A 57,671-nucleotide genomic window follows, 5' to 3' on the forward strand; every position below is an offset into this window, starting at 1 on the left:
TTATCAACGTGTCAATCGAACGGCTGGTCAGAACGCGATCGCTGATTTGAAACAAGTAGATTGGTATAGCAAGAATAAGAACGTTTGTCGCGCAAGTTAACAAAAGCACGAAAGACAAATTGCGCCAGATCGCTCTCAGCGATGTTCGAAGCGTTTTCTGAAAGTCTTCGGGCGGGGTTCTTTTGTGAAAGGTTTGGGGTGGCCCTTTGCCGTCTCCTCCGCCAGTTGAAGTGGAGCGGACGAGCGGCTCATTTGCCTTAGCTTCAATCGTCGTGCCTATGCGCTCTTTGTCACCCGTTGGCGCAGAGGGGGTCATGCGCGCATTATCGGGTCGCGCTTTTTCACGATCGGGGCTTTTGGAATCGGCCACCCCATTGTCGCAACCCACAGGGTCTTTCTGTTTCTCAGGCTGCGACTGTGCACGACGATGGGGAGTATCGGCGCGCGAATTCTCAGGCTCTTTCTGTGCCTGTTCTTCCGGTTGATTGACAAATTTCAGATTTGAGACGCTGGCGTCGGACTCGTCAGGCCCGACTTGCGGCGGCCCATTAGTTGGTGTCTGAGACCCTGTCGGGCCAGCAACTGCAGAACCGGCTTGGACGTCTGCCACACGCATGTCCTTGGTCAGGAGGAGCTGTGAGACAAAGCCTGCCGGATCAACCGGTTTTGACCCCAAGACCCGGTCACTGGGTTTCAGGGTCAAAGGCGCACCACCTCCGTGCCGGTCCAATGGGCTGGCGTAACGGGTGCGACGCGACGAAAAAACGATCGACATAAATAAACCTTTTAGTCACTCGTAACTTACAGAAAAGTCAAGCCAGCAAGGTCTGAAGGCCATCAGTAGTTTCGGCCATTTCACCCGGCGTAAGATCATTTCCTTTCGGCCCGATCCCAGTTTCATCGCCCGGGACATTCATTTCGTCCATGATCAGCGCAATCGCTTCGTTCGCGATTTCCTCGACCTCTTCGTGCGACGGAACGTCAATCAGGCTTGCCTGATGTAATAGCAAGTCTGAGTATTCACCCTCGGCGGCCATCACAGTCGAGTCAACACCAGATTTGACAATATTTGCTGCGTTGAGCATCGCATTGCTACCTGCAACGACTTCTGTTGCGTGTGCATTTGGACCATGCAAGTGCACATCGTCCTGATCTGCAAGCACGGTCACTTGTTCGAAGACGTTAACCTGTAACAGATTACCCTCGATGTTAAGAACGCGCAGCTGCTCCATCCCGGCAAAGGTTGGGTCATTCAACAATGCATCATGTAGTGCATCAATGTCTGACTCGGTCAAATCCATCGCGGCGCTCAGGTCGTCGTTAAGTTCTTCATGAACATCCCGGCCAGTCGTGTTGACCGAAGCCATATTCATCAGCAGGTTCTCATCGGCGCCATCCTCGACACCCGCCATACCGCCAGAAACCACATCGTCGTCCATCAGGACCAGCGTCTGCATCAGTATGTCGATTGAGATCATATCTCCGCCGACCATTACCAAGTCGTAGTAGGACCCCAATTGTATGATGTTACTTACATTAACCATCTCATTGTCGCCCAACGCATAAAGGGTGGTCGACGCCGAGATTTCCGTCCCGATATGGTCAATGTCAGTCGCGTCAGTTTCTTGTTTAACGAAATTCGATACGATTAGGTCGCCGTTAATCCAGTCAATCGTGATCCACTCTGGCTGACCTTCGTTTTCCGCGCTGTCATCTATCCAGTAGGCCGGGTTTTCTTCAACGCTGATATGCGAAGTTTGGACAACATTGGTGCCGGATTTGTTTGCGGGTGCTCCAACATCCATGTCAGAGACAACAGCCACCTGACTAATCATGGTCAAACTAACCGACTGGCCGCCAACGGCAATATACGGCGCGTCGATCCACGCCACTGTCGCCGATACCTCATTGATGGCCAGATTTCCGCCAGTGACGACCGAGTGTCCATCATTGAACTCGTCTTCGTCATCACGATCCCACTCCGCAGGAAACGGATCGGGCGAGGTTTCTTCGTCAACTTGCTCTTTCTTGTGGAATGAAGGCAGAAGTTCGTCCCATTCCGGGGCTTCATCAACATACTCACCGTTGACTATGATGCCCAAAGCGTCTGCACCGTGGAATTGGTGTACCGTCACTCCTTCGAGGTTCGAAATTGACGGCGACAGCATTTCCTGCGCCAAGGCTTTGACGTAGTCTATCGAAAGGTAATCGGCAATCGAATAAGACGGCGCGGACACAGCGTGCAACGATGTCGCCACCTGCGTCGCTTCTTCGGCCTCAGCAATCAATTCATCGGCATCGCGGAAATCACCCTCGCCGATCGTATCGTTGTCGCTTAGCACTAGGCTTTGGAAAGTATAGGTGACTGCCGAACCTATCGGTTGTTCGGCCTCGATTTCGGGCTGCACGGGGACCACATTGAATTTAACTTCCGTAGAGCCGATCGGCAAATTTTCGGAAAATAGCGGCCCCGCCACAAAGGGCTGGCCTACATTGATCACGGTTTCCTCAAATGGAGCGCCAGAGTATGTAGACGGCGTTGGGTCACTAGGGGGTGTGAAAAACTTGTAAGGAAGGGGTTTGTAAGCACCCTCTTCCGGGCTCAGTTCGGCCCTAATTGTGATGATTGTGGGATCTTCCAATTCTTCCAGTTCAAACTTGCGCCGCAACGCCGTGAACTCTTCATATTGATCCCTTAGTCGGGCTTGCTCAATTGTAAGGTCAAAGGTTCCAATAAAGTGTGCGATCTTTTCGGTAACACTGTCGAAAGACATGTCAATGATCCTTAACTACCTCACCGATACAAATTTCCGGTTTGGCTTATCGGCCGTGGCCACACCGTGTGGCCACGGCAATTTCGTTACAACGGGGGCCGATATACGGCCCCCGAAAACTCATATTAAACGTCGGTGTCGTCGCTCGTATAAGTCGAAGTCATAGAACCACCGACCATGGTCGTGTCGACCGTGTTGCCAAGCACGTTGGCGCCCATGACGATCGACTGGTTGAAGGCAGACGTATCTACCACGGCTGCTGCCGAGGCGTAGGACTCGCCGTTGACGATGCCGTCGCCACCGTTGTCCGAACCCCAGGTACCGCCGTCACCACCAGCACCGCCAGCACCGGAGTAGGCACCAGACGCTTCACCACCGGTGTTCATCGAACCGTTGGTTTCACCACCGGTCGACGAGCCGGTAACTGCGCCGCTGGTTCCGCCGGTTGCCGTTCCGGCTGCACCTGCTCCGCCTGCACCTGAATACGCGGTGCCTGTTGCACTGCCAGCGGCTGTTGAGGTGGCATCGTTGTCGGACGTGGCGTCTCCACCATATCCGGCAATCGCCTCGGCCAGACTTTCGGCGTAACCGTCATTGGCAGCATCGGCCCATGAGTCTGCGCCGCCGCCGTTTCCGGCTTCATTAGTCGCATCCACGGCGCCTTCACCGTTTGCATCTGACTCAGATGTCGGATTGGCAGTTCCACCTGCACCACCTGCACCTTCAGCAGTTGCTTCGCCATCACCGCTGGCGTCAGCTGAACCATTGGTCGTGCTGGTTCCACCGGCACCACCAGATCCGTCTGGAGTCTGCGTATTGGTCGATGATCCATCGATATCGCCAGGGCTCTGATCGATTTCTGGGCCTTCGGCAGTTTGGTCGCCAACACCGCTTGCGTCGGCGTCTGCCTCAGCAGTGCCGCTGCCTTCGCCGCCATCACCAGAACCACCGGATCCATCGCCGCCATCGCCGGCACCGCCAGGTCCGTCGCCACCGTCGCCAGCGCCGCCGAATCCATCGCCACCATCGCCTTGTCCACCGACGCCATTCGCATCACCTGTGGAGATTCCTGCGGCCGCTGCTTCCTCTTCGTCCTCTTCTTCCTCTTCTTCATCGGGCTCTTCTACCACCAGCGGGGAAACCGCAAAGAACGGAACGGTTTCTTCTTCAATCACGCCGGTGTTTCCACCCGTGCCGTCACCACCAGATCCGTCACCGGCGTCGCTTTGGCCGCCGTCGCCGGAACCACCGGAACCGTCACCGCCATCGCCTTGGCCGCCGTCGCCTTGGCCGCCGCTACCGTCGCCACCGGATCCGTCAGTCGCACCTAGCGCGCCTGCACCTGCAAGACCTAGGCCGATGTTCCCACCGCTAGAAGACTCATTTGCTTCGTTGGTGCCTTCGCTAGTGTTGTCCGCATCGCCGCTGGTATCCGCACTACCGTCGCCACCGTCGGAGTCCCCATTCGAGGAATCATTTCCAGCCAGCCCCAGACCAGCAGCAAGCGCTCCGGAAGTATTGTCACCACCGTCTGCGTCACCGTCGGCACTCGAACCTGACAAGCCCACTCCGAGACCCAACCCGATTGATCCAGCGTTCCCGCCTTCACCACCGGTCGACTCAGCGCTTGCACCCGCTACACCAAGGTTGACCGCACCAGAGTCATTGTCGGCGTCTCCACCGTCTCCACCAGTGCTGTCGCCGTCAGCGCTCGCACCGGATAAGCCAAGACCGAGGCTGCCATTGCTGGCACTACCGGACGAAGCGCCATTGCCACCCGTTGCAGCTGCGTCGGCATTACCGGAGTGGCCACCCAACGCAAACGAGGCGCTTCCACTTGTGTCGCCGTCGGCATTGCCGCCGATGGCTTCGCCGCCTTCTCCAGAATCGCCACCATCCGAGCTTACGTCGATGCCATCCTCGGCAGTCGCTTCGCCACCCATGGCGTCGCCACTTTGCGAGAATTCACCTTCATTAGTTACAGATGCGTTTTCCAGCGTGTCGTTGTCTTCCAGGCTCGCCATCTGGTGGTTGATCGCCGAGAAGTCATTACCTTCGCCATCCAACGAAATGTCCAGGTTCAGGTCATCGCCGGGATCGTAATCCAGATTATTACCGGCAGTGATGACATCTCCGACATCGCCTTCGATATCCGTGATATCTACGTCGACGTTGTCGTCATCGCGTGGAATCCACTCACCGCCACCAAAGTCGATGTCAACTGTGGCCGTGTTTGTGTTGGTGTTGTCGTCGCTGCCACCATTAGTTTGTCTTTGCGAGTTGCTATCATCGCCACCGTTGGTGTTGCTGTCGTTACCACCGTTGGTGTTGCTGTCGTTACCACCATTGGTGTTGCTGTCGTCGCCACCATTGGTGTTGCTGTCGTCGCCACCATTGGTGTTGCTGTCGTCGCCTTGCTGCTGTTGCTGCTGCTGGGCGTTTAAATCTTCGACATCAAGAACCAATTCTTCGGATTGTGGTTCGTCTACAACAGGGTCCAGATCATCAATAGGACCATCATCACCGGGAGCAATCGGAGCTATTCTACGTTCTACCATTACAAGTATCCACTTATACTGAAGCACCCAACCGCCATTCATCTACAAAGCGGTGATCAGTGCGATTAAACAGGAATTTTTCACGACAAACGGCAAAACAACCGCCTGCGCGATGCGGTTATGTTTTGTTCAGTCCTACACCCCCTTTCTCGGCCAAGCCGACAACGTAACCACCAGAGATTCGCGAAATTGCGCTGGACGTGGCACGTCTAAATCAAGGTTGCTTTGACTATTAAAGCAGGATCATGGTCGCAGTGGCGGACTGAGAAGAATAGCTGCCCGAAAGCATTAGTTCCGGCAAAGACATGAGAAGAAACGAGTTTTTTTTGGAGCCGCCCGATTGAGCGCTCTTTTAGGATGTTCAGTGGAAAAATAGGCAGTAGATTTTTTTACACCCACTTTTCAATATTTTAACGAAAAGTAGCGTCTTTAAACCTGATCGAAAGTTCTAGACCGCGCCATTAAACCAGTAACGGTCTGTTGCTGAAATATGAACTTTAAGCTATCTTCGGTGTAGTTTTGAAATAGTCTGTTATCGTATTGCGCTGCCAAATTTAGCACTAATATAAAATCACGTTTTGACTGGTGGCGTAGGTGTGGGTGAGGGTAGGTCAGTGAGCTTCTCATTGAATGGCGATGTCCAAGAAGAAACAAATTATCCAAATGAATTATCAATAATCTTCATTGGAAAAGAACTTTTTTTTTCAAACCAAACACTAAGAAGTGTGCATAACGAATTTGGTGTTCAGGCGATGCGTTATGATAACCTGAACCACTTTCTTGATAGCGCAGTAAGCGCAAATCCTGCAGGGCACATAGTTGTAGTCGATCAGATGTTGCTTGACGACCTTCTGACCCGCCCATTCGATTATGTTAAAGCTGCGGATGTCGGTTGTCTGGCCTTTGCTTATCGCAAGGAAAGCTCGGCCCGATTTCTTTTCGAACATTGGGACCGGGCCAAGTATGGAGATATTGGGTATCTTCCAATGAACGTAGCTCCGGATGCATGGCGCGCAATCCTGCGGCTTCTTATGCACGAAGAACTACATCTGCCTAGTTTCGTGGCCGATTGCGTGCCCTTGGCACGCGCTGGTGTTGTTCAGGATGCACATCAAGAAACAGCGACCCCGTCCGGGCAGTCTGGGAAAATGCCGTTGTATGCCAAGTTAACGAAGCGCGAGAAGGAAGTTTTGCGTCTTGTAGCCCAAGGGAAAAGCAACAAAACTATCGCTGCGAGCCTTGGTATTACCGAACACACTGTCAAATTACATATGCACAATATGTCGGGAAAAATCGGGGTCAGTAACCGAACAGCCGCTGCACATTTCTATTTTGAGGTCGCACCCAAGGACGTGCGCCATACGTATTGACCGAACAGTTTGAAACCAGGTTCGACCGCTTGATCCTTCTGGTCGGGCGTCTCAACTACATGTGGACCAACACTGAAAGCCTGCTGATACATCTGATCGCGGGGTTAAGCGATACCAGCAAAGACGTGGCGGTAATCATTTTCCTGACCCTCAATACAACACGGGCGCGCATCGATCTGGTCGAGCGTCTTGCAAAAATGGACGGTCGCGCGCCGGAAGTTAGAGACCCGATTTTAGAGCACACCCAACGCCTGCTGCGCCTTTCGTCAATACGCAACAAATTCAACCACTGTATCTATTCGTTTGATCCGGAAAGCGGAAACCCCAAGACAATTCTGATGCGCATCTCTGATCGTAAGACAGACATTAAAATGGGTCGCGAGGACACTGTAGATGATCAGGCCATGAAAGAAATCGAGGAAGTGGTCGATAGGCTGTCAGCAGCCAACCGGGACATATGGAATCTGATCAGACGGCTCGACTTCCCAGTCTAAGAAACTTCAGTAGTTACTTTAGACTTGATAAAGGTGTCAGTCGTGGTTCCCGACGCAGAGCAAGCACGCGAAATCGATATTCATCCACGCTAAGGTTTGAACGACGCATCTGTCCACTTGATAGGGCGGCTAAATTTTAGTCGTGACTGCATTTATTGCGCAAACAGATTTGAAAAGACTACCGATCGCGACTGTGGACTGCAGCCGCATGCCCGCTGCATGGCTTTCAAAGTATCTCTTCCGATCACACCGTCTATCGGCCCGGCATAACGCGCTTCCCAATAGAAGCTCAGCAGTTTTTGCATTTCCTTTGCTGTGTTGCTGTCCCAATCTCTGGTGGCGCGTTCAAGTGGAAGCTCTTCTCCTGTGCTGAGCGCGGCATAATAATACTTTGCTGCAAGTTCCGCATTTCTATCGACGCCTCGGCCAACCTCGTAATTCCACCCCGCTTCGACATTGAAACCTTTTTCGCCGCTATCCGCGAGCGCCAAAACCCAGAAAGCATAGCGTTGGGTGTCCTTTTCAAACCCGTCTTTCCCATAATATATTTCCACTAGACGGCGTTGTGCATATGTGTCGCCCGAAGTCGCCGCGGCTTCCAAAAGTTGAAGCGCTGGAGCCCGAAGTTCAGACCTATTTTCAGCAAGATACTCAGTAGCCAATCGGATTTGGGCGGGGACGTACCCTGCCTGAGCGGAACGCTCCAGAAACTCCAAACCCTGCGCCTTTTGATCTTTGGTAGATTGAGAGTTTGAATACAGTCGATGACCGACCTGAAACATCGCATCAGGATCACCAGCGTTGGCGGCGATTTTGTAATAAAGCAATGCCTTTTCAAGGTTCTGTCGAGAAGAACCCGTGGTGCCGCTGAAATGGTCACCAAGTATTTTGGCAAATACCGAATTACCCCCTTGCGCCTCAGCATTAAACAACTCAATGCCTTCCGAAACGAGCGAGTCTTTCCCACTTTGGAGGAGGAGTTCACCAAGCTTTGTTTTAGCCAAAGCATGCCCAAGATCCGATGCTTTTCTGTAATGGACCAGACTGGCATTAATCTCATCCGAAAGCTTTTCTGCCCGTGCGAGGTTGTACAAACTGCGCGCATGATTTGGGTGGCCAGCAACGGCGATTGTGCAGGCAGGCAATGCTGCGTTTAGATCAATCTCATCATCGCTTACACCCGTGTATTGCACTGGCTTAGTCGTGTCATCAGGATCTGACGCAAGCCGATCACATGCCAGGACCAACGGGCTGTCAACTTCCGTTGGCACCGAGACCGCTGTTTCTTTAGGCTGGGCTGTTAATGCCGCTGGAACCAAATAGATTTCCCTGTCGGGCAATGAACCATACGTGAAAGGCTCTTGGTATCCGCCGGTTAATTCAAGAACCGAGGCTCGGACTTTGCGAAACAACCGTCCTATTTCGAGGCCCGGTTCTTCTATGTGAGTCAGCAAGGCTTGGGCGTATGGGCTGTTCCGGCCATCTCCATCCAACGCAAGCGTTCCCGCACGCGCCGCATAGCCTACCAGAACACCGCCCGGATCGACCCGCCCAAGACCGCGACCTATGGATCGGGTCGCAGAAGTCCGCGCCATGTTCGTCAAAAACGGATTATTTCGACAGGCATCGACTAAAACCACTTTTAACCCATTTGCCACGGAAACCGCGTTCACGATCGCATCCAGTCGGATCGCCTCGAACTCTATGTCGCGATCGCTTTGAAGTGCTGCGTTCACCGGAATTAGGTAGTTGGTATTGTCAATTTCTATGCCGTGACCCGCGAAATACACCAACACCACGTTCGCATCAGATGCAACATCGGCAAAATCGCGGATTGCCAAACGCATTTCCCGATAACTTAGATTGGCTGCATTTGTGACATCGAATCCTATGCGCGTTAAAGCGTCGGCCAAGTCATTCGCGTCGTTGGTCGCGTTGGGCAATACCGAAACATGAGAATAATCCGAATTTCCAATGACGAGTGCCATTCGTTTTTCGCTGGCAAAAGTATCCGTTGCCGCAAGACAAAAGAAAGAAAGACCCAGAACCTTGACCAAACGGCTGAAATCAAAAAACATGCAAGGCGACCAATCATTACACAATAAATGCCATATATAGCATAAATTGAACGTTTTACTGAAGTGTCGAAGGCAATCAGTGAAACCCGCCCAGTTTTTTCAAATATCAGATGCGTTGAATTCATAGTTCGGCATATTTTCGGTCTCGCCCGCCTAAATGAAGGGTAGAATTTCGGCACTACAGGGCCAGTGGGCAGGAAATACCAAGTGATAAATAGTACATGGCAGACTTTTCCTTTGCACTTTCGTATTTAATTCAATACTTCCGGAATTATGGAAATAATAAACACTGATCGACTCGCCACTCTGGACCATCCACAAAGATTGGCTCTGTTTCGACTGCTCTGCAGGCGACGCCCGGATCGCGTCGCACTGCAGAGGGCTGTTGACGACGTAGCAAAGACGAATGAGGGAGCTTCTGCGTGACTAACTATGCATTGAACGGTCTTGGACGGATCGGAAAACTGGCCCTGAAACCCCTGCTTGAGCGAGGCGCAAAAATCGCCTGGATCAACGACGCAGTCGGAGACTCGCAAATGCACGCTCATCTGCTGGAATTCGATACAGTGCACGGTCGTTGGGACGCTGAGTTTTTGCATGATGCCGACGCCATAACAATCGATGGCACGCGCCTGCCTTTCGTGGGGGTTACAGATATCGCTGACTTGCCTTTAGGTGAGGTCGACGTCGTGATTGACTGCACAGGTGTTTTCAAAACCGAAGCCAAAATCGAACCGTACTTTGAGGCAGGAGTAAAGAAAGTGGTTGTTTCGGCTCCGGTTAAGGATGGCGATGCAGCCAATATTGTTTACGGCGTAAACCAAAAAATATTCGAAGCTGACCGCCACCGAATTGTGACCGCCGCTAGTTGTACTACAAATTGCCTGGCGCCGGTGGTGAAAGTCATTCACGAAAATCTAGGCATAAAACATGGCTCGATGACAACAATTCATGATGTTACGAATACTCAAACCATAGTGGACCGACCGGCCAAAGACCTGCGTCGCGCACGTTCGGCCCTGAACTCGCTGATCCCGACAACAACCGGAAGCGCAACAGCAATCACCTTGATCTACCCTGAACTCAAAGGACGATTGAACGGTCATGCCGTTCGCGTGCCCTTGCTCAATGCCTCGCTCACGGACTGCGTATTCGAAGTTGAGCGTGAAACAACGGTCGAAGAAGTCAACTCGCTTTTCAAAGCCGCATCGCAAAGCGAACTAAAGGGCATTCTGGGCTACGAAGAGCGCCCGCTTGTTTCAACCGATTACACCAACGATCAACGTTCCAGTATCGTGGATGCATTGTCGACGATGGTGGTCAACGGCACCCAAGTTAAAATCTACGCTTGGTATGACAACGAAATGGGCTATGCCCACCGCTTGGTAGATGTGGCACTTATGGTCGGAGGCTCGGCGTGACAAATGCCTCTGTGCGGCCCGAGGGGTTGTCGGCCTATGTTGCCGTTACAGCGGCTTATTGGGCATTCATGCTCACTGATGGCGCATTGCGAATGCTCGTGCTGCTGCATTTCCATACCCTCGGCTTCGCGCCGGTTCAATTGGCCTATCTGTTCGTGCTGTACGAAGTCGCAGGAATGGTGACAAACTTATGCGCCGGTTGGATTGCGGCGCGGTTTGGACTTACATCTACCCTGTATGCAGGCCTTGGTATTCAAATTCTGGCGCTTATAGCGCTCGCTCAACTTGATACGAATTGGGCGATCGGATTGTCCGTGGTCTATGTAATGATAGTGCAAGGGGCGAGCGGGATCGCAAAAGACCTTGCAAAAATGTCCTCAAAATCTGCGGTCAAACTGCTCGCTCCGTCCGAGGGCAACGGCCTGTTCCGCTGGGTGGCTTTGCTTACAGGATCAAAGAATGCGGTAAAGGGGTTCGGTTTTCTTTTGGGCGCGGCTTTGTTGGCAACATTTGGTTTTTCGTCAGCTGTGTTGGGTATGGCCGCGATCCTGGCTGTAATCCTTGTTGCCGTCCTAATCGCAATGCCGCCAGGATTACCCAAAGGCCGGAAAGGAGCGAAATTCTCCGAGGTTTTCTCCAAATCGGCCAACATCAACTGGCTCTCTGTGGCGCGAGTTTTTCTGTTTGGCGCACGAGACGTCTGGTTTGTTGTGGGAATTCCAATATATTTTTTTGCCGTTCTGTCAGATGGAAGTGAAGCCGGAAACAGAGCTGCTTTTTTCATAATCGGCACTTTTATGGCTGTATGGGTCATCCTTTACGGGTTTGTTCAAGCCTCTGCTCCTCGCTTGTTGCGCGCGGCGAAGCGACCCGAAAGTGATCTTATCAAGGCTGCTCGGAAATGGGCTTGGTTGCTTACCGTGGTACCTGCGGCCCTTACCGCTGCTGCTTTGGTTTCGGAAGAACCACAACTCTGGCTAACGATAATCCTAATCTCAGGGTTATTTGTGTTCGGAGCAATTTTCGCTATCAATTCAGCGCTGCATTCCTATCTTATCCTGGCTTTTACTCAAGCTGAGCGCGTGACAATGGATGTCGGCTTCTACTACATGGCCAATGCCGGGGGACGATTGCTTGGAACAGTGCTTTCTGGGCTGACTTACCAATTGGGTGGTTTGCCGTTAATGCTGGGTACCGCGACTGCGATGGTCACAGCAGCGGCAATCGTAACGGGATTTCTACGCGAAGAATGATCGCCCTAATTGCTTTGCTTCCCAAATTTGCTGTTGGTGCAAGCAATCTGCTTAAAACACCACTACCCAAATCTATTCACTTTTGTAAGCGGCAAAACGCTGGCAACGGCACTTGAAGGTAAACTTCAGCGTTTCAGTCACCGACCCTTTGCAATCTCACTTCCCATTGCCCCACGCAAACGCCACCAGTTATCCCAATCTCGCGCTTGCGTGATCCGGTTGCGGTTGCTCGGAATGTAACACGCTCATGGATCTCGGTTTCGGACACTACATTCAGGAAAACATCGGAATAAAGAGTGGCAATGCCAGTTTCGTCTTCACGTATTTCGTAAGCGAACCCCCACCATTCATTTTCACCAACTCGTTCCGCTATGTATTCATTATCTAAGCGGTCTTTGGCATTGAAAGGTAAAGTGAACGAAAGTGATACTTCGCCTCCCATGGACATATATTCCACGTATTCGGCTGGGCAGCCGGCTTGAGACAACAATTCGTATGAATACTTCCAAAGTCCGCTTTTTGGTTGAATGTCCTTTGCAACGGCGGAAGCGCAGAGACATAGACAAGCCGCCATAACAATGCACCTAATACCCTGTACAAGTCTAACAGCCAAAAGCTGTACGATGAGTTTCGTTTCGAGATTGAGTAGGAGTGAATTCCTCTTGAATGTCAAAGTTCCCGAATAGGTTTGCTGAACGAAAAGCACGCTGCCACTACTCCAAGACTACGTCGCCGCCGGAATAAAGATAGGTCCATGCGAAAGCCAAAAACAGCTGTCTATTGATCGCGTTTCCAATAAATGTGCCAATCTCGACTGCGACGCCCCCGTTCGGCCCGGCTGTGTCGGCATCACTGCTAGATTCACCTGCATACATGGCATAAGCTTCGGATGGATGGCGCGATGCATACACATCCGTGCTACCTTTTTTGTTATCAAGATTACATGAAATCAACAAGTTTTCAGGTCGGCCACGATTAGGCAAACTGCCAGTTTGTTTAAATTTGGGAACACGTACAATCTGCGGCGTTACAACTGTTGCACGCAACTGTTTTGATTGAACTTTACACCGTGCACCGGCAACTTCAGTCATTGTTCCGTTGTTTTCCACAAAGGTCCGAACGAGAAGGTCGCTGGAGCCGCCATTGGGGGTAGTATTTGAATCCTTCAAAAGGGTTGCCGTTACCGGAGGCCCTGAGACTGGCAGCGAAGGAGCCGTGCAAGCCGTTAGCAACAAGGTTGAGACAATCGCCGCGCAATTTAGTGATACACGCAAAAGTTGATCTCCAGTCTTTCTTTTCACCGAATTTCTGCGTGTACTTTTTCCTATTTGTGACGCAATTGAGGCGCTATTTGGTCTAAGATGAGATGATTGGTGACTGTGCTGCTCACCGACTGATATTGCTGTAAACACACAGACGGAGAAATCCCGTAGCGAGGCGTCAGCACTGAGCAATGCCGTAACATGGCGCCTGCAGAGGACCACTGAATGCAATCGCGGAATCGGAAAATGAATACGCCGGGCTAGAAGAATGCCAATCAGCCAGACTTGCGTTTGTATCGCAATATCTTCCTCATAATCCAAATGATCAGGCCATGAACATAACGGTCGATGGCAAGCTTAAGCGAAAGGAAAAAGCTTCCGATACCCAAAAGTAACGCGAGAGAAATCGTCAGTATCGCTGTTCCAATGGATACGAGTGGAAAAGCTGCCACTGGGTAGACCAAGATATGGCCCAAGATTGGCGGAATGTGGGGGGACGCGAAATAGACAGCCGCTGCACACGCCAGCCACATAAACCATGCGCGCATTGTAAACGTGTATTCTCCAACAATTGTTAGCGCCTGCGCGACCTTTTCGACGGGAAGCCAATAGCTCAGCGCCAGGAACGGAATTTGAAGAGGATGTACCGCCACGAAGCCGTATAATGCAATGAAACCGACCAATTCCGGGTTCGCATCAGGTTGGCGAGAATAAAAATAGGTGACGAGTGCTACAATCGCGATTGTCAAAATAATGTTTGAAGGACTCCGAAGTGAGAGACCACCTTGTCGGGTGAAATCTCGCCAGCTTTTGGGGCTTGGCGGGGTTTCAAACACCCCCTGCCCTTCGGCCAGCCGACTTGCAGCAAGCACGATCTCATGAGCGCCGCTGAAACGCGATTGAAAACGCACGCTATCTGAAAACCAGTGAAAAGCTTCATCCAGAAAGGCAAGGTATTCAATAGACACTTCATCAGGGAGCGTAGGAAGACCGGAGTTGTATGTAAGCTTCCCACGGATGCGCGAATAAAGCTGATCTTCGAAATACTCGGCTGCTTCTGGGTCCAGAAACACAGGGTCTTCCCAAAGCCGACGCAATCGCGTTTCTGCTGCCTCGCCCATTTCCGGTTTGAGTATCTCGGCGCACAATGTTGAAACGTGATCCCAATCGGTGTCGAAAACAAAAATTTCATGGCCGAATTTTTCAGGCGGTTTTTCTAAAACTTCCGGTTCAATATTGTGCGGAGGATTTGTCTGCGCCACGACGTCCGCATCACTGTATGACTTATGGAGGAGATCATTCTCTTCTTGTACTGCAGTGTCTTCTGGCAGAGTTGCCGATACCTCAGCTTGGATATTGGTCGGCGGGTTTGCCTGCCCAGTGTCGCCCTCACCGCTGCGCGGTGCAGCGGCAAGATCATTTTCTTCTGGTGTGGTGTTGTCTTCAAATCGGACGTTGTGTTCAAGCGCCCCATTGAAATGAAACCTCAATTCCTCGGCCATTTGCAGCGCTGCCTCATAAGCGTGGCGCAGCTCCTGAAATGCCTCGGCGTCCCTCTCTTGATCGATGCTCTTTAAGACACGGGCGTACCCCCGGCGTATGGTCTTTTTGTCAGTAACTCCATCTGGTAGGCCCAAGACATCAAAGGGCCAACCAGCCTCAGAAACGGACATAGTTGGCCTCGAAATCATCCAGTATGGTCGTTACTCGCGCCCTTACGATTGCAATAAAACTCTGATCCTGTTTGGTCAGGGCCGATTCAAACTCGGCCAAAAGGTAAGATATTTCGGCGCGATCTTCGCCCAAGGCCATCACATAACATCGCTCCAATCGAGCTTTGACAGCGACGTTCTCTTGCTCATCTCTTGGGTGTACTTTGAGCGCCTCAAGCTTGGCGAGCCGCGCCGCAATGTCCTTTTCGTCAAGCTCGCCCGATAGTTTGGTTATCACATGGTTCGCTGTTGCACCGGTCGACAAAACACGCACGTCCACCTCTAACAATCCAGAAATGTCGTAGGTAAATCTAACGGTAAAGCTCTCTCGCTCTTCAAAGTTTCGTGGTAATTGTACCCGCAAATTGCCCAGATGGATGTTTGAGCTTACCAGGGCGCTTTCGCCTTGATAAACTTGGATATCAACTGAGGTTTGACCAAGCTCAGATGCGTAAAAGGTAGACTCCCGTGAAACCGGGATCACCGTATTACGCTCAATTATCGGATCGAAAAACCCTGATGCAAGGGGTTGGGTAAAGCGGCCTTTTGTAATTTCCAACCCAAGTGAAAAGGCGCTGACATCGGTCATAACCACGTCTTCAAGCGCCTCATCCTTGGCGATAAGCGCGGCCTGAACCGCTGCTCCACTAGCGACGACTTGATCAGGATCCAGTCCCGTTTCCGGCAGACGCCTGAGAAACTTGCCCACATGCGACCGAATGACGGGCATCCGAGTTGCTCCACCCACAAGGACGACTCGGTCAATTTCATCTACTGAGATTTTGGCATCGTATAGTGCTCGTTCGATCGGAGCATTTAGCCTGCGCAAGAGGTTACTTGTGATCTCCTCAAATTTTTCGCGCGTCATCGTAAGAGTTGTTTCGGTTTCGCCTAGTTGCAGGTCCAAAGAGACCTCATGGTGCGATGACAGTTCGTGTTTGATCCGGTCGGCGGCGTGTCGCAGCGCAGACTTGTCTTTTTCTGCCCCGCCATCCGCCGCAAGATCTTGCAGGAAATGCGCGACAATGGCGTCCGTGAAATCCTCGCCGCCCAGATTGGCGTCACCTGCAGAGGATTTAACTTCCATCACTCCCTCGAAGATTTCTAGTATCGAGACATCGAAAGTACCACCGCCTAAATCGATGACCAGAAAAGTGCTTTCATCTTCGATATCATGAAGCCCGTAGGCTAGTGCAGCTGCCGTTGGTTCGTTAACAAGCCTTAACGCCTTCATCCCTGCTATTTCACACGCTTGTTTGACGGACTTACGCTGAATCTCGTTGAAATATGCCGGCACCGATACGACAACTTCGCGCACTTCGGTGCCAAGGTATGCTTCGGCATCACGTTTGAGCGAACCGAGCACCACCGCCGAAAGCTCTTCCGAAGTCAGCTTCTTTTTTCCTAGCCGATAGATTTTTTCGGCGCCCATGGTTCGCTTAAACATGGCTGCTGTGTGGCCGGGTGCAGTAACCAACAGCGATTTGGCGGCTTCACCACATACAATCCGTTCACCGTCAAAATGAACAACCGAAGGCGTAAGATATTTCCCTACGGCGTTCTTCACTAGAACTGACTGTCCATTCTCAAAAACGCTGACCAGGGAGTTCGTTGTGCCTAGATCAATGCCAATACTTACCACAATGCCTCACACATATTATAATTTTTGATTTTATTTCAAAGGATTATGGCACTCTGACCGCTCAATTGGAAGACTTGGAATTAATTTTAACATCGGGACAAAAACGACGGGCCCAAAGCCTAAAATGTCATGCTGCAACCAACGCGGTTTGTGCAAAGTACGGTTAAAAGCGGGTTTTTGTGTGTTAGAAACGCCCAGTATGGAGTTTGTGAACAGCTGCTTCCTTGGCTCACGCAATCGATCGTAATTTACAGGACTTGAGCAATCAGCGATTTTGGCGCCTTGGGAAAGCACTGATCGTTTCAATGAAAGTTGTAGGCTCTACCTGCTCATCCCGCCCACAATTATCACATCTGGACCGAGACAAAACTGGCGGCAGACGCTATTACAATGCTGTAAGCCAGTAGAAAAACAAAGATTGGTGTAATTAATTTAATAACTTCCATTAGGGCATTTACAGAGCCATTTTCATTCGGAGTACTTCTGATTTCTTCAGCGCCAACCAATGGCGGAAGGAGATCTTTTTTACTTTGTTTAACCATTTTCGACTCACAACATACTACCGGGTGATTTTATCACTTCGCGTTTAAACTGGATGCTATCGCCCAAATTTCAGTGCTTTTGCCAAAAATTTTGAACGAATATCGGCACAATGATACTCGCTGCGTTGTGATTGTTTACCGTTCTAAGGTGATACCGCAGTGATCAAGTGATTTCGGTTTTTTTCAGTACGGGCATTCGACGAAGCGCGATGACTACACAAACTCCGTTCCAAGGAAGTCTCGCGATGACCACACATGAGTCCTTGAATTCATCCAGACAGTCGGCTCTTCCGGCTATGCCTGCATGCCCACGTTTTCTGTCTTTTTGGTGTCTAAATCCCCGCGTGGGCGGGATAGTTTACCCCAAGGCCGTCAACCAATTACATCTCTTGCGGTAACTGATAAGCGTGTGCGGCGATCGTTTTTGAGAATCACTTTTCAAGCGCATGATCAGATCTGATGAAATAGTAAACCCAGACTTCGTTTGGACGAGCGCACACGAAAACCAACGACCATCCATCGAAAATTCATTGGATAAGGCGGCTTTAAGTGTCTGAAACGCTTTTATTTGCTGGCGCATGTTTGAGGATATGGTTTAGATCACACTATGCCTTTTCCTGACGATGTTTTCCGCCACACCCCAGAGCTTCGAGACCGGATCACACCGCCGGATGTCTCCGAAATGCGGTTTGGGCTGGATCGCTTCGATGAGTTAGACGCACAAGCCAAGGTTGAAGGATGGCCACCCGGTTGGCGGATGGAGCACGACGCGCGAGAAGCCAACCGAAGCGCCGTGCTTTCCGAACGGTTGGATCGCGGCCTGTGGGTTTTCGCTTATGGCTCGCTAATTTGGGACCCAGCAGTCCACGTGGAAGAATACCGTTACGGGAACTTGATGGGTTGGCATCGAAGCTTTTGCATGCGGCTCGAAGGCGGGCGCGGTACCCATGATCAGCCGGGATTGATGGCTGCGCTCGATGAAGGCGGTCAATGCAATGGGGTTGTTTTTCGCATACCGGCGGAACTAGTTGACAGGGAAACCCAATTCATGTGGCGGCGGGAAATGTTTTCGGGATCCTATCGCCCAGTATTCTTCGACGTTGCGACCCCTCAGGGTTCGGTGGAAGCACTGACATTTGTGATGGACCGCAGCAACAGGCGATACATGCCAAACCTTCCCAAAGACGAAGCGGCCAGAATGATTGCTTTCGCCGAAGGCGGGCTTGGACCGAATTTCGAATACCTGGACTCTTTGGTGCGGCATCTTGATGAACTTGGCATCGCGGATCAGAACATGCGCCAGCTTCACGCACTTGCGGTCGCGTATAGGGGAAAGAAGAAAACCGACGGTTTGGAATTCTGCTAGGTCAGTCAGACCGTCGCTTACGCTACTTTAATTCCCTGCGAGCAATTCGAAGCGGCAGACGGGTTGAGCCAAATTCAACCAGAGGACGCGGCGTATCCCGCAGCGGAAAGTAGCCAGACGCCGCACACGTAAACATCGATTGCGTCGAATGGCACCGTCGTCCGCAACTCTACTTCTTAAGTCCAAACTTGAATATTCCATCATTTGGATATTTGAACAAATGAGATATCGTGATTACTCGACGGGAGGAGTAATTCATGATCAAAAGTTTTCGTTCTTTGCCTGTAGCTTTAGCTTTCGCGTGCTCAACTGCAGTTCCGGCGCTCGGTCAAAATCAAGACTTCTCAAGCATATACTCCCCCGGTGAGCTAGGCGCCATGCGACTGCATACAGAAAAACCGGAACAAACCCTGATAAACAACGTAAACATCTTTGACGGGATCAACGAGACGCTGATGCAGGGTGCCAGCGTTCTTGTCGAAGGCAAACTAATCAAAGAAGTGTCTACAGATGAAATTGATGCTCCAAATGCCGTTGTAATCGACGGGGATGGTCGGACTCTGATGCCCGGCCTGATCGATGGCCACGCTCATATTATGATCAACAATGATTATGGTGTCATCGAACGCGATAGTGACATCACTGACCTGTCTTACAACGCCGTTATTGTTATGGAGCGGTTCTTGATGGACGGTTTCACCTCTGTTCGTGATATGGGGGGGCCTGCTTTTGGTTTGGCAAGGGCAGTAAACAGCGGTCTCCTGATCGGGCCGCGATTGTACCCGTCGGGCGCATTTATTTCTCAGACGTCGGGCCACGGCGACTTCCGCGACAGGGCCGACCCTGGCTTTAGTTACGCAGACGCAGGAGATTTATCGAATTTTGAGCGTATGGGGATCGGCACCGTAGCGGATGGTGTCCCAGAAGCATTAAAAGCTACTCGATTAAACCTTCGAAATGGTGCCACTCAAATCAAAATCATGGCGGGCGGCGGAGGCTCTTCGCGGTTTGATCCGATCGATACAACCCAGTTTTCCAAGGAAGAAACTTGCGCGATTGTCGAAACGACAAAGGACTGGGGAACCTATGTTGCGGCTCATGTATTCACTGATCGCGCCGTCAACCGATTACTAGACTGCGGTGTCAGAACGTTCGAACACACCTTTTTCATCTCAGAAGAAACCATGCAGAGGATAGCAGCCGAAGGCGCGTATGTGGTTCCGCAAATGTGGGGGATCTCCCCCGATCTTGCCAAGAATCCTTTGATGCCTCCGGCGAAAATTCCTTTGGTTCAGGAATTGGGAAAGGAATACGCTGATTTTGGACGCAACCTAGTAAAAAATGGGGTGAAAGTCGTATTCGCTTCTGACTATGTCGGTGTGAACGCTGACGCTGAAAGAGCGCGCCGTTACGAAATCTGGTGGCGCACTCAGACGTTCGACTCTAACTTTGAGGTCCTTAAACAGATGACTTCTGTCGCTGGAGAGGTTCTGGCAATGTCCGGCGAACGCAACCCTTACAAAGAAGGTAAACTGGGCGTGATCGAGCCAGGCGCGTACGCCGACCTCCTGCTGGTGGACGGCAACCCACTGGAAGACATCCGGGTAATTGGCGGTCAGGAACAGTGGTTTGATGCGCCCGAAGAATGGAAGCCGATCGAAACCATTGACCTGATCATGCTTAACGGTGCGATATACAAAAACGACCTTTGAACGATCCCCGTTGGATTGTTGCGCCTGTTTCGAGTTGGAAACTAGCCGTTTCAAAAAAGCGCAACGCTAACGCTTTGTGCGTAAAAACCCGCCTGCGATAAAAGCTCAGTCCGGGAAAACTTTGCTTATCGGCCGTTATACGCGCAAGAATTCTGCATCGAGATCGCATCTATACCCACGGTAGGTACCGGTTGTGCTATACTGGTTTCAAATAGACGCTTTGTTGTGGAGGTAAGTCATGATTATTCGATTGATATCAACGCTCGGCATCGCGCTCTCATTCGCGATGGCTGCTCCTCAGATTGCGCGGGCCGACGCGGGCGACTTTATTGGCGGCGCTGTCGTAGGCGGGGTTTTGGGTTACGCGATTGGTAAGGACCAGCAAAAGAAAAAGGCACAGACAACAACTCGGACCTATCGGTCAGGAATTCCATCAACTACACAGGGTGCGCAAACCCAGACGGCGCTCAACTATTTCGGCTACAATGCCGGTAGGGTTGATGGACAGGTCGGCAGTGGAACCCGGGCCGCCATAGAACGCTATCAAGCTTCAATGGGCTATCCTGTCAATGGCTATGACTTCCAACCGTATCAGTATGACTTTTTGATGCAGGCATACTACTGGGGGACAAGCGGCGGACAAGCCGCCACTCAACTTTCGGGCCAGCCACTTCTGATGGCGTATCGCCAACAGTTGCAAAGCGAAACTGCTCTGGCGGCCGCCCCTCAGGCGGCAGCACAGGCTACACCAGCTGTTGCACCCCAAGAAGACGCTTCAGCGACCGACAGTTCTGAAGAAACGAATTCGAGCCTACCAAGCCTATTCTCGGGCGGCACAGGGGGGCCGTCGCTCGCCAACCGCTGCAGCGCGGTTATGCTGCAAACGTCGACAAATGGTGGCTACACGACCCTGTCGAATATGTCCGACCCAAATTTCGCATTGAGCGAACAGTTTTGCCTCGCCCGAAGCTACGCAATGGCGACCGGTGAAGAGCTTATGGAAGACGTCCAAGGGCTGACGCCTGACCAAGTGGCCGCGCAGTGCAGCGCTTTCGGGGAAACTTTGGAGCCGCAAGTCGTTGCACTTTCTTTAAGTTCAAAAGCCGAAGCAGAATCTCAGATGCGCACGTTTGCTTTGGATACGGGGCTTGATCCCGAGGATCTGGTGGCAACAAGCAAGGTCTGCCTTGCGATCGGTTACCGCCAGGACAACATGGACAGCGCAATTGGATCTGCGCTGATGCTGGTCGCAATGGGCGAGCCTGCTTATGGCGAACTGATTGGGCACCACCTTCGCGAAGGTTTCGGTGTGCAAGAACGCCGTGATCTTGCGATGCAGTGGTATGATGCGAGCCTTTCCGCACTGGATGCAGGATCACAGGCTGTTTTCCTGCCGTCCCAATCCGACCGTCCGGAGCTGTTGCGAACAGCAATGACTAAGTCGCAGTAAAACAAGGTCACTGCGTATCCACAAATGACGTGACAGCGCGGCGGGTAAACCTGAGAGTTACCAGCCATTTCTCGCTGCGTATACTGTCTAAACTTTGCGAGTTTAGGCCATGATGGGTAATCACGTGCGCAAAATATTCGTATAGAAACGCGAGAATCCAATCGAAGCAAAGGCGGCTTGGCCAACGAAGATTGGGGGCTTGCTTGGGTAAGAGCAATTTTTATTGTTATTTTACAATCAATTAATGATATTTTGTGGTGCGGGCGGTGGGACTCGAACCCACACGGCACTAAGGCCTTCGGATTTTAAGTCCGATATGTCTACCATTCCATCACGCCCGCGCCTTGAAAGTGCCGCCATACAGGAGCAGTCATCTTAGCTCCGGCGACTCTTACATCCTCGTTTCCGGATTGAAAAGAGACAGATAAGCTAGAAATGCCACTTGTGGAAAATTGCGAGATACGCCGGCCCCAAGGCGATGAAGTCCGAAGTTGTCGTTTCGGTCTATACAAAGCCAATAAAGGGCGTAATCCCGTTTTTAGCTGTCGAGAAAGTACCTTTGAATTCCATCCAATTCGTCGCGCAGCAAATGCACGAAAAAAGATTCTGCAAAGTTTTGATGGATCGTACTGACAACTGCGTCAGGTCGCTCTTTCGCCACATATCCGTCTCGGATAGAGTGGCATCATACGCGAAGAGCACTACATATCTTCACGTTCAGAAAAAACAATTCGGAGCCCGTCCATGTTGTTTCGATGCCTTGCGTTCGTGGCTCTGTTCACCGCTGCATTTACTTTCAGCGCCGTCGCACAGCCCAAGGAAAAGTCCCAATCAGGGTTGCTGGTTGAGCTGAATGCCGTTCAGGACGTTACCGACGCCTGCAGACTGACTTTTTTGATAATGAATGAAACCGAGTCCGTTATAGAAAAAGCAGTATTTGAAACGGTTATTTTTGACACAAATGGGCAGGTTGTCAGCCTTTCTCTGTTCGATTTCCGCGAACTGCCAGCCGATAGACCCAGAGTGCGTCAATTCGATCTGCCCACAAGAGCCTGCAGTTCAGTGGGGCAAGTGCTGATAAATGGTGCCAATACTTGTGTTGTCGGCGGATCGGAAAGTGACATATGTCGAAACGCGCTGAAGCTGAACAGCCGTGTTAAAATGGAGCTTTTGGGATGAGCCCGGTAGCAGCTTTGCGTGAAATCCTTAACCTGGGCGGCCCAGTCGTAGCGATCCTGCTTGTAATGTCTGTTCTGACGCTGGCTGTGACGATTTACAAACTCTGGCAGTTCGCGGCTTGCGGAGTTGGGCGGCACCGGGTTTTGTCCAAGGCGCTTCAGGCGTGGGATGCAGGGGATCCAGGCGCCGCGCGATCTCGCTTGAATGAAAGCAGTAGTTACCTGGCACCCATTGTTAGTGCAGCGATGGATGCACGGAACGTGCCCGGTATCGAAGATCGACTTGACGCCGAAGCAGGGTTGGCGCTTGCCCGCCTGGAACGCGGGTTCCGACTGCTGGATACTGTAGCGCAGCTTGCACCGCTGCTTGGGCTTTTTGGCACGGTGCTTGGCATGATCAACGCGTTCCAGAGCCTTCAGAGCGCTGGCTCAGCCGTCGATCCGTCACTGTTGGCGGGTGGAATTTGGGTTGCGCTGGTCACCACTGCAGTTGGGCTTGCAGTAGCAATGCCCACCTCAATGGTTCTTTCATGGTTTGAAAGCCGTACAGCGCGAGAAAGAGTGTTCGCAGACAAGGCCCTGCGCACAATATTGGTGCCGGGTCAGTCGATACAGCCAGTGGACGGGGCGAGCGCGCCGATAGCAGCTCCGGAACATGCGTAGGACCGCCCCATTTGTTCGGCGACGAATGTCGATGACACCGCTCATCGACGTTATTTTCTTGCTTTTACTGTTTTTCATGTTGTCTTCAACGTTTTCCCGCTTCGCCGAGATCGAATTGATCAACGCGACAGCAGGTGTTGCAGACGTGCCCGAACCCGCCGACAGGGTCTTTTTGCTACTGGGTTCACAACGACTGATTCTGAACGGCACTGTCACGACATTGGATGAAGTGGCCAGTCAGATCGGAACCGGGCAAGTGCTGGTCAGTTTGGACATCGATACATCGGCCCAACGACTGGTGGATCTTCTTGTTCGATTGCGCGGACAAGATGGGCTTACCGTTACGGTACTGGAATAAAACCATGATCCGTGCAACACGCCCACGCATCAAACGCGACTCAACAATTCCGCTGATCAATGTCGTTTTCCTGATGCTGATCTATTTCCTATTGGCTGGTACGCTGGCCCCGCCGTTGGACCCCGATCTTGAACTGATAGACACGGCCGAGCTCGAGGGGCGCGATCCACCTGATGCTATAATCCTGCATTCGGACGGGACTCTGAGTTTTCGTGGGCTACCGACTGACCCCGAGTCTTATCTATCGCGGAATAGCGCGGGACCGGTCCGAATTGTTCCCGACAAGAACGTGTCTGGGCAACGTCTGATCGAAGTTACCGGAGTACTTCGTCGGTTGGGCGCACCTTCTGTGTTTCTTGTAACACGTCAGGCTCTGGAATGATCAGAACCTCCGTTTTCGTCGCTGCAATGGCGATTACGCTTTCGCTAATGTTACACCTGTTGGGTTTGAGCCTAACCGCGCCTAGACTTACAGAAAAAAAAGTCATTGAAAGCCGGGCTAATAGCCTTGAATTGAGCACTGCGTTTGAAGAATTCGTCGATGCTCCACCAGAGCAGGTTCAACCAGAACAGGCGGAGGTGCCGGAACCGTCGGTTGACTCCACAGCAGAACCAGAACCAGCCGAAGTTCCAACAAGTGACGTACTTGTCGCGTCGCCAGAACCGCAAAATGTCCCGTCCCCCGACACAGGGACTTCGACAATCATTCAACCGGAGGCTCCGCAATCGCCCGTTACCGATACGCAGGGTCAGGCAGATGACAACGAGGCAGAAACTGCCGAACCCGTCGCGTCCGCGCCCGTCACTCCCGATACTTCAGCAGAAGCGCCGGTTGAAGCTACCGAAGCAGCAGCACCGGTTGCCGAGCCCGTTGCTGAGTTACCAACTGCAAAAGAGCCAGAAGAATTTGCGGCCCTGCCCCCGCCGCAACCTCTTACAGTTCCTGTTGAAAACCAGACGGTCGTTACTGAAACACCGGACGTGCCCGTCGCCCCAATAACACCCGAAGACACCGAAGGATCCGAAGAAGATGCAGAGTCCGAGCAGGCAGTTGTATCTTCATTAAGGCCGCGCCTTCCAGACCGCCGACCTCGTCAGACATCACCAAGCGCTTTGGACCCATCAAGGAATTTTGACAACTTGCGCTTTCCGGACCAAACCATTGACTCGCCTCTCACCGTGTATCGCCGTGAAGGACTTGACACATTCAGACAAGATCGCGGCGGAAACCGATCAGGCGGTCTTGGTCCTGGGAATTCGGACAGAACAAACTATGCCGGCCAGGTGTTGGTGCATCTGAACCGCGCACCGCTCGTTTATGTTGCAACCCGCGGGTTTGCTCAGGTTTTTTTTGAGATTAACCCTGACGGTACCTTGGCATGGGTAGACGTTGTCGACAGCTCGGGTGCGCCTGATGTCGAACGCGCGGCAAAAGAACAAGTGCGCAGCGCAGCACCTTTTCCACGGCCACCAGGGGGCGTCAGTCGAAAGCTGTCTTTTTTCTATCAGATCAGGTGAAACGTCTTCTGAATGTATTAAGGCAGCTTTGCGCTAACCGGGTTTTGATTCTTCAAATTGGGCCGATTACCTTACCAGGTATTGCAACCAAGCGTCAAAAGCATTGGCCAGAGACATTCTGGAGCAGGTCACTATAACCTTGATCTGTTTTCACCTTGCCCAAAGTAACTTCTGCTATTTTGCTCCCAAAGCCTGACCGCTTTCATCAAAGAAATGCAGGCTTTCCTGCGGAAAATGCAGGCCAACCTTCGTTCCGGGTGTCAGGTCTGTATCCCCGTTTAACCGAACAGTCACTTTTTCTTCCGCCCCGCAATCGATAATTAAAAATGTGTCCGCACCAAGATATTCAATTACCTCAATGACCCCGTCACTTTGCCCATCACCTGGTGCGACCACACTTATGTGTTCGGGTCGGATACCCAGCTTAATGGCCTCGCCGGACAGCGTGAATTCACCACTTCCGCCTTGCTCCAGTTCGTAACGACCGTTCCGCGTCTTGCATGGTAGAATATTCATCTTTGGGCTGCCGATGAACTGAGCCACAAACAGATTTGCCGGACGTTCGTAAAGTTCGCGTGGTGAACCCACCTGAGCAATTGTACCGTATTCTAGAACGACAATCCGATCGGCCAGAGTCATCGCCTCGACCTGATCGTGCGTCACATAAATCATTGTGCGTTTGAGATTTTGATGAAGTTTGGCGATCTCATAACGCATTTCGACCCGCAAAGCCGCATCAAGGTTCGAAAGTGGTTCATCAAACAAAAATGCTGTGGGATCACGCACAATGGATCGGCCAATTGCAACCCGCTGTCGCTGCCCTCCGGAAAGGTCTTTGGGGCGTCTTTCCAGAAATGGACCAAGTTTTAGAACGTCGGCCGCTTTGCTAACCTGCCTATCTATTTCTGCTTTCTGGACACCAGCAACCTTGAGGGAGAAACCCATGTTTTCTGCAACTGTCAGATGCGGATACAGCGCATAAGATTGAAAGACCATTGTCAGGCCACGCTTGGACGGGGGGTGGTCTGTTACGTCGCTATCATTTATTAATAGTGACCCCCGCGAAATATCTTCGAGCCCACCTATCATGCGAAGCAAAGTCGACTTGCCACAGCCAGATGGACCAACGAAGACGATGAATTCCCCTTCTTCGATTTTCAGGTCAACACCTTTGATAACCTGCGCGGAACCAAACCATTTTTCGACCGACTTTAGTTCGATGCTACCCATTAGTCCCTCCCTGCCCAGTGAAGCCAAACAGCTGCTGTCCACGTGAACGCATTGCCGCCCGCCGGGCTGCCAGAAATCGGGTCGAAATACTCTGCAAACCCATATGTAGAGATTAATTCTTTAGTCTTTACACGCAGTTCTTCCGCCCGTTGTTCATGACCCATTTCCGCCAAACCGAACCCGATCATCATGTTCATGAACGCCCATGTTGGACCGCGCCAATATCGTCGCGCATCAAAGTTCGGCATGGACGTATCATAGCTTGGAACGGGAAAAGGTACCGACGCCAATACCGCCTTCAATCGATCCAACATTTTTTCTGATTCAATCCCTGCGTACCAACAAAGGTACGAAGCGTTCGAAATGCTGCCTGACCATTCTTTGGTCCTTGCATCACGCGAGTCAAAAACGCCCAAATCTTCGTTCCAAAGTGAGCTTGCACCTACTTCCAAGTCAGCGATATCCGCGCCCAGACCTTCGGCGTCCAATCCCAGTTGTTCACTAATGGCCAACAAGTCCCTCGCCGCCCGCAATGTCGTGAATGTCATTGTCGGATCTGCAACACGAAACGGATTTTGCGTTAACAGGGCTTGCTGGTCCCATCCAGCCTGACGACCGATTTGAACCAGTTTTATGTAACGGTCATAGTCGAATTTGGTGGGTCGATCCTCGCTGTTTACATGACTCGTGTCACGACGCTGGTATTCACCGACATCCGAGGCATCTATGCGCGCCATCGCTTTGTCCCAGTCGGGCGCATTGTCACGTCCGGCTTCCCAGGGATGGGTCGTGCAAACAGCGCCATGATCATCCAGGCGCCACTTCATAATCCACCGATGCCAAGCCAGCATTTGGGGGAAAAGCTCGCGAATGCGCGCTTCTCCGGCGTCGGTGTCTTGTTCCCAGATTTTCCGGGCCATCGTTGCTGCGAGGGGTGGTTGAATGATTCCAGAGGAAGGTATCGGTCCGTCGCACCCCCACACATCAGGACCGGGGAAGTATCCGTCATCTTGTTGATGAAACAAGATATGAGGAACCATTCCGTCGGTCCATTGGCCTGTGAACAACGTCTCGATTTCGATCCAGGCTCGGTCAATATCAAACTGGGCAAAGCCCAGCGCGGCAATCGCGCTGTCCCAATTCCATTGATATGGATAGAGACCCTCGGTCGGGATCGTGTACCCACCGCGGTCATTTGAAATCAGGATGTTTCGCGCCTCGCGATCAGGGTTCGTATGTTGATTCATCAGTGTCATCCTTTGACGGACCCCGCAGTCAGGCCCTTGGTCATGAAACGTTCGAGTCCTAAAAACAGCGCCATAATCGGAACGGTGGCAATCACCGCACCGGCCATCAGGTGCTGTCGTGGAATTTCTGAGGAATTCAACATTGTGACCCCTCGGGTAAGTGTGAATTTGGACGGGTCATCCAAAAGCATGAAAGCCAACAGGAATTCGTTCCAAGCAATCATAAAGACGTATAGAGACACCGAAGCCAGCGCAGGTAAGCTAAGCGGAAGTGTAATTTTCCAGATTACCGAAATGCGCGAAAGCCCATCCATTAGACCCGCCTCTTCAATTTCTGTCGGTAAGCCGCGGAAATAACCCTGCAGCATATAAAGTGCGACCGGGATCGTTGTGACCGGATAAATCATAACGATGCCAAGTATCGAATTGCGCAGACCTGTCAGTGAGAAGGCGATATAGATCGGCAACGCCAGAACGATCATCGGCACCATGTAAATCAACAAGATCGAGCGCGAGAAAGCCTTTTGTCCTTTGAACCGAAACCGCGCCACCGCATAGGCACCTGGTACGCTGAACAACAAAGTGATGAACACCGTCAGCACCGAGACATAGAATGACGTCCAAAGATAGGTACCGAAATTGAAGTCGCGGAACAGTTCGGTATAGCTGCGGAACAGCGCGGTGCCTTGACTAAGATCCAGTGAAAAATCCAAGGGGTTCTGAAGTAGCGCCTGTTGCGACTTCAAACTCGTCATAACCATCACGTAGAAGGGTATGACAACGATTGCCGTGAAGAATATATATCCGAAACCGGTACAAAAGCGGATCACCGCATCTTCGTATTCATGACGAGTTAGCTCTCCAAATGGCAGTTCCTTTAGGATTTCTGCCATCGACAAATGCATCACCAAGGCGATTGACCCCACGGTGATCAACAACGCCAAAAGTGTGGTTCCAGACCCAATCAGAACAGGTCCGACCCCTGTCAGGCAAGACAAACCCAAAAACAACGCAACTCCCAAACGTGCAGTCGCATGCCGGACCGGAAAGCGGACATAGATCAACCCGGCAACCGCGCCCCAAATCAGGCTGAACAGAACCTGCGGACGAAATGCAGCACCAGTGGCAAAGGACATGGTGACCGCTACGGTTGTCGCAATAACGACCAACCAAAGTGCGCCAAGGAGAGGGCCGGTTACAAATCCATTGCGCATCACAAGCCCTCCTCTCGGCTGATAAATCGGAAGAAGACAAAGCTGAACGCAAGTAAACACATCAGGATTACAACCGCGACTGCAGCGCCAGCCCCAATGTTAGAGATCGCAAAAGCCTGCTCATAGACATTCACGGTCAGGGTACGCGTACCTGCATTGCCACCGGTCAACAAAAAGATGTCGTCGAACTTGTTGAATGTCCAAATGAACCGCAAAAGGAACAGCACCGATAGAATGCCCAATAATTGAGGGATACTCAGCAACCAAAACTTCTGAAACGGAGAGGCACCATCCATATCTGCGGCCTCGTACATGCTGGAGTCGATTGACTGCATCCGGGCTAGAATGAACAGGAAAGATAAAGGGAAATAACGCCAGATCTCGAACACCGTAACCATGATCAAAGCGAGCGGGCGTTCACCAAAAAAGTTGATCGGATCCTCACTAATGCCCATCTGCACCAACAACGCATTGGCCGAGCCTGAAAATGGGTCGAACAAAGTGACCCAGGTAAATGCGACGGCGATGACTGGCGCGACATAAGGGAACAAGTAAAGGCCCCGGATAAAGCCCTGACCCCGAAAACTTTTGTTCAGCAAAAGGGCCGCGAAAAGGCCCATAACCAAGGCGCCGATGGTACCGAAAACAGTATAAAAAAGGGTCACCCACAAAACGCCCCAAAATTCTGAACCGTCAAAGACCCTGGCAAAGTTTTCAAGGCTGAACTCAAAATTGGTCAGAATATTCGGGCCGCTTCCGGTCAAAATTGGTACAGATCCTTCCACCAAATTTTCGAAAGATTCCGCTTCGCCATCAATTGCGACCGGAATTCGGATACGCTCGCGCTGACCGCCCTCGAGTGTGCCAAAATCACAGAATAGATCGCGCCCTTCTAATTGGCATGGAGCAGTGATCTCGGATGTCGGAGTCATGCCCTCAGGGAGAGTGTCACTGATCGTCACTCCCGCGACTGCAATCTCCTGGCTGGAATTGCGCAGACGGTACTCAATCCGCAGGTCCTCACCGGAACCGCGCAGACTCTCGCGCACCACTGGCGCAGGTGGGCGAAGGTCAGATAGGGTAAAAGGTTTGAAACTGATCCAGATAATGGCCAGCAAAGGCAAGATCACAACCAGTGAGACGCTGATCAGTGTCGGGGCCAGAAGCGCCCATGCCAAACGCGCCTCGCGTTTCGCAAGCGCTCCCGTGCCGGTCGGAGGGACAGCCGAAGACATGGGATACCTCGATGGGTTGGGTGCAGCGACGCGAACGTCGCTGCGGTATTAACAAGCGGAACTTATTGAACTTTAGCGAGTTCTTCGTTCATCGCGGCAACAGCGGCCGCAGCATCGAGCTCATCGTCGATATACTGACGGACAATACGGTTGATCGCCTGGCTGTTAATCATTTTCGATGCCAGCGAGAGCTGACCTTCGGTGACTCCCCAACGCTGAGCGACATCCAAGCCTCCGACAATTTCATCGATCATGGCCTGGTCGTAAAGTTCACCCAAAGGTGCCTTGCGATCTACGCCGACCGGCAACTCTGCCCACGCTTCTGAGAACGCAGTCGGGTTGTCAGCATTTCCACGTCGGACGGGGAATTTACCTTCGGGCGCAATAGCCAATGTCTGGGTATAGCCCTGATCCATTGCGTATTTCACAAATTCCATGGCGGCATCGGTATCCGCATCATTGGTGATGCCGAAATACCGAACATCGCCCCATGCAGCTCCGTCCGGATTGGACGGGCCCGAAAAGTTGGTGACAATTCCAGTCTTGCTGGCCAAATCGCGAGAGGTCGGATCATCGTTGATGGTGGGCGGAGCGCTGTCGCGAAGGCCGGCCAATTCGTCCAGAATAAACGGCGACCAGATGATCATTGCCGCCTTGCCATCAAAGTAAAGTTCGCGCGACTGCTTCCAATACAGTTCCCCCGGAGGCGAAGCTTTGGAAATGGCTTTGTAAAAGTCCAGTACCTCTGTTGTTTTGGCCTCGTCCAACGGCTGGAAACCGTCCGGACCAACTGGGCTAACTCCGTTTGCCAGGAAAACATGTTCCAACACTTGGCTCATGAAGTTTTCGTCCACCTTGGTGGCTGCAACGAATCCATACATGTCCGGCGGACTATGCAGAGCTTCCAAGGCAGCCTCGACCGCAGCATAAGAACTCGGCGCGTCTAACCCCTTCTCGTCAAACAAATCTTTGCGGTACACAACCATTTGGGTCCAGCCGTCGACCGGCACGGATGCCGTTTCGCCGTTGAACGCTGCCATTGCAAGAGCTCCCGGAGCGAAAGTATCTGCGCCTAGCTCCTCAACCACTTCTGTTGCCGCTTCTGTGTCCAGAATACCCGCTTCAGCCCAAGGCAGAGCATACTGCAACGGATGATAAACAACGTCCGGCAGATCGCCTGCTGCAAATGCGGCTGTGGCACGTGTTCCCAGATCGGTTTCGGTCACCGGGATGACTTCGACAGTAGTTCCGGTTTCAGCCTTGAATTGATCAGCCATTTCCTGCTGCTTTGCCAACCGTTCGGGTTGCTCTTCCGTCGTCCAAAAACGGATCGTGTCCGCGTGCGCAGATACCGCTGCCAGTATCAACGCAAGCGATGATCCAAGCATCAGCCTGGATGCCTTGGGTGTAAGTTTCATAGTCGGTCTCCTCCCCGGTTATGATCATTGAGATTTACAATTTTTAGCGCCAGATCCTCGGACGTCAGCCGCGGCGGCCCATCGGATTGTCGTTCTATAAGAACAGCTTCGCTGAGTTCGCGTAAGTCTTTAGGTTGCTCGCCCCGCGTCTGGCGGATCAGCAATGTTGCAAGCCGCTCCCCTGCCCGATGCGAGTCCACACTGAACGTCGTGAGCCCCGGACTGACATATTGGCACTCCGGGATGCCGTCGTACCCAATGACGGAAACATCGCGTCCGATTTCCAGATCCAAATCCCTACAAACAGAATAACAGCCTAAAGCAGCCAAGTCGGTCGCAAAAACGATAGCCGTCGGCGGGTTTTTCAGGTTCATCAAAGCCCGCGCTTCCAAAGCTCCTTCTTCGCGCGTGCGCGCGCCATCCCGGATTAATTCAGGATCAAATTCCAAGCCCGCGGCTTTCAGACCGTCAACATATCCGTCGCGGCGCAGGTGACTGTAATTGAACTTCGGATCACTACCGACGTAACCAATGCTGCTGTGTCCGAATTCGGCCAAACGAATGACCGCGTTTCTGATCGCCGTTTCACCGGAAATATCGAACCAAGAGGTATTTTCCATTGCTGCGGCTTGACCGTATCCAGTCCGCCCATAAAGGATAAACGGTACCTTCAGCTCCCTTAGGTATTCAACTCGGGCATCATCAACTTCCGTTCGCGGCAGAATAAACCCGTCGGCCTTGCGTTCTTCAACAAGCCTGCCCAGGACCTTGAGCATGTCCTTTTCTGACTTCGCCGTGGAAATAGTCATGGTCCAGTCAAACGAACTGGCTGCTTCACAAGCTCCGGAAAGAAAATCCTGCAAAAACGGATTGTGCCTGTCGGGTTCTTCGCCATTAATAACCATCGCAATTGCCCGGACCTTACCTGTCCGGATAGCCTGCGCGTGGCTGAGCGGGCGATAACCCATCTTGCGCGCTGTGACCTCAACCCTTTTTCGCGTCGCGTCCGAAATATCCGAGTAACCGTTCAGCGCGCGCGACACGGTGCTTTTCGAAAGCCCTAGGTGATAAGCCAGCTCATCAAGCTTCACCCGCCCTGTTGCGGACGCCGCACGAAGCTGGGATTCGCCTTTTTGCGCAGTGGGATTCGTCATCATTCTTTCATTTAGTCGCTCCGAAACCGGTTTCGGCAACTTAAAAATGACCGGAATTAACTAAAAGCCGAATTTTATGGCCGTAAGAGGAGCACCGACGCCAAGTAAGGTATTCTGCGCGAGAAAAGGACCAATCACCCCAGTCCTATGAGTTTGCGTTCAATCTTGATCGCCAGAAAACGCAGCATTTAATCTGCGAAGTTTTCGTCGATCAACACTTTCAACATAGGATTTTAACAAATCCCTTCAGTTCGCCATCACTTGTTCCAGCACCGGGAAATGCTGCACAACAGTCTCGGTTGGAATGTCCTTAGGCAAAAACTCCAAGACAACTACTGCATCTCGGTTCGTTTCAAGAACCTTGCCAGCCTGGGTGTTGACGACGAAATGCCGAGGCTGATGGCCAGACGCGTTAAGAGTGAACCAATTCACATTTTCAGCCCAACTCACCCCTTCATGTACACCTCGGTCCAAAACTTCCAATTTTCGAAGCAACACCTCGCGACTATAGCGAGACAACAATAAAAGCAGATGTTCGCGTGGAATCCATCCGCCATACGAATAGACTCCCGCAGACTTTTTCATCTGGCCAAATTCGTCGACCAAATCCGCCGCTTCTTCCTGAGATAGCCCATCGGTCACTTCGTAGTCGTAATACAGTTCAAGTACATTCCCAGGTTTTTGCACCACTTCAGAGACGCCATAGCTCTTTGGGTCCTTGGAGATCGGTGCATTATGCTCGTAGCTGAATACTCCAGTTCCCTCAGAATGGATGATATCCGCGTGATCAACTAGAAACTGGGCAGTTTCCATGGCTTCTTTGCGCGTTTCGGTAGGGAAACCGAAAAAGTTGAATGTGTGGTTCCAAATTCCAGCGTCATGCGCATCTTGCAGGTTCGCCAGCATTACGTCCTGAGTATTGTCCTTCTTCATGTGCCGCTGAATACGCTCATTTGCCGACTCCAAGCCGATATACAAAGAGCGAAAGCCAATGTCGTACATGCCCCTGTAGTGTTCAGGCTTAAAGTACTTTTCAAATTTATAAAGCCCGGTGAAATAGAACTTTCCTGGCGCAACGGTTTTTGGAAGATGCGTAAATAGTTTCGGCGGAATGGCTTCGTCATTCAGAGCGAAGTGTTTCACGCCGTATTTCTCGCTCAATTCCTCAATAGTTTCCGCGAAAGTTTGGGGCTGCAACATTCTGTACCGATCCCCATAGATCATCCCGTGGTAGCAGAACGCACATTTGTCCCAATAGCAGCCGCGTGTTGTCAGCATTGGAAGAACTGTTTCGGGCGAGTAATAGCTGTTGAGATCCAAATCGCTAAAATCCGGCACCGGTATCTGTTCTAACGTGACCTGAGGCGCCAGTTTAGTCTTAACGATCTTCCCGTTTTTCAACAGGCAAAGGTTACTGCTTGGAGTTGCAAACGGATCCGAACATTCGAGCAACTCAACCAATGGTGATTCACCCTCGTACCTTAAGACGAAATCGAAATATTTTTTGAAAAAATGAGAAATCATATTAGTTTTGTCGACAAGACGAGAGAAGACACTGCCACCTATTAAGATTGGTACATCCGGAAAGACCTCCTTCAATACTCGCGAAAGTGTCAAACCCGCCAAGATCTGTTCCTGACCAATCACCGACAAGCCAAAGTAACGTGGCTCATTTTTGACCGCCCTGACCTTTTCTCGAAAGAAGGATAGGAAAGGATTTATCTCAGGGTTCGAACAAAACTCGTCAATGCTGGGAATAGACGATAGAACATCTGAAGTCGACAAGCTTGAAGTACCGACCTCGACAACTGGTTCAGCGGTAGAGAAAGCAAAAAGTAAACGCTTGAACGCTGTCACAGCAGTATAAAATTCGTCAATCGTCCGCAGGCAGCGTTCGCTTTTCAAGCCTTTAGCTTGTTGAGACTTACGATCAAAATCGCTGAGTATACCCAATGCCAGCAAAGCTTGGTTACGATAGCTATCATGTTCTGGACCAAGGTCTTTTACATAACGGTCCAACCTGTCGATGGCCACTGGCAAACGCTGCCGCGAAATGAAGTAGTCGTAAAACTCCACATTCCAATCAGATTGCTTTACTGCGAACCCTCTTTCTACCAAAAAGGCTTTGAGCGCTGGCGTGCTGAGGAACGGCTGAAACGGCGACCATTGCGGTGGAAAAATGAGATGAATATCTAAATTTTCCATAATTTTATTCCCCGCGGAGAGACGGCAGTCAGAAAACCAAACGTGAATTCGACCACTCGTCAAATGCTTGCGACCTTTGGATCGCAAACATTCGAACTAAATGGACTACTTTCGCAATCGACGAGGCTTGGAAGACCCTTCGGCAAGCATCTCCGAAGATCCCTGATTCTGATTTTGATTGTCCATTACCTCTTCGCCGCCACCCATAAGAACCGTCTTCAGGTTTTGAAGCGCAGCCGGCTTCATGGCCAACAATTCTTCCATTTTTCCCTGGTTTTGATTTTGGTTGTCCATGACTTCTTCGCCACCGCCCACCGACCCAATACCGACTTCGCGAAGGATCTCGGGCTTCATGCGCGAAATCTCCTCAAGGCTGCCTTGGTTCTGGTTCTGATTGTCTGATAGGGCGAAGTCGTCCGGCAGGGAAGCTTCGATTTCTCTTAGCAAATTTGGAGCAAGGTTGTCTTTGAGAACGCCGAGCACACTAAGTTTGTCCATGGGAAACTCCTGATCAAATAAGCTTGGCAATCTCAACTCAATAACACAATATAAAGATGTTTGCAATTACTTAAAGCAATTTTAGGTTGTTCACTTTTAAAGTGCTAATAAATTTAGGTGTTTTAGTTTTTGTTGTCTAAATCGAAATAAAACTCCTTCTTTAGACGGATTTATTTCAGGATCTTTGCTGGAAGGTGCAATAATTTTTTCCTTTGATATTTCCTAAGTTATTTGTGTTTACGCTAGTGGTCGTCCGGTTTTTACATGACCCGCTAAAAGTTTACTTTTAGTTGTGCTTGGGCGACTGGCCAAAGTGAAAAGCTGCGTGCCTTTAACTAGAAGGCTATCGTCCCACGGGTTTTCACGACTTAAATCCCGACGAGACTAAGGCAATTGTCGCGGCTTGTCTTACCTAAAAAGTTAGTCATCGCTAGTGAGATCGATGACCTGAGTTCTGCACTTAAACTGGGCTGAGCCACGGCAAGTGGATGGATTGATTTCATGTCTTGCACCAAACCAGTCGTCTAAACCTTAGGCACAGCGCACAGTTCTGCCCCACTTGTCACCGCAATCTGGGCGAAAAAGCTTTTCTGAAACGAAATGGACAGTCAGGCTGCTGGCAAGGTTGTGCTACAGATAATTCCATCGAGACTATGGAGGACTCTCAATGAACGATCAAACCCGAACCCAACGTCTCACCGCAGCAGATTTCGACCAAGAACTTCTCGATTTGTACGATTACTATGCGCATGGGAGGATTTCAAAGCGGGAATTCCTCGATCGCGCTGGAAAATGGGCTGTAGGTGGATTAACCGCAGCGGCAATACTAAGCACCCTTTCACCCAATTACGCATTGGCTCAACAGGTCGCAGAAGACGACCCGGAGATTCAGGCCGAAGAAATCACCTATAGTAGCCCGGACGGAACCGGTGATGTGTCGGCCTATCTCGTGCGTCCAACCCAGATTGACCCCGATCGACCGCCTGCGGCAGTTCTGGTTGTACATGAAAACCGCGGCCTCAATCCTTACATTCGAGACGTTGTGCGTCGCGTTGCCAAGGCTGGTTTTGTCGCGATGGGTCCAGACGGGCTTTCATCGCTTGGTGGGTATCCGGGAAATGACGATGAAGGTCGCGAAATGCAGCGAAGCCTGGATCGCGAACTTCTCCTAAACGACTTTTTTGCAGGTTTTGAGTTTCTTCAAGCGTTGGACGGTACGAATGGAAAAGTGGGAGCAACCGGATTTTGTTACGGCGGAGGCGTCGTGAACAAATTGGCAGTGGCCTACCCAGAAATGGCAGCTGGTGTTCCATTTTACGGAGCCGCGCCGGACAACGCCAAGGTCGGTCTTATCGAGGCCCCCCTGATGATACAGCTTGCTGCGCTGGATCAACGGATAAATGCGATGTGGCCTGAGTTTCAAAAAGCACTTGTCGAAAATGACAAGCGCTACCAAGTTTACATCTATCCCGGCGTGAACCACGGATTTCACAACGACACGACACCTCGATACGACCAAGCGGCGGCAAAACTGGCGGAAGAGCGTATGATCGCTTGGTTTCGCACGTACCTGGCGGGTTAAAATACACCTGCGATGTCACTGTGAAGGGGTAACTTCTGACTTCCTGCGCCAATGATGCCTTTGCTGTCTGGGCGCCTGACAACCTCATCTTGGCGCCTGCAGGCATAGCCATCTGTGTTTTGCCAATAGGTACTTTTGGGCAAAGATATGACTTCCAAGTTCACTTATCTTCTTAATCTTGGCTGATTTGATATCCCGCCTTCCAGTGCTGGCCGCGAGTCTGATCGGGAGGTCGGTTTTGCTTACTGCAAAAGAAAAACCCCACCGTGATGGGGTTAGTTGAGGTTTGGGACAGTGAATCTCGTTCAGAGATGATCCTTCTATCGCCGACTAGCCTTTCGATTACTTAAAGCTGTCATTAATTCGAGCGCCTTCAAGCAATCAGCAATGTTGACCGAGGCCTCGAAGATAATTGGAGTGGATCGATTTTGGCAGTCTACCGAGCCAGAGAACTACCGAGGGAACAGAAGGTGGTCTCAATTTCGTTGAAATAGCATTTCGTGAGACGCGATGTTCGCGACAGTCACTGAATGCCAACCGAAATCATTTTATGTGAACAAAAACTCATCCGTGAGGATCAACGGCTGAGTGCTTGCCACCTTTTGTTCTACCGGAACTTCAGGTTTCACCCGGGAATTCGAACTTAGAGTGACACTCCTACTTTGCGCTCTTTGTTGCTCAATCTTGTTCAACAAGAAAAAAACTGCCGCATTTGTACCGACAAGGTTCTGGGGTACAGGTATCTGCTCGACGTTTGGGCCCATCTTGGTGTTGCTCACTGTAGTAGCTGAAAATGCCTTACGCATGGTCAGCTTAAGCCAAAACATGGCAATACTAAGGCGAATGCAATGTGCGTGCAGCATGAGCTTTTAATCGCTCACTGATTGCAACACGCTACCGTATGGGTGCTAAAAGTTGTCAAACACCGTCAACTCACACCTTTGTCCCAATCGAGACATCAGGAATCCCGGCACTGTTTTGAATAGAATAGAAAAATTCGATCCGCACCTAGTGTGGTTGGATGGAAATAACCTGGCAAAATTTGAATTATCAGCCTCAAATGACCGAAAGCAATGTGCTTGCAGCCCCTACAAACCCAGCCGCCGCTACCGCAGCCGCAAGGAGTATACAGCAGACCTCCAGTGCAGATAGTTTCATTTGCTCGCATCGCCCCTTAGCAGAACTTTCCGCTCGAGATAGAGGAACTCTGGCAGGTCGCAAAGAGCATGCGCATTTACGCAGCGGAAACTTGCCTCGCGACGGCACATATTCGCCCAGAATACCGTTCAGGTTTCCCACGAGTGGCACTCCCAAGCTCTTTGGAACTTGACCTGTTGCCGCAATACATCACGAGTCGAATCCCAAACCTGAACTGCGGGTGATTTTGTGTGCTGCAGGATGTCAGCACCTGCCTTGCAAACCAGTTAGGTCTTTTCCGATTCGCCACATTTCGACAGAATTAGGTGCGCTAAAGGCCGAAACCGAGAGGCTAATCGGCCTGATATGACCTTGGCCAGCCAAAGCTCGCATTGGTTCCAACAATAGCCCGGCTGTCTTTGCCGTGGTTCGGATGGACCAAATGGATCAAGTAAGACGGCATTACGATCATTTCACCTGCACCAGACGCAGGGATTTTTGCTTCGAAAAGCGCTCGACACCGATATCCGGAAATGTGGTAGCTCATTCCTGAGATCAAGAAACTGGATCATACCGGAGGATCCTTCTTCGATCTTTGGCTGCGAAGCAAAATAAACACCTGACCAGTGGCCACTCTGGGGCGAGTATGAGGGGAGTTGTTACCGCAGAGAGGATTTTCGTTCATGCATCCAAACAACTTTAGTCTAAACTCCTCCGGATCGACCTACTGAGAAACCTTCGCGAAACGTGGAGTACAGCATCCTGTGCCGCTTTCTGTTGGCGAATTCGCTGAGTTGAGAATAACCAACGGGGACGCGATCAAGTCGCAGAACACATCCATCTACAAAAAGGCCAATGTCAAAACAGAACGCAACTTTCAGGTACGCCAGTCGAGGAAATGTTGATCGAAGAACCCTGAGAAATCAGAACTTTTTAGAAGTAACAACCGTTCAGTAGCTTAAAGCCTTAGGTGCGCAACAACAGCCTGTCTATAAACGGTTCAGCAGTTTCCTTTACTGCAACTTGCGCCTGGGATTCACGCGATCGACAGGTTCAGTTGAAACAAAAAGAAATTTTCTGACCTAGGTGTTCATAGGGTTCGAATTTTGTATGAACAAAGAATGACCATAAGGGAGAAGTAAATGAAGAAGTGTTTTTTGGCTGCGACAGCAGCGGCGCTTTTCGCAACGGGTGCTTTGGCTGAAGTCAAAGTAGGGATGATAACAACGCTTTCAGGCGGCGGAGCGGGCTTGGGAATTGATGTGCGCGATGGATTTATGCTTGCAATCGCGCAATCCGGTCGAGACGACATTGAGGTTGTGATTGAGGATGATCAACGAAAGCCGGACATCGCTGTGCAGCTTTCCGACAAGATGATTCAGTCCGAGCGTGTTGATGTAATGACGGGCATTATCTGGTCAAATCTGGCAATGGCTGTCGTGCCTGCAGCGGTAAACCAAAATGTGTTCTATCTGTCACCAAACGCTGGACCTTCTGCGCTTGCGGGTCAGGGTTGTCACCAAAATTACTTCAATGTTGCCTGGCAGAACGACAACTTGCATGAGGCGGCGGGGGCTTATGCTAATAACGCCGGCTATAAGAATACCTTCATAATGGCCCCGAACTATCCAGCGGGCACTGACGCGCTAACTGGCTACAAACGCTTCTTTAGCGGTGATTTGGCTGGTGAGGTCTATACAGAGCTTGGTCAAACAGATTATGCAGCCGAGATCGCCCAGATCAGGGCAAGTGATGCCGACAGCGTTTTTTTCTTCCTTCCTGGTGGGATGGGGATTTCTTTCCTAAAGCAATATGCGGACAGCGGTATAGATCTTCCGGTTGTCGGTCCAGCGTTCAGCTTTGATCAAGGCATCCTTCAGGCAGTTGGCGATGCCGCGCTGGGCGTCGTGAACACTTCGCAGTGGAACAAGGATATCGACAATCCGACTAACGCAGCTTTTGTCGAAAGCTTCCAAGCCGAATACGGCCGCTTGCCGTCGCTTTATGCAAGCCAGGGGTTCGATACGGCGAACCTGCTTCTGTCAGCACTTGAGAAGGCTGATCCATCTGATGCAGATGCATTCCGTGAAGCCCTGCGTGCGGCTGATTTTGACAGCACGCGTGGAGAATTTGCTTTCGGGCAGAACCACCATCCGGTGCAAACGATCTACGCTCGTGAAGTGGTCAAAGAAGGTGATGTATTCACAAACAAGATCATCGGTCCAGCTCTGGAAAATCACTCCGACGCTTACGCTGCCGACTGCAAAATGTGATCAATTCCTGCCTGCCTTCAAATTTAGGCAGGCAGGCATTCGGAGTTTTCATGTCTTCGATCTTAATTTTCGAGCAGATCCTTAACGGGCTGCAATTCGGCGTCATGCTCTTTTTGATGGCTGCTGGGCTGACGCTGATTTTCGGCGTGATGGGGTTGATCAACCTCGCCCACGGCTCGCTGTACATGGTCGGTGCGTTTGCAGCAGCTGCCGTTGCGGGGGCAACGGGCTCATTCTTTGCGGGGCTCGTTGCCGCGCTTGCAGCTGCGGCGTTGGCAGGCGCGATTATCGAAATCGGTATAATACGGAGGCTTTATGACGCCCCGCACTTAGATCAGGTCTTGGCCACCTTTGCCCTGATCCTGATCTTTTCAGAGGGCACAAGGTGGGTATTCGGTTCTTTCCCACTTTTTCTTAACATTCCGCAAGGGCTGTCCGGCCCGGTGAGCTTGCCCGGTGGGATCGAATATCCTCTTTATCGCTTGTTCATTATTTTGACGGGAATAGCGATCGCGGGTGGGCTTTGGTTGCTAATCGAACGCACCCGCATCGGAATTCAGATACGCGCCGGGGAAAATGATCGAGAGATGATCGCCGCGTTAGGCGTTGATATCTCTAAACTTTACACACTGGTCTTCGCTTTGGGGGCGGCGCTTGCTGGTCTCGCTGGTGCGCTTGTGGGCGCAATTCAATCGGTTCAGGTCGGTATGGGTGAACCGGTCCTTATTCTGGCGTTTGTCGTTATCGTCATTGGTGGTATCGGGTCGATCCGTGGGGCTTTCATCGGGGCACTTTTGGTTGGTCTGACCGACACGCTGGGCGGCGTGTTTCTACCCGAATTGTTCAAGCTGTTTATGGATTCAGGCGCCGCGCAAAAAAGCGGATCGGCTATCGCATCGATGGGAATTTACATTCTGATGGGACTTGTTTTGATCTGGCGTCCAACTGGGTTGTTCGGAGCTCGCGCATGAAGTTTGAGGAACGCTATCTCAACTTTTTCGTTTTGGTCGGGCTTCTTTTGCTACCTATTTGGGCGCAGGCGATGGATGAGCCTTTTACGATCACTCTGGCGACGCGGGCGGTGATCCTTGCTTTGGCCGCAGTTGGGCTGAACCTCGCGCTGGGCATTGGGGGGATGGTCAGCTTTGGTCACGCCGTCTTCTTTGGGATCGGTGGCTACGCTATGGGTATACTTGCTTATCACGCTCAGACCTATACGACATTGAGTCTTGGTTTGTTTGAGACAGGCGGGACAAATTCCATGCCGGTCATCTGGCTGGTTGCAATGCTTCTTTCGGGCGCCGTTGCTTTTGTCATTGGTCTGCTTTCGTTACGAACGTCCGGCGTTTACTTCATCATGATAACGCTCGCTTTCGGCCAAATGTTCTATTATTTCGCAATTTCGTGGGCGCAGTATGGGGGCGAAGACGGGCTATCGATCTACGTGCGCAACGGATTTCCGGGCCTAAACACGCTTGTTCCGATCGAGTTCTTCGGCATCTGTTTTGTTCTTCTTTGCGTAACTCTCGTTCTATTCGCCCGCCTTCAATCTTCGCCGTTCGGATTGGCGTTGAATGCGGCCCGTCAGAGTAAATCAAGGGTGGCGGCCGTCGGCCTTAACCCCACTCGTGTGAAACTGCTGGCATTTGTCTTGTCTGGCGCTGTTACCGGGTTAGCAGGAGCGTTGTTTGCAGATTTGAACCGCTTTGTCTCGCCAACAATGTTTAGCTGGCAATTGTCTGGTGAATTGATCGTGCTGATTATCATCGGTGGTGTGGGTCGATTGATGGGACCAGTTATTGGGGCATGCGTATTCGTAGCGCTTGAGCATTTTCTTGGCGAAATAACTGATTTCTGGCACGTTTTTCTTGGAATAATCCTGCTTTGCATAGTTTTGTTCGGACGTGGCGGTCTTATCGGTCTTATCACCGGCAAGGAGGGCGCGCATGTATAGGCCGATACTCGCGACCCATGGTCTTACCAAAAGTTTTGGAGCGCTGAATGCAACACGAGATGTGTCAGTAGATCTTAATAGCAAAGAAATCCATGCGATCATTGGGCCGAACGGCGCAGGGAAATCAACGCTCATCAAACAGATTTGCGGTGAAATGCAACCGGATAGCGGACGCGTAACGCTCGACGGACAAGATGTTTCGAAATTGTCCACATTTGCGCGTGCCCGAGCTGGCCTCGGCCGAACATTTCAGGTGTCTGATCTTTGCATGGAAGACACCGTAATGGAAAATGTTGTGTTAGGGAGTTTGGGTGCCGAAGGCGCTGTAGGGCGTTTTTGGAAAAGCGCTTTGAAAACAAGGGATCTGTGCGAACGGGCAGAGCTAGCTTTAGAGCGCGTTGGATTGATCGAAGAGCGTTACACGCGTTGTGCCAATCTCAGCCATGGACAGCGTCGCCAATTGGAAGTCGCCGTTGCGCTTACACTTTCGCCCCGCGCATTCATTATGGATGAACCAATGGCCGGGTTAGGCGTAGAGGGTTCAAAGCAAATGACAAGTTTCCTTGATGGGCTACGGAAAGAAGCTCCTATTTTGTTGGTGGAACACGACATGGATGCTGTCTTTGCGCTGGCAGACAGGATCAGCGTAATGGTCTACGGCAAAGTCATCGCAACCGGGACACCAAACGAAATAAGAAACAGAAAGGAAGTGCGGGAAGCCTATCTGGGGGATGCTGTATGAGTTTTCTGACGGTCCGGGACCTCACGGCTTCATACGGAGTCAGCCAAGCCTTGTTCGGCGTTGATTTGACCGTAGCAAAAGGCGAAGTTACCGCGTTGCTGGGACGGAACGGAATGGGAAAGTCGACCACCGTAAAGTCAATTTGCCAAATGATCCGCTCAAAAGGCACTATCACTTTGGATGGGTTAAACCTGCAGAATCTTCCCAGCTACAAGGTGTCCCGCGAGGGAGTCGGCCTTGTTCCTGAGGGAAGACGCTGCTTTTCCGATCTGACGGTGCGTGAAAACCTGATAGCGACAGCTCGTCCCGGAGAATGGGATCTTAACGAAGTAACCAAACTGTTCCCAAGGTTAGACGAACGAAAAGGCCAGCGAGCGGGATCGCTTTCCGGGGGCGAACAACAAATGCTTGCCATTGGCCGAGCATTGATGACAAACCCCCGCCTGCTGATTTTGGATGAGGCGACAGAAGGTCTGGCGCCAATTATCAGGCAAGAGATCTGGGCCGCCATTCGGCAACTAAAACAGGAAACCAGCGTCGCAATTTTGTTAATCGACAAGTCGCTAAAAGAACTTTCCGCCATTTCGGAAAGAGCAATAATACTCGAACGCGGTAGAACAGTTTGGTCCGGCAAAATGACTAGTTTGTCACATGAGATTACCGAAAAATACATAGGTATCTGAAGCTCAAATTAGGTTGTCGGCCGGATTTACTCGGCTTTGGAGCAATGGCTTAAGTTGCTCCAAATTCGACAATTTGGGCCGCTGCAAAAAACTCCTTTTCCTTGTATGCTTCAAAGCGATACTCAAGGAACTGGCATGAGCAAAAAAGATCACTGGGACAGAATATATGGCGAGAAGGTCGAAGCAGACCTGAGCTGGCATCAGGATGATCCGACTGTTTCGCTGGAATTGATGTTGCAAGCAGGTCTGACATCAAAGTCTTCAGTCGTCGACATCGGCGCGGGAACATCACGTGTCGTGGATCGTCTTCTTGAGCTTGGGCTTTGCGATATCTCGGTTCTTGACCTTTCCGATTGCGCAATCAAGTCGGCGCGTCGCCGGCTAGGCGACCGTGGTAAGAAAGTTAATTGGATTGTGGCTGATGTAACGACGTGGAAGACCACACGGGTCTTTGACATCTGGCATGATCGCGCAGTGTTCCACTTCCTTGTCAATCCAGCGGACAGGGCTGCTTACGTAGATCAGCTCTCCAACAGTTTGGCTCTGGATGGGCATGCCGTAATAGCGACTTTCGCGCCTGACGGACCAACAAAGTGCAGCGGACTCGATGTCGTAAGATATAGCCCCGAAAGCCTGAACGAAGTTTTGGGTGAAAGATTCACACTAGTTACACATCGTTTTCATCTCCACCTTACGCCCTGGGATCTAGAACAATCGTTTCAATACAGCCTTTTTCAAAAAACACTATGAGCCGAGGATAAAGCCTCTAAACAGAAGCTCACCAAGTCTTGAATGATTGGTTTCTTTCAAACTGACCGGGTTTGGTTGAGAGCAATTTTTGGAAGACAAGCGCACCGCATGGCCCGAAAGCTGCCGTAATCTGACCTTATTCAGGCATCACAATAAATGACGGTATATTTCAATTCGCGATGACCCGAGGCCCCCGAAGTAGAAAGGATTTCTACCGTGTTGAACTTTCTAAAAATAAGTGTGTCCGCGCTTGCTCTGTCTGCTTTCGTGACCGTCCCTGTCGCAACGGTTTTGACTGCCGATTACGCCTACGCGAAAAATGGTAACGGCAACAGCGGAGGCAAAGGTGGAAATGGCGGAAACAACAACGGTGGGAAAGGCGACAACGCCGGGAAATCAGGTGCAAACAAAGGCTGGGGTTCAGACAAAAAGCTGAATGGAAAAAATACGAATTCGGCGAGCAGAGGCGGTAAGCCCAAAAAAGAAGGCAGAATTGGGCGTGCTGTCAAAGAAGATTTTCAAACTTTGGGCCGCAACCTGCAAAAAAACGGCATCAAGGGTCTTTTCAAAGGTAGCAAATCGCAGGTTACCGCAACTCGTACAAAAAGCACCTCTGTCAAACAGTCTGTGAAACCGCCAAGCAGAAAAGCAAGTCTTGTCGACGATTTCACACTTCACCCAAGCAACCTCGGCAAACTTAATGGCGCAATCAACTCCAGCATAAATGCAAAGCTCGCGCATATTGCGAACGATCAATATGCGAAAGGTAAAGGGCCCGTAAGCCTTGCAGCAGCCCTTGCTGTGGCAGACGCCAATTTCAATCACCTCATGGGTGAAGAAAACTCTTTGAGCGCTGAAGACGTTAAGGACATTGCCGCGGCATTTGATCTTTTGGATGCGCCCCCAATGACTCTGGAAGAAGCAGAGGATATTTTGGCCGATCCTGAATTGACGGAGTCAGCAGAATGGGCGACCGCGCAATCTGTTAAAGAAGCCTATGACCTCACTACAGATGACGAAGGGAACACGATTGATCGTCCGACAGAGGAGCAATTGGCAGCTGCCGAGGCAGTGCACGAAACAGAAGCAAACCTTTTAGATCATTATAAAGGCGATTTCTCTGACGACGACTTGGTCGCAGCGGAACAGCAAGACCACGTCCTTGACGCCGTACGAACCTCCAATCCTGACGACGAGGCGGTTAAAGCAGCGCTCGACAACTCGGCAGAGGATCAAGAGTATTCCGTCGACGACGAAGCAGATGACGACGACAGTGAAGTCAGTGACTCATCGGACGACGAGGTTCCCAACCTCGACGAGGAAATCAAAAAAGAACTCGCGAGTAGCGACTAAGCCTAGGTTGAGAGAGTCGGCGACTACGATTTTAGCGCAGTTTCCAGCAAAACTGGATTAATTCTGTTCGATCGTGGCCGTCGGAAGACCTTGCTCGACCCAATCGGGAAAGCCACCCGAATAATATCGCGCGTCCCGGAACCCCCAAAGTTGCGCCTTGACTGCTGCATATGCTGAATATGGGCAATGTGGCCCATGACAGCTGAATACCAGTGTGTCATCAAGGTTTGCGATTTCCAGCAGGGCTTCTCGTGACAGCTCGACCATAAGAGAGTAATTGACAGAATTGGGTATGTGCCCCGCATTAAAATCCAGCAATGCGCGCACATCTACAAACTGTGCCTCACCTTTTTTCCAAAGTGCGTGTGCTTCTTCTGTATTAATCCGTGGGATACTCTCAGGGTAATATAAGCCTTCGTCCCGTTTGATCAGGTCAGCAACTTCATCGTAATCAAGATCACTTCCGGCACTGGCCGGCACGCCCGCCTTCACAACGCCATCATATAGGTGTCGGCGATAATCCGGATCATATCCGTACATATCACCATACCACCAGATAAGACTTTCTTCGGCAGTAAAGGGATCATAATACGACGGAACTGCAAGTGCGTCGTACTGTTCAATCAGCTCGGGCACATCGTCAAGTTGACCAAGGTGGCCAAGTGCGGATGTCAAAGTCGTTATATCTGCTACGATATCAGAGTTGCGCTTGAGCACCCTGCGCATCGTACTCACAGCGTCTTGGTAATTCTTTTGATGAAGCTGAGACACGCCCAATTCGCGCAAATAGCGCGTTGGTTCAAGCGGGTCATAACGTAACGCATACCTGACCGCAGCTTCCGCCTCGTGCGCGCGTCCTGTCGCGTTCAGAACCTTGGCTTTTACGAGGTGTATGTCTGGGTCATTAGGCGATAAAGCGAGCGCCTTGTCAATTTCATTGTACGCCTCGGCGTGGCGACCCTGTTCTACAAGTATTTCAGCTTGAACCGAATATGCCAGAGCTGAAGGCGCCTCCATCGCCTTTTCCAGGCTTCTTTCCACCTCTTTCCACGACCGTTCAAATCCACCACCCATCGCAAGAAACCATACACTTTGCACAATTCGCCAATGTGCGGCAGCCAAGGCCGCATAAGCCCTGTGATAATCCGGGTCGATTGCGATTGCGTCTTCAAACTTGGAGATAGCAATCAAAGTGTCATCCGAGTTGCCGCTGCGCAAGAGTTCGAGGCCGTACAATACCGCGTCATAAGCTTCAGGATGTTCGGTTTCTGTCGCGCCAAGCCCTTGCCTTTCTTTAGCCGTTAGTTGAACCGCAAGAGCGGACGTTATTTCCTGCAAAACTTGATCTTGAAGTTCAAAGACCTGCTGAACGCTACTATCATAGCGGTCGGCCCAAATGTGGTGACCGCTTAGAGCGTCTATCAACTGAGCATTCACGCGAACCTGATCACCTGCCCGACGCAGACTTCCTTCGAGGATGTATTGCACACCCAGTTCTTCGGCGACCTCCTGAGATTTGACGGCTCTGTCTTTGTATGTCCAGCTGGAGTTTCGTGAAATCACGAATATGCCCGACAACTTGCTTAAATCCGTAATTAGATCTTCGGTGATGCCATCAGCAAAGAAGGCATGTTCAGGATTGTCGCTAAAATCCTCGAATGGTAGAACAACGAGTGATGGCTTGTCGGGCAAAGGATGGGACATTTGATCTACCGAGGCAGGAGCAAACTCGGGTTCCCATGGTCGCCAAATCAATAATGCCGCCAACAGAACAATCGCCGCTACCGATATCCCGGCTTTAAACGGAAACGTTCTGGCGCTGGAAACCATAGGCTGCCCACCCGGAACTACTCGATAGACCCTGACGGGGGTTGAGATGTTTTTTAATCTCTTTTCGCCCAGATCCTCATAACCAACTTCCACGTTTGCTTTCAGGTGATCATAGGCAGTGCCAGACACGACCACACCACCCGCAGGCGCAAGTTCTTCCAGTCGTGCGGCGATGTTAACTCCATCCCCGTAAATATCGCCTTCGTCAAAGATCACGTCGCCGAGGTTGACCGCAACCCGATATCGGATCTTTCGATCATCGGAGACATCTTCCTCGCGTGCTTCCATAGCTTCCTGGATAGAAACCGCACAATGCACCGCTTCCACTACGCTAGGGAATTCGGCGATCATCCCATCGCCTGTCAGTTTGATTATATGGCCGTGGTGTGCGTCAATTTTGGGATCGATTAGTTCAATCCGGTGTCGCTTTTGCCGTTCAAGCGTACCAGTCTCGTCGGCCTCCATTAGGCGCGAATAACCAACCATATCGGCGGCGAGAATAGCTGCAATCCTTCGCTCCATGTCGCACCTCCGGTATGGAGAATAACAGAATTTTTTGCAAAACTCGACTGTACCCTCTCGAAATTAGTCACAGCCGAATGTATCAAACTACGGGCGAAGTGATGGTTCGACAAAAAACACCCTAACTAATCAAGATACGCAAGCGTTGGCCCAGTTACCCACCTTGGTTAGCAATAACTCTCTTGTTTATCGGCAAGGGTAGTTCACAGCTTGGGTTGTGTAACAGCCGAAAGCCGCCCAAACGATCCAAAACTAAAGTGTTTTTTTAATATTTATTTGGGCCTTCGCAAAATTTGCACAACATCCTTTTCGAGGACAAAACGCTATGCCTTTCATTGTTTCGAAATATCCCCGTTGAGATAATTGAGGAGCCTGTCAGTTGCTGATTTTGAAAGCTCGTCGCAAGCTTAACCAACTCCATAGCCTTGAAACCGGCGGAGCGTCTCTTCAATTTCTTTCTGGTCTAAAATAATCGGGTCGCCGGCCTGAAGCGCTTGCCAATACTGCCGTGCAAGTGTTTCAAGTTCGACGGCTCGCCACATCGCTTTTTCCAAATCGGCCCCAGCCGCAATCATGCCGTGGTTGGCCAATAGACAAGCACTCCGCCCTTCCATTGCAGACAGGGCCATCACAGCAAGTTCCTCGGTGCCATAGGCGCTGTATCCAGAGCATTTCACGTCATCGCCTCCAAACGCAGCCACCATGTAGTGACACGCGGGAATGCGTTTGCGCAGGATCGCAAGGGTGGTGCAATAGGGTGGATGGGCGTGCACTATGGCGCTGAATTCAGGACGGTTTTTCAGTAACTTCCAATGAAACCGCCATTCTGAGGATGGCGGTGCGTTACCCTCCCATGCGCCTGTCATCTCTTTGGAAAGATCGATTTTAGCGATCATGTCGGGCGTTGTTCGTTCGTATGGGACAGAAGTAGGAGTAATCAGCATTGAGTGGCCCACGCGCACCGAAATATTCCCTGACGTGCCCTGATTCAGTCCGCTGGAATTCATTTGCAAGCAAGCGTCGATGATTTCTTGCCGTATGTTGTGCTCGGTCATTGGCGAACCCCGTTCTTTTGATTTTTCTTTGCTTTCTCAACCCAGACTTCCCGGTAGTCATCCAGCCCCCTAAGTTTCGCCGCAGCGATTTCCTTCAGCTTCAACCTGGGTGCGCGATCCTGTAACACAAGACTGGCTGCTCCGTGTGCGCTGCCAGCGGTCCCTTGGATTGAGAAAACTTCCCGATCTGGCAAAAGGCGAGCGAGTAATGCCATGAATGTTTTGCTTTCCGCGAACACTCCATCGACCAGGACAAGTTTCGTCGATCCGAGGCCCTCGAGAAGCTGGGTCGTCATAAGCGCGACGTATAGTGTGGCCAAGCTGACCAAGCCCTCTTCGGTTTCAGGTTGAGGGCCAATGATTACTCCACGCCCTCCCGTCCCCGGAATTGGGCCACCACTGTCCGTGAATGAGGGTAAAGCCATAGTGCCGCCGTCTATCAGGTCTTGGACCGCTGCTAAGCTCGGCTGCGCATCGCCGGAAACTTTGGCGATCATTGAAAATTCCTCGCCCCCCATAAACCGTGCGCTGGCGATGGGTCGTCCGTCGGGACGGACGTTAGCAACCTGGTCGCGAAGCGGGTCAAGGGAAGTCAATTTCGCCTCAGTGTCAAAGCCAATGATCCACGTCCCAGTGGAAAGCAGCACCACAGGTTCCAGCTGCGCAACTTGCAGAAAACTGGCGCTGCTGTCGTGAATACCGCAAAACACGATCCCTTCGCCTTTTAGATCGATACCACGCAGTGGCCCAAGTGCGTCGCCTGCCGATCGCAATGGTTCAATCAGAGTGGACCAGCCGCGATTTCTAGCAAGACTACTGAAACTGCGATCACGAGGTGCCCAAAGATGTGTTTGAGCACCGAGCGAACTAATGTCGCTGCTTCGCTCGCCGCACAGGCGAAAAGCAATGTATTGTGGGTAAGGCATAATCGTACGCACGCGTGCGAAATCTGCCGGAAACTCATGTTCCTGCCAAAAAAGCTGGCGTGCCACCGTGAGTGCGCCAGGATTTGTTGGAGCAAAGACTTCCGAAAACGGCGGCTCGATTTCTTTGTAGGCAACTGCAACATGATCGGGGACTGGGGAAAGGTAGCTCATCACAGGTAAGGCCAATTCCCCCTTGCCATTCAAAAGGGCAACAGCGGAACCGTGGGTGCATGGCACAATCGCGTCAACCGGCACATTCTGGTCAAACGTTTGGATCGATTGCAGCGCAAAATTAATAACACTTTCCGCGTCTAAACTAAGGTAAGGTGGCGCGGGAATGCGCAAGGAAGTTGTACTGCATTTATCTATTATCTGAAATTCAGAGCTAAATTGGACAACGTCGACGTTGGTTGCGCCGACATCCAATACGACGACGGATCGTGGAACCCTTGAACGACCAGCACTCGTCGTCATCATCGACATCCAATTAGATTATTGGATTTGCAGCCAACAGCGCATCCACTTCATCCCGCGTCGGCATGGATGGGGCAGTCCCGGCGCGGGTAACCGATATCCCAGCGACGGCGCATCCAAAGCGCGCTGCGCTGACCGGGTCCTTTCCTTCGGCCAATGCCGCAGCAAATCCTCCGTTGAAGGCATCGCCTGCACCGGTAGTTTCCAAAACGGGACCTGCGACCATCGCTGGTATATGGGTGCAGTTTTCGCGGTCTTTGAAAAGAACGCCTTGTTCTCCAAGTGTGACCAAAGCCGCGCCGACACCTTTGGATAGCATTACGTCCGCAGCATTCTCGGCATCCGAGATGGAGTGTACAGCGACGCCGGTGATACCTTCTGCTTCGGACTCATTGGGTGTCACAAAATCGCAAAGCGCCAGCATAGTGGCGGGGATCTCAGCGGCAGGTGCAGGATTCAGAATGGTTTTGGCCCCAGCCGCTCGTGCAATGCTCAAACCACGTTCCGCCGCTGCCATGGGCTGTTCCAGCTGAGTAACGAATACCGCGGCACTTTCGATAAGATCACGTCGGGCTTCTACGTCTGTGACCGAGATATCGCCAGCTGCGCCGGGACATATGATAATCGCGTTGTCGCCCGAGGCTTCTTCAATAAAGATGTATGCTGCGCCAGTGAAACTGTCTGGGTCTTGGGTAACCGCGGCTGTAACGCCAGCCTCTGCCCAAGTTTTCAGGGCCATATCAGCAAAATCGTCCTGACCCAGCCGCGAAATAAAATGAACTTCGCCACCCGCGCGGGCCGCTGCGACCGCTTGGTTCGAACCTTTTCCACCGGGGCCAAGTGCAAACTTGTTTCCCAGGATCGTTTCGCCCATGCGAGGGGCGCGCTCTGCGCGATAAGCGGTGTCAGCAACAAAAACGCCTAGAATCGCAATTTTTCCCGCCATTTTTCCCCTCAACTTTCTGGCGGAATTACGCCTTTACGCAGCATGAAACATCCATAGAATCGACGTTCGCCCGTTTGGATCACTGCATAACTTTCGCGGGCAAGATCATAGAAATCAAAGCGTTCAATGCCCACCATTGGGCGGTGGGCCCCTTCCGCCGCGTCGATTTTTTCCTGAACTTCCTGTTGAACTGGCGGCACGGTGTTGGGCTCACCGACCACCTCCATACGACCGGCAAAATCATCAACGAATGTGTCTAGCGGATAGACCGAGAGAACCGCCTCAATTGACTCGGCGGCAGTGAGGTTTTCCATACGCAACAGCTCACCGTAAACAGTTGCGCGGCTTATAGACTCGGAGGGGAAATTGGTGTCTGCAACAATCAGCATATCCCCATGCCCCATGGCGCGTAAGACGTACAAAACATCGGCGTTTAGCCTTGGGTCAATCCCTTTGAGCACTTGTCTATCCTCCTTGGGTCTTTCAGTTGATGCGCTGCCCCGTGTCGCTTTCGAATAAGTGAATTTTCGATGGGTCGGCGGAAATTGAAACACTCTGCCCCGGAGAAAACGCCTGTCGTTCGCGCACGATGGAAACATAGTCGCGTCCATCAGACCGGATAACCAAATGTGTTTCGGACCCGGTCGGTTCGACCACCATGATTTCGCCCTGTACGCCGTCACCGGAAAGGTTTGTGTCCTCGGGCCTAATACCCAATGTGATTTTTTGCCCATCAACCAACCCGTCCGGCTCGTGTATCGGCAGGCCTGCTCCTAGAACGTTCGCAACTGCGGCTGATCCATTTTTTGACACGACGGCATCTAAAAAGTTCATCGATGGCGCACCGATGAATCCCGCAACAAAAGTATTTGCCGGGCGGTCATAAAGTTCCAAAGGCGCGCCAATTTGTTCGATATTTCCTGAATTCATCACGACGATCTGGTCGGCCATCGTCATGGCTTCGATCTGGTCATGGGTGACATAAATAGTAGTCGTGGCAAGGCGTTGATGCAGCTCACGAATTTCCGCCCGCATTTGAATTCTGAGCTTCGCGTCAAGGTTCGATAACGGCTCGTCGAACAAGAAAACTTGCGGATCGCGCACAATGGCACGGCCCATAGCTACGCGTTGCCTTTGGCCGCCCGAAAGCGCCCTAGGGTATCGCCCAAGATACTCTGTCAGCCCTAATACTTCAGCCGCGCGTGATACCCGGTCCTCGATCACAGAGCTTTCCATTTTTCGCATCCGAAGCGGAAATGCCATGTTCGCCGCGACAGTTTTGTGCGGGTAAAGCGCGTAATTCTGAAACACCATTGCGATGTCGCGCTCGGCCGGTGGCAAGTTGTTGACTAAACGGTCATTGATCGCGATTTCGCCTTCACTGATACTCTCCAGTCCGGCAATCATTCTCAGCAGTGTGGACTTTCCGCAACCGGATGGTCCAACCAGCACCACGAACTGCCCATCTTTGATGTCCAAATCCAGCCCGTGCAGGACTTCTGTTGATCCAAACGACTTTCTCAATCCGCGTACTTTGACGTCTGCCATTTCACCCTATCCATGCGGCAACCCCTAAACGATTAACCGCTCGTTTCCGGGGTGTCTACTTTTAACCAATTGGTAAACTTGACAGCTTGCAGATTGGCTGAGATTGTTTTTCGATCTGCCAGGCTGTTAGAAAAATCAATTTGCAAGTGTCATCAGCTTAGGCATTTGAACTTAGGAGGATCGTCGAGAAATCTGGGGGGCCACCCTCGCATTGAAAGGGAGGAACACGTGAAAGTCGAACATTACAACGCAATTGTGCGCGCTCAGATGAGCCGCCGCAGAATGCTGAAAGGGGCCGCCAGCGTTAGCGCTCTGGCCGCTGTAGGGGGCACAGTGCCAGTTGCGGCGCTTGCCGATGGTCATGCTGACCTAAGAGCCGAAATCTTGAAAATTCCTGGTGTCGGCCAGGGTTCGCCCACGGATGCCGATTGGCAGAAGGTCGGTGAAATGACGCTTGGGCCAACAAAGGAACGCGTAGCCGAGGGCGAGTTTGAAGGTGTTGAACTTACCTTTATGGGGCTCAACAACCAGAACCTTCACAACTTCCTTTTCCGAGGATTCCTGAAACCGTGGGAGGCCTACACGGGTGCTAAGATCAACTGGGTTGACCTTGCGCAGGCCGACTATAACCCGCGTCTTCAGCAAGCGATTGCGACTGGTACAGTCGATTTCGACATCATCGAAATGGGCGCACCATTTGAAGGTGATACAGCCGGCAAGGGTCTTTTGGATGAAATGCCGGACTGGGTCGGTGAGCAGATCGAGGAAGACGATCTTGTGGGTTACTTAAAGCCACCGGTTGGTACATGGGACGGTAAAAAATACCGCATCACAATTGACGGCGACTGCCACACCTTTGCCTATAGAACCGATTATTTCGGTGAAGGCGCCATCGGCGGAGCCGAAGTGCCGCGCACCTGGCAGCAAGTCAATGCCGTTTCAAAGGACCTGATCGGAAAAGAGGATCCGCTAACTGGCCTTCCCGCACATGGATATCTTGATCCGCTCAAAGGTTGGGGCGGCTTTGGATTCTATTTCCTTGAAAACCGCGCTGCAGCTTACGCCAAACATCCCGGCGATCCGGCTTGGCTCTTTGATCCTGACACGATGAAACCTCGGGTAAACAACCCTGCATGGGTTCAGGCAATTCAGGATGTGCTGGATCTGATCGAAGCTGGCGCTTACCCGGCAGACCAAATCAACGCCGACCCCGGCACGACAGGTTTCCAACAATTCCTTGCTGGTTCCGGTTCGATGTTGATGTGGTGGGGTGACATTGGCTCTAACGCCAGAACGTCAGACACGTCCGTAGTTGGCGACGTTGTAGGATTTGGTATCAATCCTGGCTCGGACCGCGTTTACAATAGTCAGACCGGAGAATGGGAAGATAACTACAACGAAGCACCCAACATGGCTTACCTTGGTTGGGGAGTATACGTGACCAAACGCGTATCGGGCGACGAGAAGAAGCGCAAAGCAGCCTGGAGCGCCGCAGCGCACTTGGGCGGCAAAGACATTTCGCTTTGGATGTCGGCCTATCCGTCAGGCTTCCAGCCCTATCGGAACTCTCATTTCCAGTTCGATGAATGGGAGGCCGCAGGTTATGATCGCGCGTTCGTCGAGGATTATCTCGGGTCCAACGCCGACAGTTACAACCACCCGAACGCGGCAATCGAACCCCGCATCCCTGGCATTTTCCAGTACTATTCTGTTGCCGAGGACGAACTTGCGAAGGGGTACGCCGGCCAGTACGGATCGGCTCAGGAGACCGCTGACGCGATCGCGGCAGCCTGGGAAAAGATCACTGACCAGATCGGCCGAGAAAGCCAGATTGCGCTCTACAAAGCGTCACTTGGTATGTAAAAATCTTCGGGCCGGCAAATCAATTGTCGGCCCGTACACGACAAAGCAAGGCAGAACAAATCGGAAATGAGCTCTGAAGGCGATCTTTTACATGTCGTAACGGCAGACGAAATTTCCGACCGGCGCAGGCGGTTTGGCAAGACTATTGTCTGGGGTTCTGCTGGCCTGATGTTCCTTGTCGCCTTCCTTCAAACAGCGGATCAGAATGGCTGGATAGACATCGGTTTTCAAAACTGGCGTCCGACACTCTATGCCTATGTCCTTTGGGGCATTTGTCTGTGTGCAGGACAGGTCATCGCGCGCGGGGAACATGGAAAGCGATCACTCTTTGTTTTGCCTGCCACGCTTTTTGTCGTCTCCATGGTCGTTTTTCCACTGCTATTCGGCTTGGTGATCGCGTTTTCGGATTGGAACCTTTCCAGCCCGGATGGACGTCAATTTAATGGCTGGGATAACGCCCGCCAAATGTGGAGCGACCCGTTTTACTGGAACGCTCTGAAAAATATGGTCTATTACACGCTGGCGATCATCGTGGAATACGGGATTGCTTTTGGCTTGGCCATCTTGCTAAACGCGGAAATTCGCGCACGAAAATTCTTCAGGGTCGCGTTTCTTTTGCCGTTGATGCTGTCACCTGTGGCCGTCAGTTGGATGATCGGCAAGTCGATGCTCGAAAATCGTTTTGGCCCAATTTCCCGGATGCTTCGGGAACTGGGTGTTGATAACCCTTCATTCTTTTCGTCGCCCGAGGTGGCACGTCTGATGATCATGCTAATGGACGCCTGGACCTATATACCGTTCATGATGATCATGATACTGGCCGGTCTTCAGGCGATCCCGCGTGAATTGAATGAAGCGGCTGAGGTCGACGGCGCCAGCGCCTGGCGGCGGTTCTGGGAGGTCACGTTCCCGTTGATGCTGCCGGTCAGCATCACGGCTATTCTGATCCGGATTATTTTCAAACTAAAGCTTGCTGATATCATCATCAACGTCACTTCTGGTGGCCCGGGCGGAGCGACAGACAGCGTAACATCTTTCATTTTTCGAGAATATCGCGACCGCTCCAATGTGGGCTACGGCACGTTGCTGGCAATTTTCTATTTGATCCTGATCGTCATCGCGATGACCATCCTGATGAAAGCGGCTGAACGCTGGATGCGCCCAAGGTATTGACGATGAGCAGCCAGATTTTTTATGACAGTGATACCGACCGCGCCTACCGAGCGCGACGCATTTCGGGCCGCCTCATTATCTACGGCATCCTTATCCTGTGGGCCATTATTGCGATCTTCCCAATTTTCTGGACCATCACAACCAGTTTCAAAACCGCGCCGGATGTGATGAAGGGCAATGTGGTACCGTGGTGGGACTTTACACCCAAATGGCTTGGTTGGCGGTCACTGGGGCTTTCCCCGGACACGATCGGGAACGAAAGCACGGTGCGCGAGGAATTTTTGAAGAGGTTCTGGAATTCAACGGTTGTGGCTTTGTCAGCTTCAACCTTAGCCGTCGCGCTTGGCAGCATGGCAGCCTATGGGCTCAGCCGGTTCAACTATCGCTTTGGCTTTATGCGCAACTCTGACATTTCATTCTTTTTTCTTAGCCAGTTGATATTACCACCAGTGGTCTTAGCGCTGCCCTTTCTGGTTTTGTACAAGTCCCTAGCGATGCTTGATACGCGTATCGGGCTGATACTGCTTTACACGTTGACCGTGCTCCCGATTGTAATTTGGATCATGCGCGACCAGTTCGGGTCAATCCCGACAGAACTGGAAGAAGCGGCCCTAGTTGACGGGCTTTCGATTTGGGGGGCGTTTCTGACAATCATTCTGCCCATTGCCGCGCCGGGTATGGTCGCATCGTTTATTTTGTCTTTGGTTCTAACCTGGAACGAATACTTCTTTGCCGCGCTGTTAACTTCCAGTCATGCAAAAACCTTGCCGGTCATGGTGGCCAGTCAAACTGGATCGCAAGGTATTTCCTGGTGGTCCATGGCTGCCTTGAGTTTTGCTGCGATCCTTCCTTTGATCGTGATCGGCATCGCGCTGGAACGTTTCATAATCAAAGGCATGGCGGCAGGGGCGGTCAAGTAGCGTCGCGAACGAGCAACTCCTTCAAACGATCCAATATGAGACCGACGCCCATTTCGCCAAGTTCAGCCGATGCATCTTTTGCGCTTTCAGTGTACCAACCTGAATTATCACCAAACCGGTCGCGGTCGACGACTTCAGGAGCAAGCGCCATCATTAGTGACGTTTCTCCTATCCCGGCGTGGTCAAAAGGATATTTTTGGGTAATTTTCTCATCCATCAAAGGATGAACGCAAATCCAATTGAAAGGGTCGATGCCTTCGTCGTGCTGAGTATAGTAATCGCGCATTCTGTCGCTACCCCACCAACCCTCACCATACTGAGTTTCCAAGAACCTGAAAATTGCCTGCCGCCCTGCTAGTTTGAACGCCAGATCGGTTGGCATTCCAGC

The 57,671-nt window shown here is 51.5% G+C and carries 47 protein-coding genes, 1 tRNA gene and 1 pseudogene (1 of these 49 running past the window's edge); 23 read left to right on the plus strand and 26 right to left on the minus strand.

Annotated features, from left to right (window positions below; genetic code table 11):
• The 3 genes and pseudogenes from AC2FNE_RS12780 to AC2FNE_RS12790 all read right to left on the minus strand — a co-directional run.
• Nucleotides 1–775 (minus strand): annotated as a pseudogene (locus tag AC2FNE_RS12780) (type I secretion system permease/ATPase); the annotation flags it as partial.
• A 37-nt stretch (nt 776–812) separates the two neighbouring features.
• Nucleotides 813–2,774 carry a type I secretion protein gene (locus AC2FNE_RS12785; protein ID WP_496805504.1) on the minus strand — a complete coding sequence of 654 codons (1,962 nt, stop codon included), beginning with the start codon at nt 2,772–2,774 and terminating at the stop codon, nt 813–815.
• Nucleotides 2,775–2,899: 125 nt separating this feature from the next.
• Nucleotides 2,900–5,332 carry a beta strand repeat-containing protein gene (locus AC2FNE_RS12790; protein WP_170605000.1) on the minus strand — a complete coding sequence of 811 codons (2,433 nt, stop codon included), beginning with the start codon at nt 5,330–5,332 and terminating at the stop codon, nt 2,900–2,902.
• Between the two features lie 752 nt (nt 5,333–6,084).
• Between AC2FNE_RS12790 and AC2FNE_RS12795 the strand changes: the two genes are divergently transcribed.
• Entirely contained in the window at nt 6,085–6,702 is a 618-nt protein-coding gene (locus tag AC2FNE_RS12795; RefSeq protein ID WP_170610478.1) for a helix-turn-helix transcriptional regulator, read from the plus strand.
• A complete protein-coding gene (locus AC2FNE_RS12800; protein ID WP_170473115.1) occupies nt 6,699–7,196 on the plus strand; it encodes a hypothetical protein in 498 nt (165 codons plus the stop codon). The genes AC2FNE_RS12795 and AC2FNE_RS12800 overlap by 4 nt, the downstream gene beginning before the upstream one ends.
• Before the next feature lie 152 nt (nt 7,197–7,348).
• On the opposite strand, the gene AC2FNE_RS12805 is transcribed toward AC2FNE_RS12800, so the two are convergent.
• Nucleotides 7,349–9,274, minus strand: a complete 1,926-nt coding sequence (locus tag AC2FNE_RS12805; protein WP_496805505.1) for a caspase family protein — start codon at nt 9,272–9,274, stop codon at nt 7,349–7,351.
• Between the two features lie 422 nt (nt 9,275–9,696).
• Here AC2FNE_RS12805 and AC2FNE_RS12810 point away from each other — a divergent pair, with 422 nt between their 5' ends.
• Both AC2FNE_RS12810 and arsJ read left to right on the plus strand, forming a co-directional pair.
• Nucleotides 9,697–10,695, plus strand: coding sequence for an ArsJ-associated glyceraldehyde-3-phosphate dehydrogenase (locus AC2FNE_RS12810; RefSeq protein WP_496805506.1), 999 nt, complete (start codon nt 9,697–9,699; stop codon nt 10,693–10,695).
• On the plus strand, nt 10,692–11,948 hold the full coding sequence (arsJ, locus tag AC2FNE_RS12815; RefSeq protein WP_496805507.1) for an organoarsenical effux MFS transporter ArsJ: 1,257 nt from the start codon (nt 10,692–10,694) through the stop codon (nt 11,946–11,948). Before AC2FNE_RS12810 ends, arsJ begins: the two co-directional genes overlap by 4 nt.
• Nucleotides 11,949–12,081: 133 nt before the next feature.
• Here arsJ and AC2FNE_RS12820 read toward each other — a convergent pair whose 3' ends face one another.
• The 5 genes from AC2FNE_RS12820 to AC2FNE_RS12840 form a co-directional block, all read right to left on the minus strand.
• A complete protein-coding gene (locus AC2FNE_RS12820) occupies nt 12,082–12,522 on the minus strand; it encodes a hypothetical protein (protein ID WP_496805508.1) in 441 nt (146 codons plus the stop codon).
• Nucleotides 12,523–12,661: 139 nt separating this feature from the next.
• Nucleotides 12,662–13,117, minus strand: a complete 456-nt coding sequence (locus AC2FNE_RS12825) for a hypothetical protein (RefSeq protein WP_496805509.1) — start codon at nt 13,115–13,117, stop codon at nt 12,662–12,664.
• Nucleotides 13,118–13,485: 368 nt separating this feature from the next.
• The gene (locus AC2FNE_RS12830; protein ID WP_496805510.1) at nt 13,486–14,883 is read right to left on the minus strand and encodes a J domain-containing protein; all 1,398 of its coding nucleotides are present in this window, start codon (nt 14,881–14,883) and stop codon (nt 13,486–13,488) included.
• Nucleotides 14,870–16,564: an Hsp70 family protein gene (locus tag AC2FNE_RS12835; protein ID WP_496805511.1), complete on the minus strand. Its 1,695-nt coding sequence runs from the start codon at nt 16,562–16,564 to the stop codon at nt 14,870–14,872. Before AC2FNE_RS12835 ends, AC2FNE_RS12830 begins: the two co-directional genes overlap by 14 nt.
• A gap of 347 nt (nt 16,565–16,911) precedes the next feature.
• Nucleotides 16,912–17,106, minus strand: coding sequence for a hypothetical protein (locus AC2FNE_RS12840; protein ID WP_170473139.1), 195 nt, complete (start codon nt 17,104–17,106; stop codon nt 16,912–16,914).
• Between the two features lie 607 nt (nt 17,107–17,713).
• Between AC2FNE_RS12840 and AC2FNE_RS12845 the strand changes: the two genes are divergently transcribed.
• The 3 genes from AC2FNE_RS12845 (at nt 17,714) to AC2FNE_RS12855 (ending at nt 21,634) form a co-directional block, all read left to right on the plus strand.
• Nucleotides 17,714–18,472 (plus strand): gamma-glutamylcyclotransferase, encoded by a 759-nt coding sequence (locus tag AC2FNE_RS12845; protein ID WP_217362372.1) that lies wholly within the window; start codon nt 17,714–17,716, stop codon nt 18,470–18,472.
• A 377-nt stretch (nt 18,473–18,849) separates the two neighbouring features.
• Nucleotides 18,850–20,184 (plus strand): metal-dependent hydrolase family protein, encoded by a 1,335-nt coding sequence (locus AC2FNE_RS12850; RefSeq protein WP_496805512.1) that lies wholly within the window; start codon nt 18,850–18,852, stop codon nt 20,182–20,184.
• Between the two features lie 238 nt (nt 20,185–20,422).
• Nucleotides 20,423–21,634: a peptidoglycan-binding domain-containing protein gene (locus AC2FNE_RS12855; protein ID WP_496805513.1), complete on the plus strand. Its 1,212-nt coding sequence runs from the start codon at nt 20,423–20,425 to the stop codon at nt 21,632–21,634.
• A 255-nt stretch (nt 21,635–21,889) separates the two neighbouring features.
• Here AC2FNE_RS12855 and AC2FNE_RS12860 read toward each other — a convergent pair.
• Nucleotides 21,890–21,975, minus strand: a tRNA-Leu gene (locus tag AC2FNE_RS12860).
• A 403-nt stretch (nt 21,976–22,378) separates the two neighbouring features.
• Between AC2FNE_RS12860 and AC2FNE_RS12865 the strand changes: the two genes are divergently transcribed.
• The 5 genes from AC2FNE_RS12865 to AC2FNE_RS12885 are packed head-to-tail and all read left to right on the plus strand — an operon-like array spanning nt 22,379 to nt 25,351.
• A complete protein-coding gene (locus tag AC2FNE_RS12865; protein WP_254442491.1) occupies nt 22,379–22,813 on the plus strand; it encodes a hypothetical protein in 435 nt (144 codons plus the stop codon).
• Nucleotides 22,810–23,475 carry a MotA/TolQ/ExbB proton channel family protein gene (locus AC2FNE_RS12870; protein WP_170473150.1) on the plus strand — a complete coding sequence of 222 codons (666 nt, stop codon included), beginning with the start codon at nt 22,810–22,812 and terminating at the stop codon, nt 23,473–23,475. Before AC2FNE_RS12865 ends, AC2FNE_RS12870 begins: the two co-directional genes overlap by 4 nt.
• On the plus strand, nt 23,468–23,833 hold the full coding sequence (locus AC2FNE_RS12875) for a biopolymer transporter ExbD (protein ID WP_254442490.1): 366 nt from the start codon (nt 23,468–23,470) through the stop codon (nt 23,831–23,833). Before AC2FNE_RS12870 ends, AC2FNE_RS12875 begins: the two co-directional genes overlap by 8 nt.
• 4 nt (nt 23,834–23,837) lie before the next feature.
• Entirely contained in the window at nt 23,838–24,215 is a 378-nt protein-coding gene (locus AC2FNE_RS12880) for an ExbD/TolR family protein (protein WP_170604988.1), read from the plus strand.
• Nucleotides 24,212–25,351 (plus strand): energy transducer TonB family protein, encoded by a 1,140-nt coding sequence (locus tag AC2FNE_RS12885; RefSeq protein WP_496805514.1) that lies wholly within the window; start codon nt 24,212–24,214, stop codon nt 25,349–25,351. The genes AC2FNE_RS12880 and AC2FNE_RS12885 overlap by 4 nt, the downstream gene beginning before the upstream one ends.
• A gap of 174 nt (nt 25,352–25,525) precedes the next feature.
• Here AC2FNE_RS12885 and AC2FNE_RS12890 read toward each other — a convergent pair whose 3' ends face one another.
• The 8 genes from AC2FNE_RS12890 to AC2FNE_RS12925 form a co-directional block, all read right to left on the minus strand.
• Entirely contained in the window at nt 25,526–26,581 is a 1,056-nt protein-coding gene (locus AC2FNE_RS12890; protein WP_170604984.1) for an ABC transporter ATP-binding protein, read from the minus strand.
• Nucleotides 26,581–27,828, minus strand: a complete 1,248-nt coding sequence (locus tag AC2FNE_RS12895) for an MGH1-like glycoside hydrolase domain-containing protein (RefSeq protein ID WP_496805515.1) — start codon at nt 27,826–27,828, stop codon at nt 26,581–26,583. Before AC2FNE_RS12895 ends, AC2FNE_RS12890 begins: the two co-directional genes overlap by 1 nt.
• A gap of 5 nt (nt 27,829–27,833) precedes the next feature.
• On the minus strand, nt 27,834–29,042 hold the full coding sequence (locus AC2FNE_RS12900) for a carbohydrate ABC transporter permease (protein WP_496805516.1): 1,209 nt from the start codon (nt 29,040–29,042) through the stop codon (nt 27,834–27,836).
• Nucleotides 29,042–30,277, minus strand: coding sequence for a carbohydrate ABC transporter permease (locus AC2FNE_RS12905; protein WP_170604979.1), 1,236 nt, complete (start codon nt 30,275–30,277; stop codon nt 29,042–29,044). Before AC2FNE_RS12905 ends, AC2FNE_RS12900 begins: the two co-directional genes overlap by 1 nt.
• Nucleotides 30,278–30,339: 62 nt before the next feature.
• A complete protein-coding gene (locus tag AC2FNE_RS12910; protein WP_170473169.1) occupies nt 30,340–31,695 on the minus strand; it encodes an ABC transporter substrate-binding protein in 1,356 nt (451 codons plus the stop codon).
• Nucleotides 31,692–32,849, minus strand: coding sequence for a substrate-binding domain-containing protein (locus AC2FNE_RS12915; RefSeq protein ID WP_170605306.1), 1,158 nt, complete (start codon nt 32,847–32,849; stop codon nt 31,692–31,694). The genes AC2FNE_RS12910 and AC2FNE_RS12915 overlap by 4 nt, the downstream gene beginning before the upstream one ends.
• A 246-nt stretch (nt 32,850–33,095) precedes the next feature.
• A complete protein-coding gene (locus AC2FNE_RS12920) occupies nt 33,096–35,054 on the minus strand; it encodes a B12-binding domain-containing radical SAM protein (protein WP_170604977.1) in 1,959 nt (652 codons plus the stop codon).
• Between the two features lie 105 nt (nt 35,055–35,159).
• A complete protein-coding gene (locus AC2FNE_RS12925; RefSeq protein WP_170604975.1) occupies nt 35,160–35,552 on the minus strand; it encodes a hypothetical protein in 393 nt (130 codons plus the stop codon).
• A gap of 667 nt (nt 35,553–36,219) precedes the next feature.
• On the opposite strand from AC2FNE_RS12925, the gene yghX reads away from it, so the two are divergent.
• Nucleotides 36,220–37,134, plus strand: a complete 915-nt coding sequence (yghX, locus tag AC2FNE_RS12930; RefSeq protein ID WP_170473176.1) for a YghX family hydrolase — start codon at nt 36,220–36,222, stop codon at nt 37,132–37,134.
• A 1,489-nt stretch (nt 37,135–38,623) separates the two neighbouring features.
• Here the strand turns inward: yghX and AC2FNE_RS12935 are convergent.
• A complete protein-coding gene (locus AC2FNE_RS12935) occupies nt 38,624–38,818 on the minus strand; it encodes a hypothetical protein (protein WP_496805517.1) in 195 nt (64 codons plus the stop codon).
• A gap of 595 nt (nt 38,819–39,413) precedes the next feature.
• Between AC2FNE_RS12935 and AC2FNE_RS12940 the strand changes: the two genes are divergently transcribed.
• The 7 genes from AC2FNE_RS12940 to AC2FNE_RS12970 all read left to right on the plus strand — a co-directional run bounded on the left by AC2FNE_RS12940 (nt 39,414) and on the right by AC2FNE_RS12970 (nt 46,026).
• Nucleotides 39,414–40,544, plus strand: coding sequence for an ABC transporter substrate-binding protein (locus AC2FNE_RS12940; protein WP_170604969.1), 1,131 nt, complete (start codon nt 39,414–39,416; stop codon nt 40,542–40,544).
• 50 nt (nt 40,545–40,594) lie between these two features.
• The gene (locus AC2FNE_RS12945) at nt 40,595–41,515 is read left to right on the plus strand and encodes a branched-chain amino acid ABC transporter permease (protein ID WP_496805518.1); all 921 of its coding nucleotides are present in this window, start codon (nt 40,595–40,597) and stop codon (nt 41,513–41,515) included.
• Nucleotides 41,512–42,498, plus strand: a complete 987-nt coding sequence (locus AC2FNE_RS12950; RefSeq protein WP_496805519.1) for a branched-chain amino acid ABC transporter permease — start codon at nt 41,512–41,514, stop codon at nt 42,496–42,498. Before AC2FNE_RS12945 ends, AC2FNE_RS12950 begins: the two co-directional genes overlap by 4 nt.
• Nucleotides 42,491–43,240 (plus strand): ABC transporter ATP-binding protein, encoded by a 750-nt coding sequence (locus AC2FNE_RS12955; protein ID WP_496805520.1) that lies wholly within the window; start codon nt 42,491–42,493, stop codon nt 43,238–43,240. Before AC2FNE_RS12950 ends, AC2FNE_RS12955 begins: the two co-directional genes overlap by 8 nt.
• On the plus strand, nt 43,237–43,923 hold the full coding sequence (locus tag AC2FNE_RS12960; protein ID WP_496805521.1) for an ABC transporter ATP-binding protein: 687 nt from the start codon (nt 43,237–43,239) through the stop codon (nt 43,921–43,923). The genes AC2FNE_RS12955 and AC2FNE_RS12960 overlap by 4 nt, the downstream gene beginning before the upstream one ends.
• Nucleotides 43,924–44,058: 135 nt before the next feature.
• Nucleotides 44,059–44,673, plus strand: a complete 615-nt coding sequence (locus tag AC2FNE_RS12965) for a class I SAM-dependent methyltransferase (RefSeq protein ID WP_170604958.1) — start codon at nt 44,059–44,061, stop codon at nt 44,671–44,673.
• Nucleotides 44,674–44,889: 216 nt separating this feature from the next.
• Nucleotides 44,890–46,026, plus strand: coding sequence for a hypothetical protein (locus AC2FNE_RS12970; protein ID WP_496805522.1), 1,137 nt, complete (start codon nt 44,890–44,892; stop codon nt 46,024–46,026).
• Nucleotides 46,027–46,083: 57 nt separating this feature from the next.
• On the opposite strand, the gene AC2FNE_RS12975 is transcribed toward AC2FNE_RS12970, so the two are convergent.
• From AC2FNE_RS12975 to AC2FNE_RS13000, 6 genes are all read right to left on the minus strand, one after another.
• Entirely contained in the window at nt 46,084–48,378 is a 2,295-nt protein-coding gene (locus AC2FNE_RS12975) for a rhodanese-like domain-containing protein (protein ID WP_496805523.1), read from the minus strand.
• 407 nt (nt 48,379–48,785) lie between these two features.
• Nucleotides 48,786–49,433 (minus strand): class II aldolase/adducin family protein, encoded by a 648-nt coding sequence (locus AC2FNE_RS12980; protein WP_496805524.1) that lies wholly within the window; start codon nt 49,431–49,433, stop codon nt 48,786–48,788.
• Entirely contained in the window at nt 49,430–50,833 is a 1,404-nt protein-coding gene (locus AC2FNE_RS12985) for an FGGY-family carbohydrate kinase (protein ID WP_496805525.1), read from the minus strand. The genes AC2FNE_RS12980 and AC2FNE_RS12985 overlap by 4 nt, the downstream gene beginning before the upstream one ends.
• A gap of 13 nt (nt 50,834–50,846) precedes the next feature.
• A complete protein-coding gene (rbsK, locus tag AC2FNE_RS12990; RefSeq protein WP_496805526.1) occupies nt 50,847–51,779 on the minus strand; it encodes a ribokinase in 933 nt (310 codons plus the stop codon).
• Nucleotides 51,780–51,787: 8 nt separating this feature from the next.
• Complete coding sequence (locus tag AC2FNE_RS12995) at nt 51,788–52,240, minus strand: RbsD/FucU family protein (protein ID WP_170473206.1); 453 nt, start codon at nt 52,238–52,240, stop codon at nt 51,788–51,790.
• 22 nt (nt 52,241–52,262) lie between these two features.
• Complete coding sequence (locus tag AC2FNE_RS13000; protein WP_496805527.1) at nt 52,263–53,327, minus strand: ABC transporter ATP-binding protein; 1,065 nt, start codon at nt 53,325–53,327, stop codon at nt 52,263–52,265.
• A 228-nt stretch (nt 53,328–53,555) separates the two neighbouring features.
• On the opposite strand from AC2FNE_RS13000, the gene AC2FNE_RS13005 reads away from it, so the two are divergent.
• From AC2FNE_RS13005 to AC2FNE_RS13015, 3 genes are all read left to right on the plus strand, one after another.
• On the plus strand, nt 53,556–55,190 hold the full coding sequence (locus AC2FNE_RS13005; RefSeq protein WP_170473212.1) for an extracellular solute-binding protein: 1,635 nt from the start codon (nt 53,556–53,558) through the stop codon (nt 55,188–55,190).
• Between the two features lie 66 nt (nt 55,191–55,256).
• Nucleotides 55,257–56,363, plus strand: a complete 1,107-nt coding sequence (locus tag AC2FNE_RS13010) for a carbohydrate ABC transporter permease (RefSeq protein WP_170473215.1) — start codon at nt 55,257–55,259, stop codon at nt 56,361–56,363.
• 2 nt (nt 56,364–56,365) lie between these two features.
• A complete protein-coding gene (locus AC2FNE_RS13015; protein WP_496805528.1) occupies nt 56,366–57,283 on the plus strand; it encodes a carbohydrate ABC transporter permease in 918 nt (305 codons plus the stop codon).
• On the opposite strand, the gene AC2FNE_RS13020 is transcribed toward AC2FNE_RS13015, so the two are convergent.
• Nucleotides 57,276–57,671, minus strand: the 3' portion of a protein-coding gene (locus AC2FNE_RS13020) for a creatininase family protein (RefSeq protein WP_170604946.1). Its footprint extends 357 nt past the window's final position; 396 of the gene's 753 nt are visible here — the last part of the coding sequence; its start codon lies off the right edge, out of view — the gene reads right to left on this strand; it ends in the stop codon at nt 57,276–57,278. The genes AC2FNE_RS13015 and AC2FNE_RS13020 overlap by 8 nt on opposite strands.

The sequence above is a fragment of the Ruegeria sp. YKSD179 genome, from assembly GCF_059612885.1.

Excerpts from the sequence above, each read along its gene's own strand:
- AC2FNE_RS12880 (WP_170604988.1), top strand. The coding sequence starts at position 23,838 with ATGATCCGTGCAACACGCCCACGCATCAAACGCGACTCAACAATTCCG.
- AC2FNE_RS12830 (WP_496805510.1), bottom strand. The coding sequence starts at position 14,883 with ATGTCCGTTTCTGAGGCTGGTTGGCCCTTTGATGTCTTGGGCCTACCA.
- rbsK (WP_496805526.1), bottom strand. The coding sequence starts at position 51,779 with ATGGCGGGAAAAATTGCGATTCTAGGCGTTTTTGTTGCTGACACCGCT.
- AC2FNE_RS12950 (WP_496805519.1), top strand. The coding sequence starts at position 41,512 with ATGAAGTTTGAGGAACGCTATCTCAACTTTTTCGTTTTGGTCGGGCTT.
- AC2FNE_RS12790 (WP_170605000.1), bottom strand. The coding sequence starts at position 5,332 with ATGGTAGAACGTAGAATAGCTCCGATTGCTCCCGGTGATGATGGTCCT.
- AC2FNE_RS12805 (WP_496805505.1), bottom strand. The coding sequence starts at position 9,274 with ATGTTTTTTGATTTCAGCCGTTTGGTCAAGGTTCTGGGTCTTTCTTTC.
- AC2FNE_RS12910 (WP_170473169.1), bottom strand. The coding sequence starts at position 31,695 with ATGAAACTTACACCCAAGGCATCCAGGCTGATGCTTGGATCATCGCTT.
- AC2FNE_RS12820 (WP_496805508.1), bottom strand. The coding sequence starts at position 12,522 with ATGGCGGCTTGTCTATGTCTCTGCGCTTCCGCCGTTGCAAAGGACATT.
- AC2FNE_RS12840 (WP_170473139.1), bottom strand. The coding sequence starts at position 17,106 with ATGGTTAAACAAAGTAAAAAAGATCTCCTTCCGCCATTGGTTGGCGCT.
- AC2FNE_RS12785 (WP_496805504.1), bottom strand. The coding sequence starts at position 2,774 with ATGTCTTTCGACAGTGTTACCGAAAAGATCGCACACTTTATTGGAACC.
- AC2FNE_RS12980 (WP_496805524.1), bottom strand. The coding sequence starts at position 49,433 with ATGACCGAGCACAACATACGGCAAGAAATCATCGACGCTTGCTTGCAA.
- AC2FNE_RS12935 (WP_496805517.1), bottom strand. The coding sequence starts at position 38,818 with ATGAGCTACCACATTTCCGGATATCGGTGTCGAGCGCTTTTCGAAGCA.
- AC2FNE_RS12855 (WP_496805513.1), top strand. The coding sequence starts at position 20,423 with ATGATTATTCGATTGATATCAACGCTCGGCATCGCGCTCTCATTCGCG.
- AC2FNE_RS12985 (WP_496805525.1), bottom strand. The coding sequence starts at position 50,833 with ATGACGACGAGTGCTGGTCGTTCAAGGGTTCCACGATCCGTCGTCGTA.
- AC2FNE_RS12795 (WP_170610478.1), top strand. The coding sequence starts at position 6,085 with ATGCGTTATGATAACCTGAACCACTTTCTTGATAGCGCAGTAAGCGCA.
- AC2FNE_RS13015 (WP_496805528.1), top strand. The coding sequence starts at position 56,366 with ATGAGCAGCCAGATTTTTTATGACAGTGATACCGACCGCGCCTACCGA.
- AC2FNE_RS13010 (WP_170473215.1), top strand. The coding sequence starts at position 55,257 with ATGAGCTCTGAAGGCGATCTTTTACATGTCGTAACGGCAGACGAAATT.
- AC2FNE_RS12885 (WP_496805514.1), top strand. The coding sequence starts at position 24,212 with ATGATCAGAACCTCCGTTTTCGTCGCTGCAATGGCGATTACGCTTTCG.
- AC2FNE_RS13000 (WP_496805527.1), bottom strand. The coding sequence starts at position 53,327 with ATGGCAGACGTCAAAGTACGCGGATTGAGAAAGTCGTTTGGATCAACA.
- AC2FNE_RS12900 (WP_496805516.1), bottom strand. The coding sequence starts at position 29,042 with ATGCGCAATGGATTTGTAACCGGCCCTCTCCTTGGCGCACTTTGGTTG.
- AC2FNE_RS12890 (WP_170604984.1), bottom strand. The coding sequence starts at position 26,581 with ATGGGTAGCATCGAACTAAAGTCGGTCGAAAAATGGTTTGGTTCCGCG.
- AC2FNE_RS12875 (WP_254442490.1), top strand. The coding sequence starts at position 23,468 with ATGCGTAGGACCGCCCCATTTGTTCGGCGACGAATGTCGATGACACCG.
- AC2FNE_RS12865 (WP_254442491.1), top strand. The coding sequence starts at position 22,379 with ATGTTGTTTCGATGCCTTGCGTTCGTGGCTCTGTTCACCGCTGCATTT.
- AC2FNE_RS12960 (WP_496805521.1), top strand. The coding sequence starts at position 43,237 with ATGAGTTTTCTGACGGTCCGGGACCTCACGGCTTCATACGGAGTCAGC.
- AC2FNE_RS12975 (WP_496805523.1), bottom strand. The coding sequence starts at position 48,378 with ATGGAGCGAAGGATTGCAGCTATTCTCGCCGCCGATATGGTTGGTTAT.
- AC2FNE_RS12915 (WP_170605306.1), bottom strand. The coding sequence starts at position 32,849 with ATGACGAATCCCACTGCGCAAAAAGGCGAATCCCAGCTTCGTGCGGCG.
- AC2FNE_RS12925 (WP_170604975.1), bottom strand. The coding sequence starts at position 35,552 with ATGGACAAACTTAGTGTGCTCGGCGTTCTCAAAGACAACCTTGCTCCA.
- AC2FNE_RS12940 (WP_170604969.1), top strand. The coding sequence starts at position 39,414 with ATGAAGAAGTGTTTTTTGGCTGCGACAGCAGCGGCGCTTTTCGCAACG.
- AC2FNE_RS12850 (WP_496805512.1), top strand. The coding sequence starts at position 18,850 with ATGCGACTGCATACAGAAAAACCGGAACAAACCCTGATAAACAACGTA.
- yghX (WP_170473176.1), top strand. The coding sequence starts at position 36,220 with ATGAACGATCAAACCCGAACCCAACGTCTCACCGCAGCAGATTTCGAC.
- AC2FNE_RS12955 (WP_496805520.1), top strand. The coding sequence starts at position 42,491 with ATGTATAGGCCGATACTCGCGACCCATGGTCTTACCAAAAGTTTTGGA.
- AC2FNE_RS12845 (WP_217362372.1), top strand. The coding sequence starts at position 17,714 with ATGCCTTTTCCTGACGATGTTTTCCGCCACACCCCAGAGCTTCGAGAC.
- AC2FNE_RS12965 (WP_170604958.1), top strand. The coding sequence starts at position 44,059 with ATGAGCAAAAAAGATCACTGGGACAGAATATATGGCGAGAAGGTCGAA.
- AC2FNE_RS12920 (WP_170604977.1), bottom strand. The coding sequence starts at position 35,054 with ATGGAAAATTTAGATATTCATCTCATTTTTCCACCGCAATGGTCGCCG.
- AC2FNE_RS12945 (WP_496805518.1), top strand. The coding sequence starts at position 40,595 with ATGTCTTCGATCTTAATTTTCGAGCAGATCCTTAACGGGCTGCAATTC.
- AC2FNE_RS12905 (WP_170604979.1), bottom strand. The coding sequence starts at position 30,277 with ATGTCTTCGGCTGTCCCTCCGACCGGCACGGGAGCGCTTGCGAAACGC.
- AC2FNE_RS12895 (WP_496805515.1), bottom strand. The coding sequence starts at position 27,828 with ATGAATCAACATACGAACCCTGATCGCGAGGCGCGAAACATCCTGATT.
- AC2FNE_RS12870 (WP_170473150.1), top strand. The coding sequence starts at position 22,810 with ATGAGCCCGGTAGCAGCTTTGCGTGAAATCCTTAACCTGGGCGGCCCA.